The sequence below is a fragment of the Ensifer adhaerens genome (assembly GCF_000697965.2).
Lineage (GTDB): Bacteria > Pseudomonadota > Alphaproteobacteria > Rhizobiales > Rhizobiaceae > Ensifer > Ensifer adhaerens.
Genome location: NZ_CP015881.1, coordinates 1,086,880 through 1,144,550 on the forward strand (window position 1 = coordinate 1,086,880; position 57,671 = coordinate 1,144,550).

Below are 57,671 nucleotides of genomic sequence, written 5' to 3' on the forward strand. Positions count from 1 at the left end.
TCGCCTTCATGGGAATGCACGTCGCCCAGATGTCCTCGCCCACAGACATGCGCACCTGCTTCGACATGGTCACCAAGATCAATGCCGAGATTATGGGCCTCGATCATCTCGGTCTAGTCGTGGGCAAATCCGCAAGCCTCGTCGTACTCCATGCGGGCAACCCCATCGGGGCGGTGCGCCTGCGTGCCGAGCGGCTTTGTGTCGTCGCAAAGGGCAAGGTCGTGGCAGAACGCGAAAAGCGCGATACGACTCTGTCCATTAAGGGCCGTCCCGCGACCATCAACCGCCGTCACATTGTGCCACTGCAAGCGTTTTGATATGCGCGCGCACCCGTGCACCGAAGCGCCAACATCTTTGACTTCCCCTAAACATTGGAGGCCTGCGCCTCCAGATAGGGCAGATCACGATGCCAACACCACGACGTTCGGCCTGGTTGGCAATGTCGCCGAGCGTGGCTTTGCGCTGCAGCAGTGCTTTCCGAAATCCCTCGATCGCGACCGGAAGACCGATCTGTTCCCGCACCAGAACGCAACAACACTTTGCCACCTTGCCCCGGTCGCATGAGATCGAGTTTGGCTGCTATCACGGCCTCGATCCTGTTTGGAGGAAACCTTCCTTTCACCGAGCAAGTCAAGCTCTCACTTGAAACCTCACTTGTCAGTGTGTATATGCAAATGTATATGCAATGGAGAGTTTTATGCCGCAGATTAGACACAACGAACCTCCTGCGAGGGAAGCTAAGCTCTTCCGGAATAACAAGAGCCAGGCTGTTCGCATCCCGGCTGACTTTGAGCTTCCTGGCGATCGAGTGATGATCCATCGCGACGGGGATCGGCTCATAATAGAGCCGCTGCGTCGCAAGAACCTGCTGGAAGTCTTGGCAGGTCTGGATCCTCTTGGGCCTGAAGATCAGTTCCCGGATATTGACGAGACTTTGTTGCCCGCCAAGGAAATCGACCTGTGAGCAACCTTTTCATGCTGGACACAAATATCGTGTCCGAGTTGGCTCGGAACCCGAGAGGGCAGGTCGCTGAACGTATTGCGGCGGTCGGGTCGGAGGCAATCTGCGTCAGCATCATAACGGCGGCAGAATTGCGTTATGGATGCGCCAAGAAGGGTTCCCCAAAGCTGCTTGCCCAAATCGAAGCCCTTCTAGAAAGCATTCTGGTGCTCGCGCTCGACGTGCCCGCCGACGCCAAGTACGGCAACATCCGCACTGAGTTGGAAGCTGCAGGCAAACCAATCGGCCCAAATGACCTATTGATCGCTGCTCATGCCTGTGCCGCAGGCGCAGTCCTCGTCACAGCCAATGCCCGTGAGTTCACGCGCATTCCCAACCTTCGGGTTGAAAACTGGCTGGACGCGACCTCAAAGCAACTTAGGGGTGCCTCCAACTGAGAGATGATCAAGTTAGGCAAGGCTCCAGCATCCGCAATGCCGGTGCCGCTTAACAGCTTGCACAGGAGCCAGATCATCTCGGGCGTCAGCCCGAAAACTTCAAAGAAGCTCGACCAAAGATTTCAGCGCAGAGTTTTGGACTTCTCCCAGGGCGGGAAGTAAGCTAAGATTCAACCTGTTCGATATGAGCGGCACCGTGTGCTTCCGGACGACGCGATCTTCGCTGTGAGACCGTCCGGCCACATTTCCTCGCCGGACTCTCACAGGAGAGTCGCCATGTCGAAACCTTTGAAGAATGTACTGGAACCGTCAAACGAGGCGGGTGCGCAACATGACGTCGCGGTGGCGGCGGCTGTGGAACTTGCGATGGAGTTTTACGGCTGCGACGCCGTGACCGCTGCGGCCAAGCGCGCATTCGAGGCCAGGGATCTCAATCGCGAAAGCCATTACCGGTTCTGGCTTCATATCTTCAAATCCCTGAAAGCCAATCCACGCCTAATCAACGAAATCTGCCAGCCGGGGTGACAGAGCGGCTGCCTGTGGCAACGCGCCTAAACCCAAGCGCGGATTCATAGAGCTTGAGGCCCTCAAGACCGAATCCGCTTTGAGCCGTCGGCCAGTTCAGCGAATGCAACACGATTGATATGATTTCAGTATCAATACCGGGAAATCGATATTGGAGATCGCAAGACTGGCTGGCGCAATGTCACCGTACCGACAACACCAACAAAGGGGATCGTCATGAAGTACACTGCGCTGTGCGCGCCCGCGATCGTATCAATGGTTATCGCTGCGAACGGCCACGCCGAAACGCTCATCGTCAACAGCTATGGCGGGCCGTACGAAACTATCATTCGGGAGCGGATCATTGAGCCTTTCGAGGCCAAGTTCGGGATAAAGGTAATCTACGACGCCGTCGGTTCCGCCTCCCAGGATTACGCCAAGATCAAGGCGACGAATGGCCGCCCTGGCTTCGACGTCGTCGTAATGACCGCTTCCCAATCGCTCGAAGGGTGCAAGGAGGGCCTGCTTGAGGAGTTTTCACCAGAGGAGGTTCCTAATCTTGAGCGTCTGTCGTCGGTGATTGCCGGCGTTGCTGGTCCCTGCGGCGCGGTTCACGAAGTACAGTATCTCTCGCTTCTTTACCGGACGGACAAGCTGGCAGATCGTCCAAATTCCTGGAACGCGCTCTTGGATGATGGCCTCAAGGGCAAAATCATCCTGCCGACATTCCAAAACGTGATGGCCGCCTACCTGATGGAGATCTTCTCGGTCGCCCATGGTGGAGATCTGCTCGAGAACGTCGATCCCGGCTTTGCCGCCATGGCCAAGCTCGCCGGACAGTCGATCGGCTTTGAGCAGTCATCCTCAGTCATGGAAACGTACCTCAAAGGGGGCGACGTCTGGGCGATGCCATTCTGGAACGGGCGCGCGCAGCTGCTCGTCGATAGCGGTTTGCCGGTCGACTATGTTCTGCCGAAGGAAGGCTCTATCCCCTTGGTCGCAACCCTGAACGTGCCGAAGCACGCGGCGAACCGAGACGCAGCTCTCAAGTTCGTGAACTTCTTTCTCGAAAAGACCAGCCAGGAGGCATGGGTCACCGGCTACAAGGTCGGCAGCGGCAGGATCGACATCGAGGTGCCCGCCGATATCCGCGCCAAGCAGATCACCACCGAGGCCGATCTAAAGGCCCTTCTGTTGCCCGATCTCGCGGCGGTCGCAACACGGCTTTCCGCCTGGGGCGAACGATGGGAACGTGATGTCGTCGCGGCGGCCAAGTGAGGTAGATCATGGCCGTCATTGTTTGCTCCACTCCGACAAAGCCCCCGCCCGCCGGAGCCCCTGTCAAGGGACTTCTGCCGCTGATCGCGCCGTCACTCGTCCTGGTGCTCTTCTTCGCGATACCGATGGGGATGATGATCGGGATCAGCTTTCAAAGTCAAGCGGAGGGCAGCCCGACACTTGCGAGCTACAGCCGCTTCTTCAGCAACGACCTTGTCCTTGCTGGCCTGGCCCGCACCGTCGTGATGTCCGGCCTTGTTGCGCTCTGCGTGACCGTCCTAGCCTATCCTCTCGCCTACTATCTGGCACGCGCCACGTCGCGCTGGCGAACGGTCATCTTCGCGCTTGCCATTGCGCCCGAATTGGCGGGGGTCGTGCTTCGCACCTATGGCTGGCTCATAATTCTTGAAGATCGCGGGTTTATCAATTCCGCGCTGATGTGGACCGGATTGATTACGGAACCCTTGCCTTTGTCGAAAAACCTTTTCGGCGTCGTGGTTGGGCTTACTCACGTCATCCTGCCATTTGGCGTGCTGTCCCTTCTGACGAGCCTCCAGGGTATCAACCCAAGTCTGGAAAAATCTGCGCAAATTCTTGGCGCGTCACGTCTTGCTGTAATCCGGCACATCATCCTGCCGCTCTCCGTGCCAGGAATCGTAAGCTCTTTCTTGATTGGCTTCACCATGGCCGCAAGCGCTTATGCGACCCCGGCCCTCCTTGGCGGCGCTGGTTTCAAAGTCATGGCCACAATGGTCTACGAGCAGGTGCTGTTCTATCTCGATTGGCCCTTCGCGGCGGTCATGGCGAACGTTCTTCTCATCCTGATGCTGGCCGCCGGCTTCGTCGGATCCAGGCTGGAGTCGCGCCTCCACCAAAAACTTCACCTTTAATCTCGGGAGGCTCCGATGAACCGACTGCTCACATATCTGTTCAGGATGGCGCTTGTCGCCATCCTTGCCTTTATCACTCTTCCGCTGGTGGTCGTCGTTGCGGCCTCTTTCAGTCCAACTTCGGCTGTGACGTTCATCCCAAGCGAATGGACCTTTCAATGGTACGCGGCACTATGGACTAGCCGCTGGCTCGATCCGTTTCTACTCAGCGTCGAACTTGCCGTCATCGTATCGCTCGCTAGCGGACTGCTCGGCGTCCTTGGAGCTTACAGCGTCGCCTACGCAAAATGTCCGGGGCATACCGCCATCATGGCGTTCCTCTTGTCACCCATGTCGGTCCCGCAAATCGTCAAGGGCGTGGCCGTCGTCCTATTCCTGTCCTCGGTTGGACTTTACGACCTGCTAGGGACACCCGGCCTTGTCATGGCTCACATCATTCTGACGTTGCCCTACGTCGTGCGCATGGCGGCCACCGCGATGTTTGGTTTCGACAAGCGGCTGGACCGCGCGGCACGCGTATTGGGCGCTAGCGTCACGCAGAGGATCCGATACGTGCTGTTGCCGCTGATCCGCTCCGGCCTCTTCTCGGGGATGACCTTCGCCTTCATCATTTCCTTCAACAACATCCCGCTGTCCGTCTTCCTGGTCAGACCCGGTCAGACGACACTTCCGATTACCGTCATCAATCATCTCGAATACAGCCTGGATCCGGTGCTTGCGGCCGTGAATGTCGCATCGCTCCTCTTCATCCTTGGCGTAATCATCCTTTTCGAAAAGATCGGCGGCTTCTCCGCCCAATTCCACGGGGGTAGCAAATGACCACCATCGATATTGAACTCCTTTCCGTCAGCAAGCAGTTCGGTGCAAACCGCATCGTCGACGACATCAGCCTTGCCATTCCCAAGGGAAAATTCGTCAGCATTCTTGGTCCGTCCGGATGTGGCAAGACGACGACCCTTAATATGATCGCCGGATTTGAAGCGCCCTCGAGCGGGCAGATCCGAATTCGCGGCCGTGATCAGCAAGGCGTCCCGCCGGAAGCGCGGAAAATCGGACTGGTCTTCCAGAACTACGCACTCTTCCCGCATATGACGGTCGCTCAGAATGTCGGCTTTGGCCTAAAGATGCAGGGCCGGCCCCGCGAGGAAATCGCCGACGGTGTCTCACGAGCCTTGAAAAGTGTCCATCTCGAGGGCTTTGAGGATCGGTATCCGAAGGAACTTTCGGGGGGCCAACAGCAGCGGGTCGCGGTTGCTCGGGCGATTGCGCCCTCACCGTCGGTGCTGCTTCTCGACGAGCCGCTCTCAAACCTTGACCTTAAGCTCCGGGAAGCGATGCGCGTCGAGCTGAAAGAGATCCAGGAAGACCTCGGCATGACCTTCATTTATGTCACACATGACCAGGAGGAGGCGATGGCCATGTCCGACCGGATCATCGTCATGCAGGGCGGAGTGGTCGCGCAGGAAGGAGCGCCTTCGGACATCTACGCCCACCCGAGGACCTCATTCGTGGCGGACTTCATCGGCAAGTCGAATATCCTCCCGGCATCCGCAGAGAACGGGAGCGATCGGAAGCTGACGGTATCCCTGGGCGCAGGAAAGATAGTGCTCACAGCCACGCGGGGAGAGGACGTTGATCCTGACAATGTGCGCTTCTGCTGTATCAGACCGGAGGCCGTCAGGCTCGCGGATGCGGCAGGGGCCCTCGACGAACCGGCAAACCGCCTGACCGGAACCGTCCAAAAGGTCGTCAATCTGGGCGCCTATCTCGAGGCCTGGATGCTCGTCGATGGCGGGATCACCTTGAAGTCCATGATCCGCTCGACCCGCCTCGAGAAGCTCTCGCCCGGCTGCCGCGTAGACCTCGCAATCGCCCATTCCGCTGTCCAACTGCTGGAGCAATAGTGATATTCATCGTCACCCATTATCAATGCGAAATAATTGATATTGGAATGTCGATTTATCACTCCGCTAAGCTCTATGTGATCCCGAGTCCGGGATCTTTCCACACGGAGGCGAAAGACACACATGAAAACAAGCGTTTCGGCAATCCAGAATGACAGCAACGTCTGCGCAGACATCATCGGTTTCGATTTTTCCAGCTACGACGACGCAGACATTGCGGCGGTTCGATCCTACTGGCTGCAATATGGCGTCATCCGCTTTCGGGCGACCGACATCACGGACCAGCAACAGGTCGACTTCTCCCGTCACTTCGGGGATTTCGTCATCCATCCCAAGCAATTACAGGAAGGCGGACACCCGATCCATCGCGAAATCCTGGTGATCAGCAATGTGATGAAGGACGGCAAGCCGAGCGGCGCGCTCGGCAACAGCGAGGCGACGTGGCACACGGACACATGGTTCTACGAACGCCCGCCCGCCGGCGCCATCCTCAGGGCGATCGAGGTTCCCGCTGCCGGGGGAGACACGTATTTCCTGTCGACCTACCAGGCTTTTGAAACGCTCCCCGAGGAGCTACGCAGTGCTGTTGAGGGGCGGCAGATCTTCTTCCAGAACGTCTACGACAAAACGGGGAAATTGCGCCTTGGGAAAGGCGAACCGACGAGCGCGGATTTTCGCGAGTGGAGCGGCGTCGTTCATCCGCTGGTCAGAAGCCACGGCGAGACGGGCCGCAAAGCGCTTTATCTTGGCGGGACGTCGGAAGGGGCGTGGATCGTCGGCTTGCCGCTCGATGAAAGCAACGACCTGATCTCAAGGCTTTGGGAGCACACCACCAACACGCCGGAAGTCTTCGTCCAAAAATGGAGCGTCGGCGACATCGTGATGTGGGACAACCGTTGCACGATGCACCGTCGCGATTCATTCGACCCGAACACGATTCGGATTATGCATCGGACGACGACATCCGGCGAGCGCCCGATCTGATTTGTGAACAACAGGGCAGATCGGAGATCATCGATGTCCCAGCCTTACAAGATTGAAAAACAGCCGGAAGCAATACCGGACGCACTGCGAACCCTGCTTGAGGGAGTCGAAACCGCAACCATCGGCCACTTCGAATATCTTGGATTTGTTGGGGCAGGAATTGCGCCGGTCTTTCCGGCCAAGGCAATTGGAACGGCAGTCACGGTCGCCGCGCCCAGCCGCGATGGAGCCGTCATCTATACGGCAATCGATCTGCTCCGCCCGGGGGATGTTCTCGTCATCTCCCGGGTCGACCGGGACGACGTTGCCTGCGTCGGCGGCGGTGTCGTTGCTGCTGCCCGAGCGCGTGGCGCCGTCGCCATTATCGTCGATGGTCCTTGCACCGACATCGAGGAGATCGGCGCCAGCCGGTTCCCAATCTGGTGTCGCGGAGTCTCGTCCAAGACGACCAGCCGCCGGCACCAGATCGGTGGCGCGATCAATGTCCCGATCGCCTGCGGCGGGGCGGCCGTGCTGCCCGGGTATGCGGTCTTAGCAGATACGGAGGGTGTCTTCGTTGCCGATCCCTCCGAAATGCGCTGCATCGCGGACGTCGCCCTCGAGCGCCAACAGCGTTCCCTTAAGCTCCGGCCCTACCTTGAGGCCGGCCATTCCATCTTCGAACTGGATCGGATCATATAATGAAGATTTCCCTCGTCCAGATGAACTCCCAACCCGACCGCGACAGCAATTTACGCGCGGCCGAGAGCCTGATGCTGCAGGCAATCGCACGCGATACACCAGATCTCATCGTTCTCCCGGAACATTTCGACTGGTCCGGCGGCACGATGGCGGAGAAACTGGCGGCGGCTGATCATATGCCGGGCGGCGACGCCTATCGCATGTTGCAGACGTTCGCCGCCCGGCAAAAGGTCTGGATCCACGGCGGCAGCTTGCTCGAAAGGGTCGATGGAAGTTCGAAGATCTACAACACAACGGTCGTCTTTGACCCAGAAGGTAACGAGGTCGGCCGCTACCGCAAAGTTCACCTGTTCGACATCGAGGCGCCAGATGGCAAGATGTATCGAGAATCCGCCACCGTTGCGCCTGGAGAAAGCCTGTTCGTTTACGAATCCGGCGGTTTCAGGATCGGCTGTGCGATCTGCTACGACCTTCGCTTCCCCCGGCTCTTTGATGCGCTTGCAGACGCCGGCGTCGATGTGGTCATTCTGCCCGCGGCCTTCACGTTACAGACGGGAAAGGACCACTGGGAAGTGCTCTGCCGTGCACGCGCGATCGAGCACCAGGTCTATTTCGTCGCCTGTGGTCAGTGGGGAGGCTACACTGCAGCGGACGGAGATCGCCGTTTCACCTACGGCAACTCTCTCGTCTGCGACCCCTGGGGACAGGTTGTAGCCCGCGCCGTCGATCAGGTCGGTGTGGTTTCCGCACACCTCGATCTCGAGCGTGTGGCGGTAGTCCGCAAGCTCATTCCCGCCGCGTCGCACAAGGTTTCGTTTGTCGATCAAGCACGCGTCGACCGAGGTTGCAGGCGCAGTGATCGTTGCAATTCCTCTTGCAGCTCGTCTGCGCAGACCTTCGGGGCACCAATTTCTTATAGTAGCACGTAGACAACGCGCACCTGAAAATGGACCGCCAATCGCCATCGTCGGGTAATCGGACACCGATATGACCGCTTTCATCACGCAAACGCTCGGCAGCTATATCGCCGAGGAAGCACTCGCTCGTGTTCCGAGCGACGTTTTCGACAAGAGCAAGCTTTGCCTTCTGGACTCCCTTGGCTGCTTGTTCGGTGGGCGCCAGCTGCCCACGGCTGGAATGCTGAAAAACCTACGAGTGAACAGCCAGGTCGCACCCTCCTCCGGCGGACCTGTCAGTGGCTGTGCCGAACCGGCGGCTGCCGCCTTCGTCAAGGCAACTTTGATCAATGCGCTCGACTTCGACGACATCTACGAGAAGGGCCATCCCGGAGCCACCGTGATTGCGGCAGCCTTATCGGTCGCTGAGCACACGAAGTCTTCAGGCACAGAATTCCTCGAGGCCGTGATCATCGGCTATGAGGTGAGTTGCCGCGTTGGCATCTCACTGGCTCACGTTCAGCCCAGAAAGGCGATTCACGGCCATGGGACTTGGCAGATATTCGGTGCAGCAGCAGCGGCCGCGAGACTCATGCGTCTCGACGCCGGACGAGCGGCGCATGCCATCGCGATCGCTGCTGCGAATGCGCCAGTAGCGTCCGTCATGAAGACCGTCTACGGAGACGCGCCTTCGATGGCGAAGAACAACTTCGGCATGGCCGCGCAAATGGGAGTCTTGGCCGCACGCCTTGCCGCTGCCGGCTACGAGGGGCCTTTGGATGTCTTCGAGGGTGAGACAGGTTTCTGGCGGATGGCGGGCGCCGACGAGTGCCGTTTCGATAAACTGACCAAAGGTTTGGGGGCCGCCTACGAAATTCTTCGGGTTGGCTTCAAGCCATTCAGTTGCTGCCGACTTATCCTAAGCAGTGTCCAGGCCAGCCGCGACGTCATCCGTATGGCCGGCATTGATCCTGCCGACGGCTTGCATGCCAAGATGATCGTGACCGCGCCTCCGATCGTGTGCGAACCGCCATTTAGCAAAGTGCGTCCACGGGACATGTGGGCAGCACAGTTCAGCGCACCGCACGCCATAGCCATGGCCGTATTCGGCGTCGAGCCCGGTCCCGACTGGTTCGTGGATGATTGGCTTCATGACGAGATCGCCGGGCGGTTTCAAGACAGTATCGAGCTCAGGCCACATACCAGCCACGCCTCGCCTCGAGGCGCTCACGCCGCAAGCGCTTGGTTACGGTTGCGCGACGGGCAAAGCTTCGAAAGGCACGTGGACGTTGCGGAGGGAGAGGCAAGTAACCCCATGCCGAAATCAGCTCTCGAGGGTAAGTTCTTGCGACTTGCGAGTCCGGTCGTGGGAGACAGCGGTGCTTGCGAAGCCATTGATAACGTGTACGCGCTGGATAAGGCGGGATCGCTCCGGACGCTCCTTCGCGTATTGGTCAGCTGATACCGGCATATACCGACATGACACATTTTGTTCGCAAGCTAAGCCTGCAACCGCAGATCAACGCCTTGGGGACGGGCGTCCCCACGGTCCTTCCCCCTGGCCTGCATAGCGACCTCAGCGAAGACGTGCGGGCAGCCAAATTCTCCAGTCATTCGCTGCGCGCCGGCTTGCCCTCCTCGGCCGACGTCGACGAGCGCCACGTGCAGAACCGCAGCTACCACCGCCGACGCGACCGATTTAGGGTCAATCTGACAAGGGCCTCGGGGCTGTAAGAATCTTAACCCGCCAGCATACGTGCGAGCATATTTCTGATGTGGTCCTACGCGCCGTAGAAAATTGCCGCGACAACGATTGCGCGGCTATGTTCCACCGGTAGAAACCGGATCCCGGGATGAATATCGGGGCGCACCCCGATATAGGGCTTATCGACGAGACGATCGACCTCGACATGCACTTTGCGGATCCGTTTAGCAGTACGCTCCACCGCCTGTCAGGCGCATCCCCAAGTTCGACATAGGCGTCGACCAGATGATCGAAGATCAACTCGAAATCGCGTTCGGCATCCTCAGAATATTCAAGAGTCCACACGAACAACCCGTCGCTTCCGCTCGATCTGCGCGGCGCGGCTTTCTATTTCCGTCGCAGAAATCATTGGCCCGTTCAATCGCTGCTGGACCAATTCGCGGAGCGCTGCGGTTTCGACGGCCTCAGATTCGGTCTTTTGGCGTAGCAGTTCCAGGCCATGTTGAAGAACAGAACTAATGCTGGAATACCGACCGCTCTCCACCAGCGAACGGGCAAACGAATCCTGCTGCTCGGTCAACGAGATCGACGATTTCACACTCATCGGCTTATCTTCTTTGAGCCTAAGTTGCTACTCAGTAGCGCCTCAGCGGCGGAAGTCGTTCATTTAAAGACGACAAAAATGTATCCGAACCTTTCCTTTAATCCCTCCGTTCCAGATGTGAAATTGCTCCCGGTCGCATGACGTCGACAATTCCACGGAGAACGGTGATGGAGAGCACACCCAGATACATTTCACTTGCGGAAATGAAGCGCCTCGGCGTCCGTCTCGAGGCATCCGCGCTCCACGATGCCGCCAGGGCAGCTTGGTCCGACATCCGCTTGGGCCAAGCCCATGGCCTGAAATCTGTTTTGTCCTTTCCCGAAGCCGCCTTATGGAACCAACCCCAGTTTGAAGCTTACCGGGATAGGTTGCAAGGCGAGCGATTGGGCTGGAAGCTCTCTGCGCTTTCCAGCGTCGGGGCCAGATATGCGGCCGTGAAGGTGGTCGGTGCCAATGCGATAAACCGTCGACTGGGTCAGCCGCGTTCGACGTCGACGATCCTGCTGCTAGACAGCTTCACGCTGCGCCCGCTTTGCGTGATGGACGGAACCGATATCTCTGCCGCAAGAACGGCAACCTATGCCTCAATGGCGCTTGAACTTTTCTTCCCCAAAACAGAAGAACTCTCTGTTTTCCTCTTTGGAGCGGGCCCCATTGCCGATCAGATCATCAGAGTGCTCGATCATTTCGGAGCCGGCATCGTCTCGAAGATATTCGTGCGCAGCCGCTCAGGCGCTTCCGCGCGCCAACTCGTTAAAAGACACAGACAGTCACCTCGAATTCGGCTTGAGGCTGTCGCGGATAATAAGAGGCTGCGTGGTTGCCGGTTTGTCATCACCGCTACCAATGCCAGCGCACCGGTGTTTGAGAGCGCAGAGGTTTGCCCAAACGCAGTTGTTCTGCATCTTGGGGGAGACGAGACTCCATCCGGCCATATCCAAAAAGTTCTTCGGTCCGGACTGGCGCTCTGTGATGACGTTTCGATGGTGTCGCGGCGAAACTCGCAAAGCCTGGCGCTCTATTTCTCGCGCAAGGGATCGACATTGGAGCAGCTTGGCCCAGCGCTCGGTGTCATGAACTTAAAGGATTTCTGTGACGCGGCCGGCGGATCGGAATTCCCGATCCTCGTCACGTGCGTTGGCCTGCCTATGCTGGACCTTTACGTCGCCGCTCATGTTTACGAAACCTGGTTCTCGCCAGATGGGGCGCGGCATCGTCCGTCCACTCATCTAGCAGGAACTGACGCCAAGCAGCCTAAGCTTTACGGAGAAGGCTGATGTATGTCACCGAGATCCTTGCAGATTATCTGGCGAATTATCCTTCCGATGCTCTGCCGCCCGATCTGAGGCTAGGTGCCGCCTGCTGTATTGTGGATGCAGTCACCGCTTACGTCGTCGGCTGCGATGTTCCGAGTGCCCGCGCAATGCGCGCGGTCGCCCGGCAAGATTTTGGAAGCGGACGGGCTTCAGTCTGGTTTACGGGTGAATGTCTCGGGGTCACTGCTGCGGCAGTCTGTAACGCTGCGTCAGCCTCCGCACTCGATTTCGACGACGGCCATCGCGCCGCGCGCGGTCATCCCGGCGCGGCTGTGATACCCGTAGCACTCTCCGTGGCATCTGCGATTGGTTCATCCGCCGATGACCTCCTGACCGCAATCGCTCTCGGATACGAGATCGGAATTCGCATTGCCGTGGCGCAGAACCAGCAAGCAATCAAAAGCCGACAATCGGGACGTTGGACCGGCTATGCTGCTGCGGCCACCGCAGGCCGCCTCTACAGAACCGATCCCCCGGCGCTCGCGCACGCGCTCGCTGTGGCCGGAGTGCTCGCACCAAACCAGGAGGCGAACGGCAGCTCCGGCTATGCCAACCTCACCGGGAACGACGTCAAGGAGGGTATTCCCTGGAGTGTCGTGACGGGCCTGACCGCATTGCGCCTCGCGGAGCGGGGATTTACCGGGCCGCAGGATTTGCTCGATCATGCGTCGCACTTCGACCGGCCGAGCATCATCGCGGACTTGGGTAATCCAGTTGAGATCTCGAGGGTCTATTTCAAACCCTATTCCTGCTGCCGCTACATCCAACCCGCTCTTGATGCCTTTGTGGCGCTCCCGGAAGTCGCGGACATCAGGACCGAACAAATCGCATCAATTGAAGTTCAGACCTTTCAATGGGCTCTCCGACTTTCAAACACCCTGTCTCCCAGTACATTGACGGAGATCCAATACAGCCTGCCCTATTGCATGGCGATTGCTGTTGTGGATGGACCTGCGGCGCTGGCCCCGGTCGGTAATGCTCAGTTGGGCAGGCCGGACCTCCTCGAATTCGCCCGCAAGGTTCGTCTCTCGGTCAATCCTGAGATCGACGCCCGTTTTCCAACTGAGACCCTTTCGCAGGTATGCCTGCAAATGACCGATGGCAGAGTGATTACCTCCGAGGTGACCTCGCCCCGCGGCGACAAGGCGCGCCCCTTAGCCTGGGACGATCTCATCGATAAGTTCTCGGTAGCGACGCGTGGCAAGTTTTCTCCCAAGGCACTAAATACCGTCCTGCAGGCTTTTGGGGCACTGAAAAAAGGAGATGCCGTTCCCCTCCTCCAGCGCCTGAGGATGCGACTGATCGACTGAAACCTCGACCATTGTTGGCTGTGGTAGTCGTATCCGTCGACAATATCGCGTAATTACGGCCGCGGCTAAGCATTGTCGGCGTCGGCGCGATAGCCAAGCCCCGGCTGAAACGTCAAGTAAGCCGGCCATTCCTGACAACTATACGGCCTGCGATCACGACATGCCTGACGCGGCTCAGATTAACGTGGTCGACAACGATCAGGTCTGCACGCTTGCCTTTTTCAATCAGCCCGCGGTCGCCGGCCATTTGTATGAAGACGCGCGCGACATTCCCGGTCGCAAGGGCAACGGCCTCCGCCACAGACAATTGCTTCTTCTTGATCATACGCTGGATCGCTTCAAGAATTCCATCCCAATGCCCGCCGGCAAAATCGGTCGAAATGGTGTCGACACAGCCCGCATCGATCAGCGCGTCGAGGTTGGAGGGATCGTTGCGCCAGCGTGTCCCGATACAATCCAATGTCGAAACATCGATGATGGCCCCTTTTCTTCTCAGATTCTGGGCAATCGAGACTGCCTCGTCCGGGAGGAAGCTCGGGTGATTGCTATGACCGGCGACGAGACGTGCCTTGGGGTATTTCTCGACCACGGCCATCAGACGCTTTGCAGATGGTGCCGCGTTGTGGAAGATCGCGGGATATCCGACCCGCTCGGCTTCGCGGGCGATTTCATCGAATCCGGCCAGCGAGAGGGCAACCGAAGGCATCACCGATTGCGTAATGATGTCGCGAACGCGATCCGCTTCGGTGACCCCGGAAAGACCGCAATGCTCTAACTCGTCGGTCAGTTTCGAATTCGATAGGCCGTCTACCGGATCAAGATAGCGGCCAAGGACGGCGTTCTTCAAGCGCCTCGCGGCAGCGGGCGTCACCTCGACCCCGAACTCGTGCAGGAACGCTTGCGGGATGAACCTGTATTCTTGCGCGCCACCACCCAATGTCTGCCCGCCACCTGCCTCGCCAAGCGCGACTGCGCCGGAGGCCAACAGGTCATCTATGGTCGCGCTCAGGTGCCGTGTTGAAAGTCCCTTGCCGTCGACCACAAGCGCCGCCTCAATGTTTTTCGGAGTGTGAGCCGTGGAAATGCGGATATCCATGGCATGAGGTTCTGCCTCGTCGACATCTATTTCGTCCCCCATGGCCAGACCGCAGACGTTGAGAAGGGTCGTTGTTCCCTGAAGAACATGGCGGTTTCGGAAATAGGCAACATCTTCGCCTTCAAATGGCTTCGAGCCACTCGGCATCGAAGGCCCGCGAATACATCCATGCGCATGGGCATTGATGAGACCTGGCATAACGATGCCGCCAGCTGCATCGATGGTTTCTCGCGCCACGATTTCAGCGCCTGCGGCAGCCTCAGCGACTTCGATACCGGCGATCCTTCCCTTCCGGACATACACGGCAGCCCGCTTGTGAAACGTCTTGCCGTCGCCGGTGATGAGACCTCCATTTCGGATTACCAGATCCATGACAGCTGCTCCTTCTCGACAGCCCGAATGCTGTCCTAGCCGCCGGTCGCTTCGCTCGGCCGATGCTGCTTGTTCTGCGATTGCTCCTGACTGGAACGATCGAGCATGTAGCCGGACGATCGAACCGTTCGGATAAGATCTGCGCCACCGGCCGCGCTAAGCGCCTTGCGCAGTCGACCGATATGGACATTGACCGTCTTGGCGTCGACGAAACGACGCTCGGGCCAACCAGCTTCGATGAGTTGTACGCGACTGCACGCCTGCTCGCGGTTCTCCATCAGGAACTTAAGCAACCGGAATTCGATCGGTCCCAAGTGGACGTTGATGCCGAAACACTTGACGCTGTGCCTGTTGGTATTCAGTTCGATTCCTGCATAGGCGAGGATGCGACCGTCGCCCGCCATGGGACCCGACGCGTTTGGAAGGAGGATACGGTCGCGAAGGAAGCCGAGCAGCTTGGAGGGAGCGATCGGTCTTACAAAATTCTCGTCAATACCGGCCTTCAGCAGATCGATAAACCGACTTTCCGCACCAGGTCCAATCAATCCGACCGTCGTGATCCCGAATGTCCGCGGCTCCTGCTTTAGCTTTACACAGGCTGCGGGAGCCCAATCTTCTCCGATCGACAATCAAGGAGGATGGCTCCGACATCGTACTCGCCTGCAAAATGGACGATCTCCTCGACCCCGGAACCAAGAATGACCTGATACCCCTCGGATTCCAGGATATGGACGAGTAGCAGATAGTAATCCGCATCGGTCGAACCGATCAGGATCTGCGGTCGCGCGGAATTCAAAGATTTCTCCTCTTTAGCACAGCGTCAGTTGTGATCTGATCCCTCGTGAGGACCGCCTCAAGCAGCGGAGTTGTGCTGCAGGCGTGTCCCTGGTGACAGGCAGCAGCGCGAATCCGATGAAGGCTCGCGGCGTCGGCAGGAAGAACTCCAGCTACGGCCATCGTGCTGCCAATGGGACACGGCCGACCAAGGCGTTGCATTGGCCAGCCGGCGCGTTTCAAAATGCGCTCGAAACGCAGGTCAGTTGCTGTGACGATCTCATAATAGCCGTTCGCCATCGACCACTCGACTATGCCGGCGAACATCTTAAGCGTCGTCCTGTGGAGAACTCCCCGCGTCCTGCCCTCGTCGAGCGCCGTGTCGACGCAAAAGCGCGAGCTTTCGACCATGCCTGCATGAGCGTCGAGCCGTCGCGATGAGAGGAGCTGCGGAAATGTATTGGCGAGCATCGTCGGTCCGTTAGCCGGGAGAAGCCTCGCGCAGCCCGCCACTGCACCTGTTGCAGAAACAGCCAGGATATAGGTCGGATTGTATTGATCGTAAGCATCGGCCTCACGATCGTCCCTTATCTCTACATCCCAGTCCAGCCTGTCGCCAAAGACCCGCGCACGCAGCCGATGCATCGAGTCGATCAAGTCAGCAAATTCTCCGCGCGCTGCGGCCGGCACAGCTAATATCTCCATCTCCATTCTCCGAATAAATCCTGCTTCAGACCACTGGACACGAGTTTCGGCGCTCAGGCGACTAATAGAATTAGTAGTCGAGGGCGCGACCAAAGCGTGCATGAATATCGCACGCATGAGTTGTTCGATGCCGAGCGAACTATATCGCAAACACCGGAATCGATGCTGTGCCACGAATGTGCCGCGGCGGAGCCGCCGAGGGGGAAATAGAAGCACCAATGACGCGGATTGGCAGCAAGGAGTTTCGATGTACAAGCATACCGCCGAGGCGTTCGTCCCGGTCCAACACGCACTACAGGTCACCCAAAAGGTCTGCGCCCGGAATGGCGACTATTGCCGCTCGATCGGCACTACGGGCGTCGACCGATTGCTCGACTTCGGTGACGCACGCGCTGTCTTGAGGCCGACAGATCAGGGCCTGCATTTCCGGATCGACGCGCAGGACACCATCACCTTCTATGGTATCCGGACACTTCTGGTGGGAAGCCTGTGCGCCGTTGCGGAGTTTTCAGGTGAGCACGTTAAATGGCACCCGGCCGGCAGCGTGCCATTCGGCGTGATGTAAGGATGCCTCGGAAATGGTGGCCCCCCTGGATCTTTGCGGGTACCCTTTAGTCGCTCCGCAACGGGTTCGCAGTTCTGGCAACGCGCTTTTCCCGCCTAGCCCCATTTCGTTGCCCTACGGCAGACGATATCCTCGCCATCATCAGACGTTTCCGCGGGATCGTCGAAATCGAGAAATATTCAAAATCATGGCATTAGTGCCTCACGCTGATGTAACGCGAACACGGCAATTGATGAGAAAGGGCTTTGCGACAGATAACGAGCACGTTATCGGTCTCTATTGAATTCGTAGCCCTCGCTCGCGCCCCCACGCGATGAGACTGGATTCCCAGAGGGAAAAGCACTAAGTATAGCCAAGTTAGCTAAACGGGATTCCCATGCAGGTTACAATCCATAACGCCAAAACGAATCTGTCCAAACTCATCGAGGCAGCAAAGGCTGGCGAGGAAGTTGTCATAGCGAAGGGCAAGACCCCTGTCGCTCGGATCGTTGCTATTCCACAAAGCAAGTTCACTGTCGGGCTGCTGAAGGGTAGGGTCACAGGGCAGGGACCGGATTTCTTTAAGCCTATGAGTGAAGATGAGCTCGCTCTTTGGGAAGGCGCGGTGTGACAGCTGTGCTTCTCGATACCCATACTTGGGCATGGTCACTAACAGGCGATATGCGCCTGTCCACCAAGGCAACCGCTCTCATAACGGAGGCTGACAGCGTTTTTGTCAGTCCCATCAGTTTCTTCGAGATCGGGCAGAAAGTCCGTATCGGCAAGTGGCCGGAGATGGAACCATTTATCAATGACTTACCGAGCTTGCTGGCTGAACAGGGTGGCAGAGTTGCGGCATTGGTGCCGGAAGTCTGTTTGACAGGGGCAACCCTCGCCTGGGAGCATCGCGACCCATTCGACCGATTGCTGGCGGCGACCACGCTCGCTCTTGGAATCCCACTGATTTCAGCAGACGAAGTTTTCGACACGCTCCCGGATATTAGCCGTTTGTGGTGACTTCCGCCGGCGAGATTGATGCTCTCAACTCAGTGGCAAGACATGTACAGCAATTCGGAATATCCCTCCCCGTGCTCGGACGGTGGTGCGGCCGAGATAGATCGTATTCCAGTGCACAAGGGCGCCGATGTGCGCGAGGATCGCGAGATGGCGGCCGCCGCACGAAATGAAGGCGCGCCAAATGCACTAGGAGAGTTGAACCAAATATCGCTGCCCCCTCTGCCGCAAGCTTTAAACCAAGCCACCGACGCCGTGCATGGCGGGCTCGGTCATCTTTTCAGCGTTACCGTAACGCTGGCCAAGGCGATCTGATCCCTGACGACCTCTCGATGGCAAGCTAGGTCCGGATGATCACGTCGTAAGCGGGTTCCTATTCAGCCTTGCCCTTCTCGCTGTGCTTTCTTCAATGCTCTGCGGTAATACCGCGGACGGGTTCGATGACGCGCCGCTGACGCTCCGAAACGGTCTCCTGGCTGCGTTGCAGTCGCACAGTCTGCTGCAAGACCTGCAACCGATCTCGCATCGCCTCGAAGGCGCTGCGCTGCGCCGGCGACACACGGTTGATGACGTCCTCCTCCCCGCGCAGGACGGCGTTGCGACCGAAGCGCTCGTCGAGCGCCCGACTAACGGCGGTGAATTCTTGGGCGACGCGCTGATCGAGCAGACCCATGGCGGCTTCGAGCTTGCCCTCCCTCTTCTTCTCCGCCACCAACTGCCGCAGCGCATTCTCAGCCTTCCGCGACAGACCGGGAATGGCGACCGCCATATGCCGGCGCTCTGCGGCGATCGCCTTGGTCTCGGCCTCAAACGCCGCGGCATAGGACGCTCCGAGAGAACGGACACAGCTTGCGGCTTCCGACACAGCCTGAAGCGCGGCCTTCCGCTCCCGGCCGGCAGCAAGCAACTTGTCCACTATGCGACCGGAGCCGCGTAGTGCGCCATAAGCGGCCGGATCGTTGGTGATGGCTGCGGCAATCCGCTCGCCGGCAAAACCCTTTTCGACGAGCTCCTCGATCTTGGCGATCGCGCCGGCGGGATCGCGCCAGATGCGTGTCGCCGCATCCATGAGCGCGGCGCGATGATGATTGTAATGGGGAACGGCAAGCGCTCTTTCCCGCGCTTCATCGGCGACGGGTGTCTTGAACTCAGTGACGGCGGCAAGCATGGGCAACACGGGCACTACTTCATTTCCGAACTCGATGCTTGCGCCGGCAACGATTTTCGAGCGATCCTGCTTTTCTGCGAGATGCTGCTCGTCGCTAAAACGCCTGATCACCTCGAACAGGGGCACCAGTTTTTGACGGTGCTCAGTGGCGAGATTTTCCGGCATCCGCTCTTCAACATTTCGCTCGGCGATCGGATCGGCCCTGGCGGTGAATGCAGACCAGCCGAAGCGCGAGGTCACCGCCTCGTTGACCGCCTTTACCTCCTGCACTAGCAAACGGTCCTCAGCGGCATAGGCGAAGGCCGTCTTGTAGGCATCAACCCCGCCGCGCTCTCGGACCGCCTCGACTTCGACGAGACGCGCCATCGCCTTTTTCGAAAGCGCGGGAATGGACAATGCCATATGGACGCGCCGCTGTTGCTCGCGGCTGGCGAAGCGCTCCGCCTGCCTGCGGAACTCGGTTGCTTGCGCGCGCGCCAAAGTCAGCAGCTCCGACAATGTGGCCACGGCTTCGTTGCGCTCGTTTCGAGCGGCGCGGCCATCGACCAGGCGGTCAGAGCCGCGCAATCGGCCAAGGCGTTCGGGTGCAAGGCCAAGATCTTCGGCAATCTTGCGCGGCTCGACGTCTGCGCCTGCTACCAGAGCGTTGAGCGCCGACAGCGCGCCACTCGGGTCGCGATAGATTTTCTGCAGCACCGGCCGGAGTATTTCCTCGCGCTCCTTCCACGGTTGCGAGGCGAGCTGCGCTTGACGCGCATCCTCTTCAACGCTGTGGGCGAACTCGGTGGCCGGTGGAATCAAATAGTTTCCGCCCACCGGGATGCCGGCAACCAAGGATACTCTGCGCTCCTCGCTATACGAGACGCTCCGTTCCCGATCGATCGCAAAATCGAGCGCTATGCTCGCTCGCTCCCAGAGCTTCGCCAACCGCGACCGCTTCTCCGCAAGCCACGCCACCCGCCGCGCCGCGCCCTCCTCCAATTCCGCAGCGGCCCGGGCGAGCGTGTCGATGCCACGCCGCTGGGCAAAATCAAGCACATGCTCCCGATAGCCTTCCTTGCTTTCGAAATCGAGCGTCGTTGTCTTGGCGCCGGATCGTCCGAGGCGCTCAACAAGCTGTTTGAACACAAGCGGCCGCCGGCTTTCCCGTTCGATCCTCGCCTTGCGCGCATCGACAGTTTCGATTTGGGTTGCAGTCCAGACGTTGCGTTCGACCTGACGTTCCTCAAGACGCTTCTTGCCGGTCTTTTCATCAGTGACGGGCACCCTTACCGTGACCGTTTCGACGCCATCCTTGCGGAGCCTCACAGTATCGCCTGTCGAGATTCCACCCTCCTCAAGTGCCTTTGGCAGGCTCACGCCCCAAAGTCGATGAATGGTACCGTCGTCCGTCCTCACATCGGCGTAGGGGCTGTGTTTGGCGTTTTCATCTTGCGGCCGGAACTTGGCCGACCCGGTCTCCACCAATTCACCGGTGACGCCGGCTGCATGATCGACACGTGCGCTACGCCCCCATTGCGGCTTCGGTTCAAAGTTCTCGCGCGCCACGTAGAGATCGGCGCGATTACGATGCCTGGTCATCGCCACATAGGTCAGATGCTGGTCCATCATCCCGGTGGCGAGCACGAAGGTTCGGTCGATGGTCGAGCCTTGACATTTGTGGATGGTCGCGGCGTAGCCGTGATCGACATTGCTGTAGCTATCCTCACTGATCACGACGTCCCGGCCATTGTCGAGATGTACCGTCAACAGCGCGTCTGCGCGTTTGTCGCCGGATGAAACAACCGTGCCAAGCATGCCGTTCTTGACATATTGGGGAGCAAGCCGCTTTGCTCGTGGTTCAAGGAAGCGGGCGTTTTCGAGGAAGATGATCCGGTCGCCCGCGCCAAACTCACGAAGCCCACGTGCCGTCCGGAATTGGCGCGCATCTGTAAGCGCGCCCTCGTCGATCATGACCTTGCGCAAGGCCTCGTTTAGCTTACGAACGTCATCGTTGGTGTGAGTAAGCACAAGCAGTTCGTCGCCGCGAAGACGTCCCGGACGCCGGCCCACGGCAAATTTCTGAAGCAGGTCCCGGCGGGCGTCGGCCCAATCGGCAACGATGCGGTCTATGACCTCGGCCCTGGTTTCGGTCTCGACAATGCAGCCCCTCTGCGCGTAGGCATCAAGGCCCTCTTCGACCTTGCCGCGCGCCAGGAGACGGGAAGCATCGCGCGCCCAGACATCACGCTGCCGCCGCACGCCGGCAAGTTCCGCGAAGCCGATCCGTTCGGTGATTGCCCGGAACGCCGCACCCGCCTGGATCGGCTGCAGTTGCATCGCGTCGCCGACCAGCACGGCTTTTGCGCCTGCGTCCTCCACAGCCCTGAGGATACGCGCCATCTGCTGCGATGACACCATGCCGGCCTCATCGATGACGAGCACATCGCCGCGCTCCATTGTTTCGCGCCCCCCGGCCCAGGCAAGCTCCCAGGACGCCAGCGTGCGCGACCGGATCCCGGAACTGTCCTCCAGCCCTTCCGCGGCCTTGCCGGCTAGGGCCGCGCCGATCACCCGTCGGCCGTCGCTTTCCCATGCGACGCGGGCCGCCGAAAGCAGTGTCGACTTACCGGCGCCGGCAAGCCCCACGACCGCCGCAATGGCATTATCGCGCGTGACATGACGTACCGCATCGACCTGTTCCGCATCGAGCCTGAAGGATTTTTTGGGATCGGCCGTTTCGACGCTTCGGACGGCGGCGGCGGCCTTGGCACCGGAGACGCCGAAGCCCTTTCGCATCGACAGAACCTCGGCTGACTGCGCCATGTCATATTCGATGCGCAGGATCCCCCGCGTTGTGAACACCGCCGGCTCTGTCACCTTGCCCGTTTGGGTGTCGATCTGCTGCGCCTTCAGCAGCACGAGGTCGTCCGAAGCCATGAGCCGCGCGCGGATATTGGCGAAGTCCACTGGATCATCGACATAGCGGTGCAGCGTCTTGGCGATTTCGCGCTCGTCAAAGGTGGAACGTTCGTTGCCGAGCTGCTTGAGGAGAAGCGCAGGATCCGCGAGTAGCCGGTCGGCCATCGCCTGCCGCCGCGCTAGATCGGCGGGCGCGAAATACATCTCGACACCCTTGCGCGCGAGCGCCGCCTTCTCCGGGCCGAGGTGTTTCTGGGCGATCCCATCGAGGCCTTGCTCAGCATAGGAGCGGCCATCGAGACGGATCTCATGGCCGGCCAGCGCCAGGTGGCGGTTGACCGTTTCCGCCCATGCGACCTTCCATGCCTTCATGGTTTCCTTGTCGCCGGCCCAGAGCTTGTAGACGATTTTGCCGTTCGGCCGGTTCGGTGTAACGACACGCAACGGCTTTCCGTCGTCGCCCAGGACTGGCACCTTCTTCGGCCCAAACCCCTCCTCCGTCAGAGGCCTGAGCGCCGTCATCAGGTGGATATGCGGATTGCCGTCCTTATCGTGATAGACCCAGTCTGTGACCATGCCCTTCGACGTCAAATTGTCTCGGACGAACTCGCGCACCAGCGCGATATTCCCCGCCCGTGTCAGCTCCTCGGGCAGCGCGATGATCAATTCCCGCGCAAGCTGCGCGTCCGACCGCGCCTCCAACGCATCGACCGCATTCCAGAACACCTCGCTGGCCTCCGCGACGGTCTTGTCGTCGACTGTTCTCTTCAGCCAGAGAGGTATCTGGTCCGGCAGCGCCAGCTCCTCATGCACCAGCTCCGACGCGCCGCCACGGTAGCTGAAGGACGTCCCGGCCTGCTCGTCCGTCATCCGGGCGCGGTGGCGGTAGGCGGCGGCCGAGACGATGCTGCGCCCCCCTCCCCTGCTGATCACCTGCGCTCTGACGAACATGATCGCCACGACTGTCTCCGAAGCTTTCAAGCACGTCGCGCCAGCGACGTATATTGCGCCCTCAAACCGATCGGACCGGAGGGCCGATGCCGCTCTTCCGTAAAGACGGCCGATGCCGAAATTCCGGCTGCGGCTTTTTCAGGGTGATGCAACCTATCCTATTTTACTATCACGAAATAGATAGTATAACTATCGCCGTGAGATTGCTCCGACGCGAGGGACGCTGGAATGGCCGTAAAATCATCGCTCTCTGATATCGATGCCCAGATCGAGAAGCTGCGCGAGCGCAGACGAACGCTAATCGTAAAATCCGCCGAGCGGTTTGCGCGCGCCGCGACAAAAACGGGATTGGCGGAAATGGAGATCACGGAGGAAGAACTCGACGCGGTCTTCGAACAGATTGCCGCGCGATTTCGCAAAGAGGAAAAGAAGGGGACTGCTGGCGCAACAGCTTCGTCGCGTCGACAGCCAGGTGGCGGGTCTGGAACGACGGCGGAGGTTTCTCATGACGAATAATCGCAAACGAGAGGCCCGCGAGAAATTCCTGCTCGGTGGCATCGTCGTCAGAGCGGGTCTCGCGGGGGCCGACCGAGCGTTTCTGCTTGGCGGCCTAACGGAACTGGCAAGCGTCGTGCCCGGCACCGACGAGCATCGGCGGCTGCGCGATATCGGTGAGCAAGCCTTCAAGGCGACTTCGCGTGATAGAGGATCATCTCACATCGAGGAGGCGGCGAAGTGGCACTAAAGGAAAGACTGCATCCCAGCCTGCTGCTCGTTCTGGTGCCAATTGCCGTCACCGCCTTCGCCGTCTACATCGTCGGCTGGCACTGGCCGAAGCTTGCCGGCGAGCTATCTGGAAAAACATCATACTGGTTCCTACGAGCCTCGCCCCTGCCCGCGTTGTTGCTTGGGCCGGTTGTCGGATTATTGACCGTTTGTGCGTTGCCGCTGCACCGGCGAAGGTCGATCGCGATAGTGAATCTTGTCTGCTTTCTGCTCGTGGCCGGCTTCTATGTCCTGCGCGAGTTCGGTCGGCTCGCGCCGTACGTGGCGAGCGGTGCGGTCTCGTGGGACCGGGCACTCTCCTATCTCGACATTGTCGCCGTCATTGGCTTGGTGGCCGGCTTCCTGGCGGTGGCGGTGGGCGCGCGCATCTCCACGGTTGTTCCAGTACCGGTGAAGCGAGCCAAGCGCGGGATCTTCGGGGACGCGAACTGGCTGTCGATGGCCGCGGCGGGAAAGCTGTTTCCGCCTGATGGCGAGATCGTCGTTGGCGAGCGTTACCGGGTCGACAAGGAAGTCGTTCATCAATTACCTTTCGATCCGAACGATCCAGCAACATGGGGCCAGGGCGGCAAGGCATCATTGCTGACCTACAAACAGGATTTCGATTCAACGCACGTGCTCTTCTTTGCCGGGTCAGGTGGATACAAGACCACCAGCAACGTCGTGCCCACGGCGCTGCGTTACACCGGGCCGCTGATTTGCCTCGATCCATCGACTGAGGTCGCGCCAATGGTGGTCGAGCATAGAACCCGCGCGCTCGGCCGCGAGGTGATGGTGCTCGATCCGACGAGCCCGATCATGGGCTTCAACGTACTCGACGGCATCGAGAAATCGAAGCACAAGGAAGAGGACATCGTCGGCATTGCTCACATGCTTTTGTCGGAGAGCGTGCGCTTTGAAAGTTCGACTGGCTCCTACTTTCAGAACCAGGCACACAATCTGCTGACCGGTCTGCTCGCCCATGTCATGCTGTCGCCCGAATATGATGGGCGACGGAACTTACGCAGTCTCCGGCAGATCGTATCCGAGCCAGAACCCTCTGTGCTCGCCATGCTGCGCGACATCCAGGACCATTCGGGATCGGCCTTCATCCGCGAAACGCTGGGCGTCTTTACCAACATGACTGAGCAGACCTTCAGCGGCGTCTATTCCACGGCCTCTAAGGACACGCAATGGCTGTCGCTCGACAGCTACGCGGCGCTTGTCTGCGGGAACGCGTTCAGGTCGAGCGACATCGTAGCGGGCAAGAATGACGTGTTCATCAATATTCCGGCATCGATCCTGCGCTCCTATCCGGGTATCGCCCGCGTGATCATCGGCTCGCTGATCAACGCAATGGTGCAGGCCGATGGCACCTTCAAGCGCCGTGCGCTGTTCATGCTCGATGAGGTCGATCTGCTCGGCTACATGCGGGTGCTGGAAGAGGCGCGTGATCGCGGCCGAAAGTACGGAATCTCCATGATGCTTATGTACCAATCGGTCGGACAACTGGAGCGGCATTTCGGGAGGGATGGCGCGACGTCGTGGATCGACGGCTGCGCCTTTGCCAGCTATGCCGCGATTAAAGCGCTCGACACGGCCCGCAGCGTCTCGGCCCAATGCGGCGAGATGACCGTCGAGGTGAAGACAGGCTCACGCGTCATTGGCTGGGGCCCAAAAAACGCGGGAACGCGCCTATCCGAAAGCGTCAATCTCCAGCGCCGACCGCTGATCATGCCGCACGAGATCACGCAGTCGATGCGCAAAGACGAGCAGATCATTATCGTGCAAGGTCATAGCCCAATCCGCTGCGGGCGCGCGATATATTTTCGGCGGAAGGACATGGATCAGGCAGCCAAGGCAAACCGCTTTGTCCGGATTTAACCTTCCAAGCCAAGCCAACAATTACCCGTGCTTATTGCCCCGGCCGACATCCGGCTCGAGTGACGTCAGCACCGCCGATACGAGCCCGAGTTGTCTTCGTGACGCGAGCGGTAAAGTCCTTGCCGACCCCGCGCCCTTGGCAAGGATCTTAAGGTCGACGCACAAGTTCCCCATCTGGCAATTTTCGCTCTGGTCCAAATCGGGTTCGAGCGCGGTGGAAAAATCGAGCGGGATGTAGCTTAAAGCAATCGCAGTGAGTGTGTGCTGCGCTTGAACGCGCTTGCTCTACCCGATGCTCTCGAAGCCGTTCACCAACCCGGAACGTCCGATCTTTCGGCAACTGGTGTGCGGACCTGTTTGGCCTGAAGAGCGAACCATCGGCAAGGTTTGCCTGCGTCGAATTATTCAGGCAAGCGCTCGTCCTCGACCATAAAGACGTCGACGGCACTTACGAAGTCCGCAAAGAGGCTGTTGGAAATGGTTTCGATGGTTCCGACCGAGCGCGGCTTGTCGCCCTGGGTGATCGTTACTGACCAAGTTTCCGGGAAAAATCGCTCGTCGCATAGGAACCCGAGCGCGGGTTGGCGATCTGCTATATTCTTGGATTTGCCGTAAATGCGAGCCTGGCGAAAGCCTCCCTAGAAGGGAGGCTCGCTGCTGACGCGGCCCTCGAGCTCGGCTACGATGACCTCAAGCTCCGCATACGCCTGTTCCAGTTCGGCCTGGATCTGGGCGCGTTCGGCCGGGTCGCAGCAGTTCAGCTCGCGGCGCAATTCCTCGATGTGGGCTTCCAGTGCAACCGTCATTTTCGTCATCTCCTTGGCTGTTGGGAAAGATGACGCCGCCGGCCGCGAGAATTGGGCCGGGTCAAGGATCGCGAATGCGACCGGCGGAGCCGGCGAGTGGGGAGCCGGAATGCGGAGCATTTCGGGGGGACCGCTCGTCCTTTAGGCGGCACGGTTTCTCGCGGCAGACTTGGCGACCTGAGCAGATAGTTTTTCATCTCGTGTGGCAGGGTAAAAGAACAGGTGCGGGCTCGATGCCCGAACCTGCTTCTAGGTACGAAAGTGGGCATCCCGCTCGGGATCGGTCGCATTCAGAACGAGTGGGTGCCGGTCCCGATTGATCGGGACCGGCGTTGGTGGCTTAGTTTGGGTTATTCCAGATGATCACCTTGCGGTTAGGATCGCCGCCGGGAGCCTGTGCGAGGTTGCCGAAGATCACGCCGATCTCTGGAGCCTCCAGTTTCACGGAGAGGTACTCTTCTCCGGTCTGGCGGGCGATACGGTTCCACGCCGCGCCGATCTCGAACCCGGTCTTTCGGTGGATGACGCGATAGTCAGGGGCCTCTTCGCTCGTTTTGTTGGCGTTGGGGACGATAGCGATCGGGGCGTTCACTCGGATGGTGGCGAAAACGCCTTCGAGAGTGCCATCGGTCTTCTGCGTGAGAGCTGCGATCGTGGTGGCCATGGTATTGTCTCCTTCGGTTGCTCGGGACCATTCCCGATAGCGCGCGAGGAGACGGCCGATCTGCTGCGGTCATCTCGCACAAATATTCTGCTAAATTCCATGTTCTGCTCAAAAAAGCGCGTGCGCGTTTGTCACGCTTGCTGGAGGAAAGCACCCGGTGCCCAGCCAGTGATCCAAAAATGGAATTTTGCAGAATATTCGGGTGAGACGTACCCCTTCAGGGGTTGACCGGAAAGGCAGGCGGTCGGCTAAAGGGCGATGTAGAAGAGGGAATGATCTAGTGCAACCGACGGCGGCGACAGACCGTTCAGGCCACCCGTCCGGCACCTCATAAGACCGCGGCACATTTCAACTGGGCACGCCGCCCTACGATACGCCCGTCCCGGTCTCTGCCCATTGCAAGCAGCGAGCAGCACGGACTGCCGCCAGATCTCTCGGATGCACATTGCGCGGTCGCGGTGACCACATCGCACGCAAACTGGATTGCAAGTCCCCGACCCGGCCATCGCCGGGATCGACAAACGAACTTCAACGATGCTGCCCCTAGCCGCGTTGCCGCGTCAGACGCGCGCCAATTGCCATCCACCGTCCTGAGCGACCGACGTCGTACCGCGCGGCCAGGAGTTACGGCTCGAGGTCACGCCCCTCGCGTTCGCCAGGCAGCCGATCGCTCCGGCGAAAAATTTCTCCTTGTTCTTTTGACATGTGAGGAAACCATCTTTGCGTCGAGGTTGCTCATCGACCCATGTTCGCTCGTAACCTCGAAATCAGCACGAAGCGGGATACCCCACATCGACTGAGCCAGACGGATTCGCTGCCGGCCGGGTGACATCGCCGATTGCCCATTTCTGTGGTTGCTTCCCCGATTATGTCCCGGAGCTGGAGCGACTTCGGCCCCGCCCAATCTCATCGATTCGCAAAGGTCGCTATGGCGCTCCGATTGCAGCGCGTTTGAAAGCCTTGCTGCGATCCAGCAGCACGGGCCCTCGGCGACCCGGCAAGTCGCCGAGCCTCCGATAGCGCTAGGAATCGTTATGTTTTCAGTAGCGACGAATGCTTTCCTTCCAATTATCGTGCTCCAGGGAATGGGATGAAAGCCAGCGCCAAGTGAAGGTGGATCGACGTCGCATCCATGAAGACGCTTGCCAATGCTGCGGCGAGAAATTTACTTTTGGCACCGCCTTCATCTCCGTGGCGACAGCATAGGGCGCTATCCCATCCACTTTATACTATCGTTTTTGTGATCGTATAACCGAAAAATCCATGCTACATCGTCACTGACCCTTAGGGCCTATTGAATGGGAAGCGGAGGCTCAATGTGCGACGGTTTCTGATCGGCGACAGGCTGTTCGAGGAGGCATCGAGCGAATTCCGGGCTCTTCTTCCACGTGCTTATGAACAGGGGCTTCGGCCATATTGCCAGTGCAACGAACCGCCGGTTGCGATGTACATCGCGCGGCTCGATGAGCAACACCTCGTCAAACGCATGCCGCTTACCGGGCGCAATCATGACCCGGCTTGCCCATCCTTTGAACCTCCCTATGATTTATCCGGGCTCGGGCCTTTGATCGGCAATGCGATCCAGGTCGATGCGAACGGGCGAGCAATCTTGAAGATCGATTTTTCGATGACGAAGAAAGGTCCACGAGCGGCCGCATCTCGATCGGCAGGTCCGCAAGAGTCGGCCATCCGCAATGAGCCACAGAAGCTCTCGTTGCGCGCAACGCTGCACTACCTGTGGGAAATGGGAGAATTGACCGAATGGCAGCCCTCCTGGACTGGAAAGCGCGGCTGGGGTCGGGTTCGCACGAGCCTCATGAATGCCGCGTCGCAGATGACGACCCGCGGCGGACAGCTGAGCGATATGCTGTTTGTGCCGGAGGCGTTCCATCAGGAGGACAAGGAAGCAATTGCCGCACGCCGAGTAACCGCGCTTTGCGGTGCGCAAGCGTCCGGGACAGGACCGCGCAAACTGATGATCGCTGTTGCCGAAGTAAAGGAGTTCATCCCCGCACGCGTCGGACACCGGATCGTGGTGCGGCATCTGCCCTTTCCCTTCATGCTTGAAGACCAAGCATGGAAGCGGTTGAACGCCAGATACGAAACGGAACTTGAATTGTGGCGTGCGAACGACGAATTGCACCTCGTCATGATCGCGACGTTTGGGATTTCGGCATCCGGGGTTGCAGCCGTCGAAGAAGTCGCGATGATGGTGGTGAACGAGAACTGGATCCCACTCGAAAACGTCCATGAGCGCCATCTTCTGAACAGACTGGCAGGGCTGCGACGCAAGTTCGTCAAAGGCTTACGCTTCAACCTCTCACACGAGCAACCAATCGTGTCGGTCACCTTGCCGGAACAGCGACCCTGCCCGGTTGCGATGTTTATCGTGTCGGCCGGTGCAGGTGGGAACTACCAGCGGGCATTGACGGAAATGATCGAGGCACGACCGGAGATGACGCCTTGGATTTGGTACATTGCCGAGGGAGACATGCCGCAGTTGCCGTGATCGTCAGAATGCCGGCTGCGTTGCCTTTGCTCGGACAAAGGTGGCAAGCTTTTAGATGATGAAGGAAGGCGCAAAGGGAAACGGACGGTTCGCAGAGTTCACGAACAAATCCAGATTCTGCGGACAGCGTAAGCGCACTTCGCCATGGGCTACAGCTCCCTTTCTTGTCGGCAACTTTTTATCGGTAGAGGGTGCTAAGCAACAGAGATGCCGTCATGCGGCGAGCCGGCATAACTTGCTTTGCCGACTGCCTTTCTTCAGAAAACTCAAATGTCCGATTGCCGCGACGACGGCAACCGGCAATTTCAAACACCGCGCCCCTGCCGCCGCCGTCGGCGCACCCATCACCTCGCATTTTCGCTCGCGAGGTGATGATCCATGGCATTTTCTCTTGAAAGGGACGCCTAGCCGGCGCCCCTTGCCTCATTTTGCGTGTCTTGTTGTGCATGCATCCAGTCGGCAATCTCCTGCGCTTTGCTGGCAGCCGTGAAGATGGCGAGCTTGTCGGAATGCATCACGTCGATCCACGATGCAATATAGCGGGCATGGTCCGGACGCGGCTCGACACTGAGGCCCAGATCGGCGCAAATCATTGCACTCAGGAGCTCGACCGTGCATTCCTCCATTGCATAGGCGGCCGAGCCGAAACGTCCAGAGAGATCGCGGTTGAGACGGTGGCTGGCGCCAGATGCATGGCCACATTCGTGAAGCAGCACCGCGTAGTAGGCGACCGCATCGCGGAAGCACGCGAACCTTGGGATCTGTACCTGATCCGTAGCCGGGCGATAGTAAGCTTGCGAGCCGCCGTGGCAGATATCAATGCCGAGGGCCGCGCAGAACCGTTCGGCCCGGTTGATCCGCTTCGCTTCCGGCAAGACCGGGCTCTCGGGCGGTGTGTAGCCGTCAACCTGGGCGCAATTAAAAACCGAGTAGCCGCGAGCAAATATGGACCGGGCGGGTTCGTCACGATTTGCATCGTCGGCTTGGTCATCCGTTTTGTCGCGATCGTGGGTCTTCCAGAACACGACAAGGTGGCCGTGCTCGCCCTTACGAACCTGAGCGCCGAGCGCTTGCCATTGGTGGTAAGTGCCCCAGATCCCGGTGGGATAGCCGGCCGCGTGCGCCGCAGCCCAGAGTGAGAGGATGTTGACGCCGCGATAAGTCCTGCTTGAGGCGATATTGACGGGCGTGGTGATGGCCGATCCGTCGTGATGCCAGGGCATTCTGTAGTCACCGGCGCCGGCCTCGATGGCGGCGATAATCTGGTTAGTGACGCGCTCGTAGATATCGACTTGTGTTTGGCGTCTGCGATCTGTGGTCATTGGTGCCTCCTTCAGCTCGCCCCCTCCGTCGAGGGCGAGGCGGCAGGGGCAGACGCGGGAGGCCGGCCCGTCACACCCTGTTCTCGGTGCTGGTGCGGAACAGGGTTGATGGGCTGGCAGCGTCTGCCACAACCGAGCCATGTCTCGACGGGCGTGCTGAAGGCGACACCGACCATGATCGGAACGCGGAGAGTCCGGGATCTTGCGCCACATCAACTGGCCTCGTCTGGCGGAGAGCGCTTGAAGAGACGTCCCTGGCGACGAGATCGGGCCGGGCCTGTCGGAAGTCCTCGATGTCGATAGCGCCCTACGGCGACCTCCAATGTCAGGACATGGATGTGCTTACACGCATGCGGTGAGGCCACATTTTCGATCGCCTTGGCCCCGTGCAGGGGCGACCGTGGTTCGGCTTCGAGGGCACGGATGCACTCTTTAAGGGCTCTCCGAAAAGGCCGTCGCTAACGCTAAGGGAGCGTGGAGACCGTGGCATTCCCCTTCACCGCACAGTTTTCCGTCACCTGGTTAACACCGCCTCGTCAGCGTGACAGCGGCCAGCGCGCGCTTCGTTTTGAGGGAACTCGGGGGGCGATGGCCACCCGCCACGCCGTGTCGCTCTCCGGCTTGAGCGCGCTTACCGCGGCCCATCAGCGGTCCTGAAGAACCGGTGTTTGCGCCGCTTGTCGCGCACAATGGCTTCGTGCATTCCTTGGAGTCGGTCGATCGAACACCGGCCTTCATCCTCAGCGACTGACCTTAGTTCACAGGGCGGTTGGTCAGGCTATCGGTGGGCGGTTAGGACTTGTGATCTCGGAAGCGGGAATGAGCACACTTGATGATCCCGCCTCTGGGTTTTAGACGGAGCTTACCGTTGCCGGCGCCCTCGCCAACGGAAGAGACATCGGCGGCAGCCAAAGGTAGCCGGCGTGGGAAATAAGCCGCCGCAAGGCTGACCTTGGAAGGACACAGCACGCTTTGTACGGGCTCGATCCGGCAGATTGATCTACGGTGCTTTTATTTAACCTTGGGCCGGCCAGGCGTAGAACCCGCCACCGCTTCAGATGGCCTTCGTGGGGAGACGGCAGGATTAGGCGGCATCACTGGGACGGCGATCAGGATTTCCGATTTGCTTAAATTGCGATCGACGGCTGAATTGAGAGCACAGGTACCCTTTGCCGTTGACCACGGATGTACTGGCATCGGCATGGTGCGATCACGAAAGGTCGGGTTTAACCCGGCCTTTTTGTTGGATGACGCTTTTCTTGGTCCTGTGCCCGCCGTCATTTTGCCATTTCAAAGCAAAACCACCGATCCCCCTCGAGAAGTTGCTCTCGATAAAGAATAGGCCCGGCGGACATGCCCGCCGGGCTCATTATCAAGTCAAGAGATCCGATCAGGCTCGCAGTTGCTCCTGCGAATCCCGCGTTTGCACCTCTTCCATTTCGCGTTCGCGCCTATTGTGGCGAATGGACGACCAGAGCGAGATACCGATGAGCGCAGCACCTCCAAGGCCGGTGATGACTTCCGGAATGTGGACCAGCGTCTGAAAGTACATGACCACCGAGAGGACCAGGATCGCGTAGAACGCGCCGTGCTCCAGGTAGCGATACTCGTTGAGCGTTCCCTTCTCAACCAGCATGATCGTCATCGAGCGCACATACATGGCGCCGATGCCGAGGCCAATCGCAATGACGAAGAGGTTCTGCGTCAACGCAAAGGCGCCGATGACGCCGTCAAACGAGAAGCTGGCATCGAGAACTTCGAGGTAGAGGAAGGCGCCGAAACCGCCCTTTGCCGCCGCATTCATGGTCTGCTGCGAGGCATCAAGCAGACCGCCGACCACCTCAACCACGAGGAACGTCAAGAGGCCGTAGATCGCCGAATACACGAATGTGTGGACCTCTGCCGGTTCGAGCAGCGTCGAAAAGCTGAGAATGAGGGCGAGAACGAACGCAATCTCGATACCCTTGATGGTCGCAAAGCGCGCCATCTTGGTTTCGATCCACTTGATCCAGTGCACGTCCTTTTCATGGTCGAAGAAGTAGGTCAGGCCCACCATCATCAGGAAGGTGCCGCCGAAGGCCGCTATCGGCAGATGCGCGTCGTTCATGATGCGCGCATATTCCTCAGGCTTGCTTGCCGCCAGAACGATCGCTTCGATCGGGCCGATCTTCGCCGCGATGACGACGATCAGGAGCGGAAAGACAATACGCATGCCGAAGACGGCGATGATGATGCCCCAGGTCAAAAAGCGATGCTGCCACTCGGGCGTCATGTCCTTGAGCTTGTTGGCATTGACGATGGCGTTATCGAACGACAGCGAGATTTCAAGCACCGCAAGCACGGTGCAGATGAAGAAGACGGAGGCCATGCCACCGATGGTGCCGGTCGACTGCCAGCCGAGCCAGGCGCCGAGCACAAGGCCGACCACCGTGACGATGAAGGCCCAGGTGAAATAGCCGAGCGCGCTCGAATGCGATTGAGGCTGGTTCATCGACGTGCCTCCTTCGCGCGGACGACGCCGGATTCGGTGAAAAGATGAGGTTTCAAAACAGAAATGCGCACGGCCGAAGGGGCACATGCGTGAGGCATGAGATCAGTTTTCATGAGAGCTAATCCGCCGGCTAATTTGCTGGCGGTACCGACATCACGAGAGCGCCGTAAAAACTCTCGCCAGAGGGGCCCGGCACCAGTGTTCGACCCGCGATCCGATGTCTGGACGGCGGGCACGCTTGACTAATTAGCAGTGTCGGGCGGAACGTCAAGGGGGCCGCCACTCGCTTTGCTGGTGGATCGCCAAACGGTTGTTACCAAGCCCTGTCTTAGTCCGGCTGCCGCACCAAGCGTCGCCACCGATTCATTCGCAAAACTTATGGTTCCATATGCACTCGGCAATGGATCGGCCGCGATGAATGTGGCATGGCGTGGGCAACTTATCGAAGGCACTTACATGACCGTGATCACCGCTCCCATAACCGCCCCGAACGCCGCTCGTACCGGCGTGCTCATCATGCTCTTGGGCATGCTGATGTTTTCGCTAAACGACGTTATGGGCAAATGGCTGGTGGCGACCTACTCGGTCAGCCAGTTGATGGTGATCCGAAGCGTTGCGGCACTTCTGTTCCTGTCGCCCTTCATTTTCAGGCGCGGCCTGCGCTCAATGTTCCAGGTCGAGCGCCCTGGCCTCCAGGCCCTTCGCTCGCTGCTCTTTGCCATCGACGCTTCCGCCTTTTATTTCGCGGTCGCCTACATGCCGCTCGCCGATACCATGACCTACTGGCTGGCGGCGCCGATCTATGTGGCGGCGGCCTCGCCGTTCCTGCTTGGCGAAAAGGTTGGCTGGCGGCGCTGGACGGCGATCCTCATCGGCTTTGCCGGCGTCTTGATCGCGCTCGAGCCCTCCAAGGAAAGCCTCGGCCTTCCGGCCTTGATTGCGCTTGCCGGCAGCACCGCCTTCGCATTTGCCCTCATGCTCGGTCGCACGCTCCGCTCCACACCTGACACGACGCTGGTCTTCTGGCAGATCGTTGGCGCGCTCATCTTCTCGCTCGTCGGCGTTGCCGCCAATCCCTCCGGCTGGGCGCCGGTCGATGGCGAAGCGCTATTGCAGCTCGGCGCGCTCGGCATCGTCGCGATGCTTGCGCATATCCTCGTCAATCGGTCGCTGAAGCTCGCCGATGCCGCCACCGTCGTCCCGCTGCAATACACGCTGCTCTTCTGGGCCGTCGTCTTCGGCTGGTTCTTCTTCGGCGACACACCGCGCCCGACCGTGCTCGTCGGCGCGGCATTGATCGTCGCCTCGGGCCTCTTCATCTTCTTCCGCGAACAGCAGCTGAAGAAGCGGAGCGCAAAAGCCTAATCTCCACCAACTCGGCGGGGTTCCATCATCGGCGACACTCTGCTACGCCGCCGAGGTCCAAGCTTGAAGGAGATGCCCATGGCCAAAGCGATCCATTCGATGATCCGTGTTCTCGACGAGAAGCGATCGATCGATTTCTATCGTGTGGCCTTTGGGCTAGAAATCGCCGAACGGTTGGAGTTCGAAACCTTCAGTCTGGTCTATCTCAGCAACGAGGAAAGCGAATTCGAGCTTGAGCTGACGGTCAACAAAGATCGGACCGAGCCCTATGCGCTCGGTGACGGCTATGGTCATCTGGCGGTGTCGGTCGACGACCTCAGCGCCGAGCACCAGCGGCTGACGGACGCTGGTCTCAATCCGGGCAAGATCGTCGACTTCAACCGCGATGGCGCGCTGCTTGCCCGGTTTTTCTTCGTGGTTGATCCCGACGGTTACAAGGTCGAAGTGCTGCAGCGCCACGGTCGCTACAAGTAGGACCTGGCTGCCAGGCAGATCAACCAAAACAATACCGATTATCGCGCCTATCTATTTCGCTTATAGACGAGCGCGACTTAGTCTTCCCCGGAAGCATCAAGAATGGTGCACAACAAGGGGAACGCGAATGAAGAAGCGGATTGCAGCAGCAGTGCTCGCCATCATGGCGGCAACGGCCGTTTCGGCCCAGGCCGCCGAAAAGATCAAGATCGGCACGGAGGGCGCCTATCCGCCCTTCAACTTCATCGATCCGGCCGGCAAGATCGGCGGCTTCGACGTCGACATCGGATTAGCACTTTGCGAGCGCATGAAGGTCGAATGCGAAGTCGTCGCCCAGGACTGGGACGGCATCATTCCGGGTCTGATTGCCAAGAAATACGACCTGATCATCGCGTCGATGTTCATCACCGAGGAACGCAAGAAGCAGGTCGCCTTCACCAATCCCTACTACCTCGCAGCCATGACGCATGCGGCCCCGAAGGGTGCAGGCTTTACCGAGTTCACCAATGAGGCGCTCAAGGGCAAGGTGATCGGCGCACAGTCAGGCACCACCCAGGCCGAATACATCACCGCCACATACCCCGACGCGGAGATCAAGCTCTATCCGACGCAGGATGAGGCGAACCTCGACATGGTCAACGGTCGCCTCGACCTTCAGGTGGGCGACATGCTGCCGCTGCTCGACTGGGTGACGAAAAACGCCGATGGAAAGGCGTGTTGCGAACTGATCGGCGAGCCGATCACCGACAAGAAATTCGTCGGCGAAGGTGTCGGCATTGCCGTGCGCCAGGAGGACAACGACCTGCGCGAACGGCTGAACAAGGCGCTGGACGAAATCCGCGCCGACGGCACTTACAAGAAGATTAACGACAAGTACTTCACCATCGACGTCTATACGATGAAGTGACGCGTGAAGACGGGCGGAACAACCCAATTTAAGATCCGGCCGCGTCCTACGGGCACGGCAGGATCTTATTTTTATTCCTCTTCTCTTATCGCGCGCTGCCTTGCCACGATCGCCTTGAATTCGGGATCGTCGACGAGCGATTGCACGGCCCAGTAGCCTTCGAGCCACTCGGCCTCGCCATCCCAACCGCCATCGACAAGCTGGCCGAGAGTGGCAAGCGCCCGGGTGCGGTCGCCGGCAAGCGTCCAGGCTCCGGTTGCGTGAAAGCGATACCAGTTGATGTGATCGCTTGCCCGCTCCAAGTGCAGCGCCATTCCCGCCAAGTGTCGAGATCGAGATCGCCGACGTTCTCTGCCGGTAGGTTACCGCTATAGGCAAGGTGCCGGTCGCTTTCGATGAGGCCAATGCTCCTGGCAATCGCGATCGATCCCTTGTTCGAGGCGTGCGTATGCCACTCGATATCGGGACGTCCGCGCTTGATGCACTCGGTAATCGTCGCAGCCGCTGCCGCTTTGCCAAGCCCAAGGCGCCGATAGGCAGGTTCGGTCCCGACGCAACGGGCACCGCTTACGCTGTCGGTTGCGCAATGGCTGACGACGGATCCGTCGTGAAGCACACAGAAGCCGATGGCGTTTTCCACGAAGAGTTCGGGAGAAGCTCAGCCTTCCATGAGATCGGTTACCGTCTCGATATTGCCGGATTCCAGATCCAGCAGGCGCTGGTCGATCGGCACGAGACGGAAGCCGTCAGGCAACATCGTCGCAGCAAGACCATGACTTGCTCCCGGCAAACCCATTCTGACGAGCGGATGCGGCCGGGCGAAGCCATTGGACCAGATATCGCCGAGACGATCGGACCAGCGGCCTTCGACGAAGAAATAGGCCCAGTCGGGGATCAGTTCCTTCAGGTCGGCAAAGCTATCGCCCGCCTCGTCGGGCAGGCCCGCGAGATAATAGGCATCGCCATTGGCGAGCAGCGCGACGCGCGGTTCGACGGGACGATCGACCCAGACTTCACCTTTTATGATGCCGTCGAGTACGGCAGCGATGGCTACGTGCGTGGAGGAAAAGTCCTTCAGAAGGAACTGAGCAGCCGGATAGGCCGCTTGTTCGAGTAGAAGCATGGAAATGCAATCCTGTTGCGGCGGGATATCCCATCCCTGCCGCCAGAAGAAAGAGTTGAGACGAGAGGGTCGTCCCGTTTCAGACCGGCTTCTGCCGAGCGGCGCACGGCGTTGGAGACTGTCATCTTGCACCCTCTCTCTTCCTGTGCGCCCGGATCGGGCGCCATTGCATTCGACGAACTAGACAGCCGGGCCGGGCGGAACAAGCGCTTTACGGTAACCGCTTCAGGACGGCCCTGCGGTCCGTGCCCTTGCGCCATTGGCGGCTGCAATGACAGGCGCTAAAGCTCTCCTGCCGGGATTTGGTGTAGCGTCAGCCCGGAATCGGCGGAATGCATCGGAGACCGACATGTTCGACCTCAGCGGAATGACGGCATTGGTAACGGGTGGCAGCCGTGGTCTCGGCTTTGAAATGGCAAAGGCGCTCGCACGGGCAGGAGCAGCCGTCGCGATCAACGGCCGCAGTTCCGCCGCACTCGAGACGGCCCGTACCCAGGCTGCCTCGGAAGGCACCGCACTCGACATCGTTCCCGGCGACGTTTCGACGAATGCGGAAAAGATCGTCGCTGACGCCGCCGGCAGGACCGGCCAACTCGACATCCTCATTCACGCCGTCGGCGAGCGCGACCGGCGCGGCACCGACGTCATGGATCCTGCCGCCTTTGCCACCCTCGTCAACACGGACCTGACGTCAGCCTATGCGATGGCGCGGGCAGCACTTCTCTATTTCCGGCGATCCTCGTGCGCCCGGCTGATCTTCGTCACCTCGATCGCCGCCTCCGTCGCGCGGCCCGGCGACCCCGCCTATACCGCGGCAAAGGGCGGCCTCGATGCCCTCACCCGTTCATTGGCGGTGGAACTTGGATCGGCGACGCTGACGGTCAACGCGATTGCGCCCGGCTGGTTTGCAACCGAGACCAATGCCGCACTCGCCTCCGATCCCGCACTGCAGGCCTTCGTCGACATCCGAATTCCCTTGAAACGCTGGGGCCGACCGGAGGAGATCGCACCGGCCGCCGTGTTCCTGGCCTCGCCTGCCGCCAGCTTCGTCAATGGCATAACCTTGACGGTGGACGGTGGCATGACCGCGCAGATGTGAGCGTCATCGTAGACCTTTTCCCGTGCAGCGGCTGCTTTCGGAATTCGCCTTGGCGCTGTTGGGAATGCCTGTAGATCGACGCGGCAGCGCCGCAGTCTTTCCGGTTGATCGTCTTCACCACCGCTCGGAACCGGCCGCCAAGCCTTCGGCAAGCAGTGTAGCGAGGCTCGACGCCGGCTTGTCGGCTTTGGCCTTCAATCGCAAACTGAATTCCGCATTCGGCAATGCCGGGAGCGAAAGTGCCTGGGGTGCGACCGCGATCCCCTCTCCGAGAAACCGCGCCGTGCGCGCGGTAACGGCAATCCCGCTTCGCACGGCTGCGCGCAGACCCGAAAGGCTGGGGCTTGTCGCCGCGATGCGGTAGCGACGACCCGTCTCATCGAGGGCTGCCGTCGCGGCCGCGCGAAAACCGCAGGGCGGATCCAGCACCGCGATCGGCAACTCGCTGTCAGCCGTGGGCGGAGCATCCGATGACGATAGCCACAGCATCGGTTCGCGCAGAATGGCAAGTTCGTCGGGCGTCGGCCCCTCCCGCATGACGATCAGTACTTCGATCAGCCCCTGATCGTAGGCCGAAGTCAGTTCGCGGGATCGGCCGACCCTCAAGTCCAACCGCACACGCGGGTGGGTGCGCCCGAAGCGGCGCAAGAGATCCGGCAGATTGCTGTCGGCAAAATCCTGGGTGCAGCCGAGCGCCAGACGGCCGTCGGTGCTGGCACCCTTGAGGCTCAGCCATGCATCCCGGTGAACTTCGAGAATCCGGCGTGCATGAACGACCAATTCCTCCCCGGCCGGCGTGAGAATTCGCCCCCGGCCTGAGGGCGCGAGAAGTGGCTCGCCGATCATCGTTTCCAGGCGCTGCATCTGGGCGGTAACAGCCGAAGGCGTCCGCCCAACGGCCGCAGCCGCATTCGTAAGAGAGCCACTCTCGGCGAAAGCAAGAAAGGTACGAAGCAGATCGGGATCGAAGGCTTGCATTACTTCAATTTAGTCGAAGTTATGATATTAAACAATTCGATTTTTCCGAAGATAGGGACGTGGCAGATTGGGCTCACACACGAAACAGGAAGCCGAAAGGAACCACCCAATGCCCATCATCAACGTCACCGTCAGCGGCAAGCCGGACACCGCACTCTCGTCACGGATCGCCGCTTCGGTCAGCGAATTGACGGCAGCGCACCTGCGCAAGGATCCGACGATCACGGCAATCGTCGTCACCTATGCGGATCCGGAACACTGGTTCGCTGGCGGAAAGTCGCTTGCCGAACAGGATGCAAACAGCTTCTGGCTCGACATCAAGGTCGTCGACGGCACCAACACCAAGCAGGAAATGGCTGCTTATCTCGAAGCCATCTTCGGGCGCTTTGAACAATTGCTCGGACGGGTACACCACGAGAGCTACGTTCTCGTCCACGAAGTTGCGGCTGCCGCCTATGGTTATGGCGGCAAGACGCAGGAATTCCGCTACATCAGCGGTAGGCTGAAATCCGGCGATTGAAACTCTTTGTCACCACAAGGACAAAGCTCATGATAGCAAGCGCATCTCCCACGCAGTAATCGAAGAAACGGGCAGCGCGTGTGGCAAGTATCCCTGTCGATTGCCAAGTGAAAACGACGCAGCTCACCTCCGATGCCTCTTATAGTTGCAAAAGCCGTGGCCAGGCAGCCAAACGCCCGAGGGCTCGCCCTCGACCGCTGGCGGCACCTTGACTTCAGGCCTTGCCGCCTCGCCGGGAGATGAGCGCGACGAGCGCCTCACGCATATCCGGTCAAGTCTTCGGAACCACGTCACATCGAGCTCGATCCACTTGGAACTGCAGGACGTTATCGGCGCGCTTGCCTAGAAGGACGAGCGAGATCCGAGCCAACTGATCGAAGCGATCGGCAGGCGGTTCCTTCCGCCGTTGATCGTGAAGGTCTCTGCATCGCCCTCGGCGGCCCACCGGTTGAAACCCGAGCGGTCCGACAGAAAGACTCGTCGGCGCCGATGCCAACGCGAAGCACCAGCCAGACGGCATTGATCGCCTGTATGGCGGAGACGACAGGGCCACCGGCCGCAGCGCCAGCGGCCAAAGAAACACGGCTGGATATCAAGCTATCCCCTCGACCTGCTTCGCCAAAAACTTCAGGTCGGCGTTCTTCCGGCAGAAGAGGAAGCCTTGCGAGGCCCACGGGTCCGATGATGATGATGATCAGCAGGTTCTGCCAAGGGATGCCTCCGATCGCCGTCAGGATCAAAGCGCCGCCGCCGCTGATGACCGGGACGCTAACCTCTTTCGACTTCCACCACGGTGCATCGAGACTGAGAGGCATCACAAAAACGGGAATCTCCTCGGCAACCGGTACCACCTTGACCTCTGGCCCTGCAGCCACGCAGGCGTGAGCGCGACGAGAGCTTTGTGAATGTTGGATCGCGTCTTCGGGCCGACGTCACCGTCGACGTCGGGTCGTTGGTCAGCCTGGCACTGTCGGATGCTGTCGGCGCGATAGCCGCGAGAACGAGCGAGATCCGCGCCCGGCGGTCGCAGCGGTCAGCCGGGCCGTTTTAGCCGCCATTGATCTCCTTCGTGATGGTCTCGCCGTCGCCCTCATCGGCCCACCGGTTCAGCCCGCGGGTGTCCCAATAGAACAAGGGACAAGGCCTTCCCAAAGGTCAGCGTTGACCGCATCCAAATCTGTGACGAAGGCGGCGCGACACCAAACCGCGGAACTGGCGATCGTTGTCCTTGCCCGTCAACTGCGTGCCGGTTCGTCCACGGTAGAGGTAGTCGTCGCCGTCCTTCTCCTCGTGTTGCCAAATTCGGTTCGCGTATCGTAGCACTGCTGCGCCGGGGCCCGGCCCCAGATCTCGCAATCGTACCTGAAGTCGCCGCTTTCGTGCATCAATCTGCGCACAGGCGGTGCCCGAGTTGGCCTGTTCATCTCCGGTTTTGGTTGTCGTGATACAATCCACGAGTCAGATGCATCCAAGAGGAGTGAATCATGAGCCGAAATACCGTCCTCGGAATTATTCTCGCCGTGGTGGTGATCACCCTGGTCGTTGTTCTAATGCCAAAGAAGGAAGCGCCTACGGAAACTGCAACGCCGCCAGCAACGACGACTGAGCCGACGACATCTCAACCGTCGACGGCCACGCCATCGACAACTGAGCCGGCGACTACCCAGCCTTCAACAACGACCCCGTCGACGACAGCACCGGCAACCGCTGAGCCGTCAACGACCCAACCTTCGACGACCACTCCGTCCACTACGGAGCCGTCGACAACGGCACCGTCAACTACTCAGCCGTCCACGACGCAACCTTCAACTACGACGCCTGCTCAATAAGGCCTGGTGGCGACCACCCTACGCCTAGACAGCGGTCATTGGGTGGTCGCGCTTGCCCAGCCGGCCTCCATCTGTGGTCGAGTAATCATTCTAACCGCAACCAACAAACCTGTCGGAGAGGACGAAAAACTCCGAACGTCGCAATGACGAACCGCTGGAACGCCGAGAAGGCCCATCGTTGCTGCGGCACGATCCCCGTCGACAATGTGGCAAGCACAAAAATGTTCGCCTTGAAGAATAAGGCGCGTCGCAGTTCGGGATACGGTACATCCGTCAGCCGAGGCACGCAGTCGGGTTCAAGCCACAGATAAGCATGGAGGCTGTTCGGCCTGACACCACGCCTTTGTTTTTCAGAATGCCGGCCAAGACCGATATGGCTGCCAAGATGCCTAAAAGCATCCAGACAATGCTCTCAATCGTGGCTTTCGCGCTGTTGCGTTCCCTTATCTCGGCTCGGCTTGTCGCCGCCATCGCCGTTTCGCGGTCCTGGGTCACGGGGGGTTTCAGGCCGAGGTCCGGGATCGCTGGGCTTCTCTGGCCGTGGGCCCGGATCGCCAGGCTTTTCTTCCCTTGGTGGCTTTTCCTCACGCGGTTTTTCCTCGCGAGGCTTTTCCTGGACGGCGGGGGCCGATCGCACAGGGTTGGAGCGGTCGGTGTCATCGAACTTGGCCGCCCTTAATCCGCAGCCGCCCCCGGCCCAACCCAGCGCACCAGATAATCTCTGACCTCCGGAGAGGAACGGCAGCGCCTGGGCATTGCCCAGGGATTTCAACGTCGTGCGGCTGACCCGTTTCGGTTCGGTGGCTCGGCGGCCGGGCTTGGCGACGACGCAATCGCAGCGCTGCGTCAGCTGCCGGCAGCCGCCTGGACCGCAGAAATCCGCCGCGCCGCTGAGCAGCACCACGGCGGTGGTGCCATCCGGGCCGACAAAGAAGTCGAAGGCGGTGCCGCGCACCCCGATGGTGCCGGCCGGCGTGACGATTTCATAGGCGGAATGGCCGGATTTGCCGCTGATCCAGCGGAACGTGCCCTTGGCGGCCATGATGGTCAGCTTCTTCACCGACTTCTTGTCGTCATAGACGAACTTGTCGATGACGACGGAAGACCCCCAGCCGACGGCAAGCTTGGTGCCGTCCTCGAAGACGAACTGCCCGAGCCCGGACTTCGATGTCGATATCCGTTCGTTCTTGTAGACAGGGTCTCTGACCGCAATCGCACCCCGCGCACCGTTGACCGCTGTCCGGATCTCCACTGCCTTGCCGACTGGTTCGGCGGCAAAAAGGGACATCGGACCAAGGACCACGGCACAAAGCCCAAGCGCGGCACCACGCAAGCAGAACATGGTACGCCTCCAACGCGTTATTGTTATCATATTTCAAAGATTTACGTCTTCTAGCGAAATTGAGGTAAGAGACACCATCGCGTAACCCTATGGGGTGTAGCCGACGATCACTCGCAGCAGACGTAACCAACCCCGACAGCGAATTCGGTGCGTCCTTTTCTGACTTTCTAGGTGCTGTAACAGCAGGCACCAGCTTGGAAAATGCGCGCGCCATGGCTGAGGAAGCCTTGGCGCTGCATATCAACGGCCTAGTCGCTGATGAGGAGGCTACTCCCGAACCTTCATCTTTAGATGCCGTGATGGCCGATCCCGGAAATATAGAGGGAGTTGCGATACTAGTTGTGCATAAGGCTGAGGCGAAAAAAATTGGTCCGCGTAAAGGGCATATCGACCCCTTCGCTGAGGCTCACGGACTGACCCGATCTTGGTTCCCGGCAAAAGCCGCCAAACGAGAAATGGAACTGGCGGCGGCGTGAGGTCATAAAACTCGAGGCGCCCCTCGCGTTCTTCTTTGCCAACCTCAAGCCATATCGACCCAATTCGGGTAGAGCCATATCTGCCAAGCGGCTTTGAGGCCACGCGAAAGAATTCCCAAACCATGTGATGATCCTTTTTGTTTAGAATAGAAGACCCCGCTCAATTGCGGGCCAAGATCAATGCAGCGTGAGGCGAGAGGCATCGCTCTGCGACGAGCGGCAGGGCCGTGGCATTTGGCCACAGCCTCTCGAAACCCCCGATGTGATCGCGTATCTCAAACGCCCTGGCCACAACCGCCAGCGAGCGTGAGATTTTTCATGAAGCAGCGCGATACACGGAAATACGACCAGCAACTTGGATTGATCGTTTTGGCAGCCTTCCTGGCCGTCCTCCTCATTCAGGGCGCCATGCTGTTCCTATCGATTTGGCTTGGTGCGTAGCAGCAGCGCGTGCATCCCGCTCAAATTTACCTCTTCGCTAGGAAAAACGAGCCACTACCCCGGCATGGCATGATGCCGGCTAGGGGAACGTGATGGGCTACGTCTGGAGTGGCGGGCGCGGGCGCCGCATGGAGATTGCGCGATATGGAACGCCCCTCGTGCTGGTGATCAATCGAGGTGAATCACGGGTCCCCACGAAATAGCAAGAGAGGCATGGAGCCTTGCAACTCGTCACCTCGCGCGGGGGGAACGCCATCCGACCATGATGATTGGCCAGGCTATTTCCCTGGACCGCCAACGCTGTTCGAAAGTCGAATTTTGTTGCGAAAGCAGCGAAGTAGTTAGTGCGATCCGGGCGCGTAAGAGGAGAAAAGGCCCCGGATTCCCACAAGGTAATCCGCGGCCTTCTGCCCGAGCATTCAATTTCTGCAGACGTCTAAAATCAGCGCCATTCCCTCGCAGAACGCAACCAAATCGATTGCAATTGCGCGCCAGACGAGGGCCGCTTGGACTGTTAGTTGCCGAGATCCGCGGCACGGTGCATGGCGATTGCGCCGGTATTCGCCACTCGCAGCGGCTGACCGACGATACCAAAGAACTTTGAGATGTCCGTCGTCAAGTGGCGCGACACATAGATGATGTCGCGGTTGTTGACCGGGAACGTTTGTCCGACCAACAGGCTGTCTGGACGGCTCATGTCTAAGCGGTAGACAAGCGGCACTCTCCCATGGCTGTCGGGCCGCATTCCCTTCTTAAGCATCGCTTCATATCGAGATCTACCGAGCAAGGATGCTGCTATCTCTGCTTCTTCATATCTGAATACGAAGACCCCTTCGGCGTCTGTCGCGAGATCGTTACCGCCCCTGCTCATGCCGAGCGCCTCAATGAGACTGAGATCTCGAGAGCCAAAGGCCTGCCGCTTGTTGGATTTAACAGCGCCCAGAACCGTAAACTGCCGAGGGTCGCGAACCAGGGTTATCTCGTCACCGGATTGAACCCAGATGTTTTCTGTAGGATTGTCGATGAGCGCGCTCATCAAGACGGTGCCAGATTTGTTCCCTCGGGTTACAGTGACAAATGTGTCATAGGTCTCACCGCGTACACCTCCCGCTTTCGTGATTACGTCAGTGAGCTTCTCGCCTGCCAGGCTGAGCGGAACGACAGAAGCAGCGTTGACCGCGCCGGTGACCGTGACGTTGCGCGATGCGGTGTCCAGCGAAGTGACAATGACGTCAGGCTCGACGGCCTTGCCTTTGAGCGCCTCAACGATCGCTCGTCTCGCTTGTTCAAGGGTCAGTCCCGCAAACCTGACCTCGCCGACGTAGGGGATTGCGGCTTTCCCATCCGGTTGAACGACCACAGATATCTTAGCGGCTTTCGACTTAGAGGTTGAGAACAGGCCATCGGCCCCAGCTTCAAATATCGAGACCACGAGGCGGTCGCCTATCCCGACAGTCGCGCTTTCCGGCCTTCCACCCATACCTAGGCGCTTTGAGAGCGTCGTCTTTGAATAGGCTGAAATTAGGCTGGCCGATCGATTATCGACGTCAACGACCTCATAGACCGTCGCGTCATTGCGGTGGAGCTCTTCAGGTGACTTGCCGGCGTCTGAAAGGATAGCATCAGTTAGCGGCCCCGCTCCAGGAACCACGTCCTGACAGGATGTAAGTGCTGAAACGAGAAACAGGGCAACAAGAATGCACTTCAAGCTAACTTTCCCTTTAGAAGGCGGGGCTTCCCGGTTGAGCGTTCGACTTCGCAGACGCGGCATTGATGCGCCAAAGACCGACGCGGTTTCAAGCATTTTCATTACTGATCTGGCAAATTGAGTGCACGCGGGCGCCGCATGATGACCGCGCGATATGGAACGGCCGTCGCGCTGGCGCCGTTCAGTGCTCGGTTGTTCTAGCTTCCAAGCGATCGAGGCGGCGGCGAACGCACGCCACCTGACGACGCTTCGGTAACGACCTACCGCCGGAACCCTCTGCTCTCCGCCGATCATCGCCTGCAAAGGCCGGGCGCTGAGAAGTGTCTCCCGGTCCATGCCGACTTTGCTGCCATACTTGTCCAGCTGTCGCCAACCTCCTGAGCGGTGACGACGCATCGGGTCTTCCTGGTTCATCCAGTGTTGAAGAAAAATTGAAGTGCAAGGGCCCTTTCGCCGTGCTCTAACCATTGCGATCGCCAATCGCCCGGAAAAACTGAGGACCTGCCGGTGGATTTCGAACGGATCGGACGCGCCCGCCTGATGATGCGGCTCCCTCATCATCGAAAGAAGCTCGCGGAGAGTGAATTCCTCGCCCTTACCAGCCTGATCGAAAACTACGGCGCGGCAGTGATTGAGAATAAAGAACACGATTGCCAGGCAATTGAAGAAAAGGTCGATCGACTTCTCGCGTCGCTTTTCTCCTGACTTTGCTTTGGGTATGCCGCTTTCCCGGTCGGGCAAAATACTTTATTTTAGTTTTATCTTATATTTTGATTGCAGGAGGGCATCCATGGGGCTTGGCGGGACAACGATCAGAGCCGAATTTCTGGGCAACTATTCTGTCGCTTCCCTCGATCCCCTTTTGGGGGTCTTCGAGCTATCAACTTCGACGGATACGACGATCGAGGTGCTGCTGGACCGGTACAACGCGGAGGCATTGCTGTCGGCCCTCGCGCAGCTCCTGGCGCAGGGAGAGGCATCGGAGTTTGATGATGGGATGTGAAGGGTTTGCTCGACAATGTGCGCTACTATCCAGACGAGGCGTGACGCCGGCTGGAGGATGGTGATGGGCTATGATTGGAATGGCGCTCGCGGGCGCCGAATGAAGATCGCGCGGTTTGGAACGGCCGTCGCGCTCGCGGCCCTACTGTTTTCGGTCGTGGCCCAAGTGGTGGGGCGAACGATATAGGGAAAAGTAGATTGATGCTCTGGGCGGTTGGGATGATCGCAGGGCGCGATTGCGGAGTTGCTACCGCGAAGACGGAGTCCTAAAGACAACGCAAGATGGCTGCCCGCGACGGAAAACGGCAAACCGGTGTCGCAGAGCCAATGGTCGCCGGTGAGCCGCCGGTCGATCGAAGCCCCGTCAACGGAACGGAAGTATCGGTCCAGCGCCGTCTCATCTATCGGTATCGCGTCAATCGCAACGCGACACCTCCCTATAGACCTCGCGGGCGTCAGAACCGGACGCGCGCACCGACTTTCGCACCAGCCGCCTGCGAACCGTCGCCCTCGATGTTGAAGAGCAGCGAGAAGTCGAGGCCCCAGTTGTCGTTGTTGCTGAGCGCGAGCCCGGCCGAGACCCGGCCAAACAGGCCTTCGCCATCGAGCGACGCAAAGCCGACATCGGCGCCGACCGTCGGCGACAGGATCAGGCCGTTTTCCAGTTCCAGCGTCCGCTCGACATCAAGACCGATGCTGAAGCGGGCTTGCTCCTCGATGAACCCCTTGAGGTCGATCGTCTCTCCGAGCGCGTTCCTGGCGGTGTAATCGTCGACCTCTTCGTTGAAGTAGACGGCCCTGAGCTTCGGGGTGAGCACCGTGATCTCGTCGAGCTGCCACTCGCCGGTCAGCTTGACGTCCGCCATCCAGCGGGTCGTGTCAAAGGTGCCGGTGAAGATACCGGTATCGATGTCGTTCGAGGAGCCGCCATAGAGCAGGTTGGCATCGAGGAACACACCTTGTCCGATTTCGAACGACGCATAGGGACCGGCAAGCCAGCCATTGCCGGTCAGTTCGGCGTCCTCGTCGGTCGGGTCGCTCGTGTAGTCGTAGTGGAACGACAGGCCGACCAGCGCCCGCTCGCTGATCAGGTAATCGGCGCCGATCGAAAACAGGGCGAAGTTGCCCCACTTGTCACTATCGTCGTCCTTGTCCTTGTGGAACAGAAAGCTGCCATCCATCCAGACGTCGAAGGGCTGGTCGGTCTTCACGAAGGTTTGGCCGGCAGCCGCCGCGTCGGCTGCGTCGCGCGCCGCCTGGATCTGCGTGAGGCTGGTGGAAAACCCAAGGCGCGCGCCATTCTCCGATGGTGTGACCGCCGTCGTCACCGGATCGGTGCTCATCGCCGCCCGTCGCCGCTCGATCAGCCCCGGAACCTTGACCGTCGACGACAGCAGGCTCTGCCGGTTGCGCACGAAATCGCGCACCAGGCCGTCGATCTCTTCCCCGGCTGCGACACGGTCCAGTGCGATCTTGTAAGTGACAGTTCCAGCACCCGACGTACCGAGTGCGCTTCTCAAGGTGTAGCTAACCACCGCCGAACCGGAATAGGACGGATTGGGCGTGAACTTTAGATAATAGCCGACCGGCGTAAAGCTGCCGGCGGCTGCAAGCTCGCCCTCGATGATCTCGGCTGTGCCAGCGATCGGCGGCGAGACCGAGGCGACGGCGGCACTGGTGAACGGACCGCCGGTGGCACCGGCGTTGAGATAGATGTTGTTCGGTGTCGTGCCCGCGGGCACGTCGACGACGATGCTGGGCGCCGTCACCGCACGCGGGTTGAGTTTGAGCGTATAGGCCGCCGAACCGCTGGCGCCACGGCTGTCGACGACGCCAATGGTGAAGCGATAGGTGTCGGGCACCGCATCCGCGGCCAGCGGCCCGGTCAGTTCGCCGGTCGAGACATTGAGCACCATGCCCTTTGGCAAAGTGCCGCTCTTGACGCTGTAAATCAGGGCGCCGGTGCCGCCGCTTGCGGAAATCGGCGCGGAATAGGCCTCACCGACCATGGCATCCGGAAGGCTGCCGGCCGCCGGGCTGAAGACGATGTTGGCCGAGACGACGGCAATGCGATAGCTCGCCTGCCCCGTCGCCCCGTTGGCGTCCGTCGCCGTCACCGTGAAGGCGAAGTCGCTGTCGGCGCCCGGTCGCCCGGAGATCGCGCCGCTGACTGGATCGAGCGTCAGCCCGCCCGGCAATGCCCCGGATGTAACCTGATACAGATAGGGTGCCGTGCCGGCGCTGGCCGTCAGGCTCTGGCTATAGGAAACCCCGGCGACGGCGGCCGCAAGCGTGCCACCGGTCGGAGAAAGGACGAGCACCGGCGGCGAGACCGTCACCGTGACGGTTGCCGGCGTGGATGTGCCAGTCGCATTCGTCGCCGTGTAGGTGAAGCTGTCGGCGCCGGAATAGCCGGGTTGGGGTGTATAGAGGATCTGCAAGCCGGACACCGACGCATTGCCGCGCGACGGCGGGCTTGCGATCGCGAGCGATGCGGCTGCACCGCCCGAAATGCTGGGCGAGATGACGTTTGCCGCCGAGTTTGCGGCAACCGTAAGCGCAACCGCACCGGCCGACGGCGCCTCAACCGCCACTGCCAAGCTATAGGTGACAGAGCCGGTCGCGCTGTTCGCGTCGGTCGCCTCGATCGTGAAGTTGAAGTTGCCGTCCACCGTCGGTGTGCCCGACAGGCGGCCGTTGGCCGCGAGCGTCAGGCCAGGCGGCTGCGAACCGGTGATCGCGTAGCTGTAAGGCCCGGTTCCACTGGTCGCCGAAATCGTCTGATCGTAGGGCTGGGCAACTGTCGCCCCGGGAAGCGGTCCCGGAAGGGGCGTAAAGGCGAAGATCGGTGGAGACACCGTCACCGTGACCGTCGCCGGCGCCGATGTCCCGGTCGCGTTCGTTGCGGTGTAGCTGAAGGTGTCAGTACCGGAGAAACCCGCGGCGGGCGTATAGTTGAACGACGTTCCAGCCACCGTGGCAGTGCCGTGTGATGGCGCGGTAGTGACGGTTACGGAAGCCGCAGCGCCACCGGAAAGATTGGGCGCAATGACATTCGCCGTCGAGTTGGCGGCAACCGTCTTCGTCGTTGCTCCGGCAATCGGCGCTTGCACCCGAACAATCAGGCTGTAGCTGCCGCTGGTCCCGGTCGCACCATAGGCATCGGTGGCCGCGATCGTGAAGGCGAAGGTACCGTCCTCGTTCGGCGTGCCCGAAAGAACGCCCGACGACGCGAGCGAAAGCCCGCCCGGCAAGGCGCCACTCGCGATCGCGAAGCTATAGGGCGATGTGCCATCCGTGGCCGTGAAGCTCACGCTATAGGCGGTCGCCACGGTTGCAACCGGCAATGAGCCCGCAGCCGGTGAAAAGGCAAAGATCGGCGCCGAGACCGCGAACGACTGGCTGACACTGGGTGCCGCCAGATAGGCGCCGTCGCCGGCCTGTGAGACCTCGATGGTGCAGGTGCCGCCGTTGCGGAAGGTTGCTGCACCGCTTGAAGTGACGACGCAGACGCTGGGCGTCATGGATTGCCAGGCCACAGGGAGCCCGGAACTGGCGCTCGCGATCAGGTTCACCGGCGTCGTATAGTTCTGAGGTCCGGGATTGGAAAAGATGATCGTTTGCGGCCCCTTCGGGGTGACAGAATTGGAGGCGCCGGACGCGAGCCCCGTACCAGTGCTGTTGGCAGCCGTCACCGTGAACGTGTAGCCGGTGCCATTCGTCAGGCCGGCCACCGTGAGCGGACTCGCGGGGCCCGTCTCGGTCAGGCCGCCGGGGCTGGCTGTAACGGTGTAGCCGGTGATCGGCGCACCACCAGTATTGGCCGGCGCGGCAAAGGAGACCTCGGCCGAGGCGTTGCCGGCCGTGGCTACAACGCCGGTCGGCGCGCCCGGCGCAATCGCGTTGACCACGAACGATCGGCTAACCTGCGTTGCCGGCAGATAGGTGCCGTCGCCGGGCTGGTCGGCGTTGATGGTACAGGTGCCGATCGATACGAAGGACAGAAGTCCAGCGGGACTGATCGTGCAGACCGCCGTCGTCGACGATGTGAAGCTCACCGTCAGGCCGGAGTCCGCACTCGCCGTCAGGGTCGGCGTGGTGCCGAAGCTCTGGGCACCCGGGTTGGCAAAGGTGATCGTCTGGATCGTGCGCGGCGTCACCGCGTTGGAGGCGGTCGACGCAGGGCCAGGACCGGCGTTGTTTTCAGCGACCACCGTGAACGTATAGCTCGTGCCGTTCGTCAGCCCCGTGATGACCACCGGACTGGAGGTGCCGTCTCCCGTCAAACCGTCCGGGCTTGAGGTGACGACGTAGCGCGAGATCAGCGCCCCGCCGTTGCTTGAGGGCGCAACAAAGGCAACCATCGCCTGGCTGTCGCCAGCCGTCGCAACAACTCCCGTCGGCGCGGCCGGAGCAACCGCATTCACTATGAAGCTCTGGCTTACCCGTGGCGCAGCCTCAGTGGCGGCGTCACCGGCTTGGTCTGCGTGAATGGTGCATGTCCCCATCGATTGGAACGCCAATTCACCGCCAGGATCGATTGTGCACACACCTGCCGTCGCGGAGGTGAAGCTGACGGGCAAGCTGGAACTCGCCGTTGCCGTCAAGGTAGGCGTCGTACCAAAAGATTGGGAACCGGGGTTGGCAAACGTGATCGTCTGCGGCGCTTTCGGCGTCACGGCGTTGGAAGCACCGGAAGCGACACCCGTCCCGGCAACGTTGGTTGCTGCGACCGTAAACGTATACCTCATGCCGTTGGTCAAGCCAGTGACGTCGATCGGGCTTGACGGTCCCGTCGCGGTAACGCCTCCCGGGCTCGCTGTAACTATGTAGCCTGTAATCGAGCTGCCGCCGTTAAAGGCAGGCGCGGAGAAACTCACACGTGCGCTAGCATCATTGGCCGTAGCCGCAGCCCCAGTCGGAGCATCAGGAGCGATTGCTGTAACATTGATGCTGTAACTTTCGCTGGCCGTCCGGCTATGCATGTCGGTGGCCGTGATGGTGAAGCTGAAGGCTCCCCCAACCGTTGGCGTCCCGCTGATTGCGCCGCTTGCAGACGCAAGGCCGAGACCGGGCGGAAGTGTGCCGGGGACGACGGAGTAGCTGACCGTTCCCAACCCGTTTACGGCGGCAATCGACGTGTCGGAATAGGCCGTCCCTGCAGTCGCGGCCGTCAACGCGCCGCCTGCGGGCGTGAGCGTCATCGGTGGCGCGGAAATCGCGATGCTGTAGGCGGCTGACGCCGAACCGGCGGTCGAGCCTGTCGCTGTGATCGTGAAATTTTTGGTGCCGTATCCGGCCGCCGTCGGCGTACCGACAATCGCCCCAGCCGAACTCAGACTGAGGCCGTCTGGAAGCGCGCCCGCCGTCACCGTATAGGTGAACGTCCCCAATCCGCCGCTAGCAGAGATCGACGCACCCGGGTAGACGACGTTCACGTCGCCCCCGGCAAGGGCCCCACCCGCCGGCGTCAGCACCACCGGTGGGGCCGCGATGGTGATCGAATAGGCCTTGGAATCGGTCCCGACGGTCGCAGCCGTGGCCGTCACCGTGAAAGGCGTGGAACCATAGGCGCTAGGAAGCGGCGTGCCGGTGATCGCGCCCGTCGAGGGATTGATGGTGAGACCCGGCGGCAAGGCGCCCGCCGACACCGAATAGGTGATCGCGCCGACCCCGCCCGTCGCGGAAATCGACGTGTTCGAATACGCAACGCCCACCGTTCCACCTGACAAGGCGGTGTTGTTTGCCGGCGTAAGCACCACGGGCGGCGCACTGACGGCAATGGAGTAGTTCGCGATGGCCGAGCCGGAGGTCGCGGCCGTCGCCGTGACGGTAAAGTTCGCAGTCCCGATCGCCGCAGCGGTCGGCGTCCCGGTAATTGCACCCGTCGTCGTGTTCAAGGCGAGACCTGCTGGAAGCGAACCTGCGGTCACCGCGTAACTGATTGCCCCTGCCCCCCCGCTTGCCGAGATCCCTTGCGAATAGGCGCTGCCAACCGTTGCGGCAGGAAGCGCGCCGCTCGCCGGGCTGATCGTCACCGGTGGAAAGGAGTTGACGATGACTGTTACATCCTGCGCCAGGAAATGGACGCCACCGGTCGAGATCGTCGTGCTGTCCTGGACTTTCAGCTTGAAGGTGAAACTTCCTGCCGCTGTCGGCGTGCCGGACAAAAGGCCGCTTGACGAAAGGTTCAAGCCGCTCGGCAGCGTGCCGGTGTCGCGTGTGTAGGTATATCCCGGCGTGCCACCGTTCGCTGTAAACTGGACGCTATATGGTACGCCAACCCCACCATCTGGCGGATTGTCCGGCGTCACGTCGATCACGGGCGCCGCGATTGTCACACCATAGCTCTTGTCGAAGGTGATCGGTGTCGGCGCGGTCGAATCCGTTACACGCACTGTGAAATTGTACGGGCCCGAACCGGTCGGCGTTCCGGAAAGCACACCGGCCGAAGAGAGCGTCAGCCCCGGAGGCAACGTGCCGCCGACACGGGCGTAGGTGTAAGGTGACACCCCGCCCGTCGTGGCGATCGTCTGACTGTAGGCGCTGCTGATGGCGGGTGCAGGCAGGGAAACGGGGGTAACCGTCAAGGGAGAACTCACCGGCACAACGGTCACGTTGAACGTAACCGGCGTGGCGTCGTCGTCTTTCACGATGAACGTGTCGGACGTCGTTCCGTCACCGTTGTTGGCATAGACTAACTGGTTGGTGAGCGGAATGTTAAACGACAGGCTACCATGGGCAGGGTTTTGGATCGCAGGCTGAATGAACCCCCAATCAGAACAGGTGATAGTTACACTTCCGCCGGACTGCACCGTCACGTTCTGGGTTGTTCCGCAAAGACCAGCCTGCGCCGAAGACACAGGTGCCATCGCCGCCAGGGAAAGGACCGTGAGGAAACAAAAGAGTAGCGCAAAGTGACCGCGCCCAGCGCCTGCCCGACCAAAGATCTGGTGAAACATGTCCTGCCCCTGTACGCACTGCGCGTTTCGTGGACGCGAGCCCATCGCCACGCTCAGCCCCTTCCAAAGCCACGCACTGCTTGACACGAAAATTCGAGTCACACAACCAGGACTAGTGCGACTTATGCGGGAATTCGAATAAAAAAGTGTCCGCATGCACTCTTCCCAAGATGCGCGTTATGAGGGAGAGTGTGCGAAAGGCGCAAACTAGAGTCGTTAAGATTTATCGGAAGGGGCAGCGATGACCGAGGTCTATGTCGGGCAGATCATGATGACCGGATTTGGTTTTGCGCCGAAGGGCTTTGCTCTCTGCAACGGTCAGGTGATGGCAATCGCCCAAAATCAGGCCTTGTTTTCGCTGCTGGGCACTTACTACGGTGGCAACGGCACGACAAACTTCATGCTTCCAAATTTGCAAGGCCGCGCGCCTGTTTCGTACGGCAATTCTGTCGATCCAAGCTGGCAACCTACCACCGCGATGGCGGAGATTGGGGGCGTGGAGAGCGTGACATTAAATACGCAGCAGATCCCCTCTCATCTTCATCAGGGTAATGGAACGACGGCCGTTGGAGATCAACGTGCGCCGTCGCTCTTCGGTACGACAACCCTGCCGATCTATGCGCAACCCGGTGGATCTCAGGTGCCTTTATCATCCCAGACCATCGCGCCTGCGGGCGGTGGGCAGCCCCACGCGAATGTGCAACCCTTCAACGTCATCAACTTCTGCATCGCGCTGTCGGGCGTCTACCCGTCGCGCAACTGAACTCAGCCACCGGAGGTAAGCATGAGCACTCCCTATGTCGGGGAAATACGAATGTTCGGGTTCCCCCGGGTGCCCACCGGTTGGCAAGCCTGCGACGGTTCGCTGCTTTCGATCGCGGAATATGAGATGCTTTACACGCTGCTCGGGACCACCTACGGCGGAGACGGCCAGTCAACATTTCGTGTGCCTGACCTACGCGGCCGCGTGCCGATGCACTGGGGCACGGGTCAGGGCCTGACGACGCGGGTGCTCGGTCAGCTTGCTGGCACCGAAAACGTGACGCTGGTCAGCACCCAACTACCACCGCACGGCCACCCGATCGTCGCAACGACGGCCACTGCGGACGCCACGGCGGTCGGGCCAACTGTCATGTTAGGAGCGGTTGCCAGCGACACACTCTACGCAACGGACGTGAGCGGCCTGACGGGCCGCGGGACATCGCCGAACTCGACCAGCCCCACAGGCGGCAGTCAGCCTCATGACAACACGATGCCGACGCTGACGACGCACTTTTGCATTGCACTATACGGCGTCTTTCCGCAGCAGAACTGATCCGGGCCTGTATTTCACAATAAGGGGATAAGAATGACAGAGCCTTTCATTGGCGAGATCCAGCTCTTCAGTTTCAATTATGCACCCTATGGTTGGGCGTTCTGCAACGGACCGTTGATGCCCATCCAGCAAAATACCGCGTTGTTCTCGCTCATCGGAACGTCGTATGGCGGCAACGGTCACAGCAATTTCCAGTTGCCGAACTTTGCCGGACGTGCACCCTGCAATCAGGGGACAGGTCCAGGTCTTACGCCCCGGACGATCGGAGAGGTCTTCGGGGCGCAGAATGTTACCCTGCTTTCAACTGAAATGCCCGCACATGCGCATTCACTGACCATCTACAATCAGACAGACGGGACGAAAAGAGCGAGTACGCCGTCGTCCGGAAACTCGCTCAGTCTGCCAACGGAGCACACGGTCATGGCGGTGAGCACTGCCCAACCGGATGCCCAGTTTGCTCCGTCCATGATCGGTCTGTCGGGTGGAAACCTCCCGCACGAAAACCGACAGCCTTACCTGGCGGTCAATTTCTGCATTGCGCTCAACGGCAACTTTCCGTCCTTCGGGTGAAGCCGTACGCTGATATTACCGCGGTCGATTTCCCGGTCCGATCTCATCCACCTCGTTTGGAGGTGCTGGGCATGTCCCTGCGTCATGCCGCGCCAGAGGATGCACCGTTCTTGCTCGAGCTATACGCGTCGTTTCGCTCAGACGAACTGGCGGCCGTGCCGTGGTCGCCTGAGCAGAAGAAGGACTTTCTCGAACAACAATTTATCGCCCAGCACCGCCACTACCGGTCGGTCTATCCGGAGGCGGACTATCTCGTTGTCGAAATCGGAGACAAGCCGGTCGGCCGGCTCTATCTGAACGCGGACAAGGAGCGCTGGCTCATCGTCGACATCGGATTCTTGCCTGAGTGGCGCCGCCAGGGCAAAGGCACAGCCTTACTGACGGCTATTCAGCGTGAGGCCGAGACCTCAGAGGCGTGCGTTCTCACCTTGCATGTCGAGCAACGGAACTTTCGAGCTCAAGCGCTCTATCAGCGCCTTGGATTTCGGGGCATCAACGATGTCGGCTCGCATATCAAGATGGAATGGTCGCCCGGCGATTTCGACGGAGCGAAGCGCCGCTGACAGTCCACTCAATCCTCAATTGAAAACGGCCTGGTAGACGATACCCTGCGTGTCGCGGGCAACCGGCACGAGAAAAATGTCCAGTGCGCCGAGCGACGCATTTTTAAGCCGGTAGATCTGTTGCGGCAGCACGATTGCTGAACCGCTACGGAAGATCAGCGAAAAGGGCGCGCGAAGCATGCCCGGCAAGATCGGCGTCGTACCGGGCGTGGCTTCTGCAAGTGTCAAAGGCACCGTGCTCTCACCAAGGGACAGATCGAACGCCTGACCGACGCAACCCGCGAAATGTTGAAGCGTCAGCAGTTCCATGCGCTCATCCCCTCGTTGATTCCCGTTTGGGTCGTTTTCGGTGTTTCTACACCATGGAAGTTGAACACAACAGTCTCAAGGGCGAGGAATGGCACGCGCCGAGCTTTGAATAGCAATGAGACGCCACCAGCGCGGTCGTCCCCTCTCCGCAGCTTGCGAACATCGCGTCCGCTCTGCCATCGAGATCACTGCAGCAGTCGTGCAAGCCCGGCTCGAAGGTCAGTCACGCAGCGATAGTCTAGTTTTGCGTGGAGCGCTTCGACGCACCCCCGCGAGCGCCTGACTTCACCCAACAGGCCGTCAATATAGGTGATCTCCGAGCGGCTGCCGGTTTCCTCGATCATGATCCGCGCAAGGTCGCTGATCGATGTCTCGACCCCGCTGCAAACGTTGACGATGCGCGCGCCCGTGTCCCAGCGGCCAAGTGCGTGCAGCACAGCCTCCACGACGTCATCCACATGGACAAAATCACGGGTCTGACGGCCATCCCCATGGATGGTGATGTTTTCACCGCGCTCTAGCCGTTCGGCGAACTTCGCGATCACGCCGGAATAGGGAGACGATGGATCCTGCCCCGGCCCGTACACGTTGAAGAAACGCAGACCCAGGCTCGCTATACCGTAGACCTCATAGGCAGACCGCGCGTGAAGTTCGCAGGAAAGCTTGTCCGCACCATAAGGCGACAACGGAATGCAACGTCCGGCTTCCGAAAGCGGCAGTTCCTGGCTTGCCCCGTAAACCGCAGCCGATGAGGCATAGACAAGCGGAAAATGAGCCCCGGAGTGGGCAAGTTCCTCGATGATCGTGAGGAACCCCGTTATGTTGATTGCGTGCGATGACGTCAGTTGCCGCTTGCACCGTTCGACCGACGAGATCGCCGCCAAATGGATACAGGCATCCACATTGGCGAGCGCGCGGCGCACGGCGTCGCGGTCGAGCACCGACCCTTCGATGAAGGTGGCAGCCGGCGGGACGTTTTCTCGCTTTCCCGAACTCAGATCATCAAGGACGGTCACATCATGGCCGGCCTTTACCAGCCGACGGGCGAGGTGCGCGCCAATGAAGCCGGCTCCACCGGTAACCAGTATCCTTTTCAAGCCGTTTTCCCTCGCGACACCTCATCGCGATCGGAGGCGCCTGGATCTTAAGTGTAGGTGGATGCCTGAGCCGCCGAGCCGACCGTGGAGCGCGACCGGCACTCGGCCAGTGCGTCCGCGACCGGACCTTCCGTCTGGGTTGCAATCTTCCTTGT

The 57,671-nt window shown here is 60.0% G+C and carries 50 protein-coding genes and 4 pseudogenes (1 of these 54 running past the window's edge); 35 read left to right on the top strand and 19 right to left on the bottom strand.

Annotated features, from left to right (window positions below; genetic code table 11):
* From FA04_RS24625 to FA04_RS24685, 13 genes and pseudogenes are all read left to right on the top strand, one after another.
* Positions 1-317, top strand: a pseudogene (locus FA04_RS24625) (amidohydrolase family protein) (it extends 975 nt beyond the left edge of the window).
* A 380-nt stretch (positions 318-697) separates the two neighbouring features.
* Positions 698-964 (top strand): AbrB/MazE/SpoVT family DNA-binding domain-containing protein, encoded by a 267-nt coding sequence (locus FA04_RS24630; protein ID WP_034800189.1) that lies wholly within the window; start codon positions 698-700, stop codon positions 962-964.
* A complete protein-coding gene (locus tag FA04_RS24635; RefSeq protein WP_034800191.1) occupies positions 961-1,398 on the top strand; it encodes a type II toxin-antitoxin system VapC family toxin in 438 nt (145 codons plus the stop codon). Before FA04_RS24630 ends, FA04_RS24635 begins: the two co-directional genes overlap by 4 nt.
* A 276-nt stretch (positions 1,399-1,674) precedes the next feature.
* Entirely contained in the window at positions 1,675-1,923 is a 249-nt protein-coding gene (locus FA04_RS24640; protein WP_034800193.1) for a hypothetical protein, read from the top strand.
* A 216-nt stretch (positions 1,924-2,139) separates the two neighbouring features.
* Positions 2,140-3,180, top strand: a complete 1,041-nt coding sequence (locus FA04_RS24645) for an ABC transporter substrate-binding protein (RefSeq protein WP_034800195.1) — start codon at positions 2,140-2,142, stop codon at positions 3,178-3,180.
* Positions 3,181-3,188: 8 nt separating this feature from the next.
* Positions 3,189-4,070, top strand: coding sequence for an ABC transporter permease (locus tag FA04_RS24650; RefSeq protein WP_034800197.1), 882 nt, complete (start codon positions 3,189-3,191; stop codon positions 4,068-4,070).
* A gap of 15 nt (positions 4,071-4,085) precedes the next feature.
* A complete protein-coding gene (locus tag FA04_RS24655) occupies positions 4,086-4,889 on the top strand; it encodes an ABC transporter permease (protein ID WP_034800199.1) in 804 nt (267 codons plus the stop codon).
* A complete protein-coding gene (locus FA04_RS24660; RefSeq protein WP_034800202.1) occupies positions 4,886-5,974 on the top strand; it encodes an ABC transporter ATP-binding protein in 1,089 nt (362 codons plus the stop codon). Before FA04_RS24655 ends, FA04_RS24660 begins: the two co-directional genes overlap by 4 nt.
* Before the next feature lie 123 nt (positions 5,975-6,097).
* Complete coding sequence (locus FA04_RS24665; protein ID WP_034800205.1) at positions 6,098-6,958, top strand: TauD/TfdA dioxygenase family protein; 861 nt, start codon at positions 6,098-6,100, stop codon at positions 6,956-6,958.
* 33 nt (positions 6,959-6,991) lie between these two features.
* The gene (locus FA04_RS24670) at positions 6,992-7,639 is read left to right on the top strand and encodes an RraA family protein (RefSeq protein WP_034800208.1); all 648 of its coding nucleotides are present in this window, start codon (positions 6,992-6,994) and stop codon (positions 7,637-7,639) included.
* On the top strand, positions 7,639-8,568 hold the full coding sequence (locus tag FA04_RS24675; protein WP_082936554.1) for a carbon-nitrogen hydrolase family protein: 930 nt from the start codon (positions 7,639-7,641) through the stop codon (positions 8,566-8,568). Before FA04_RS24670 ends, FA04_RS24675 begins: the two co-directional genes overlap by 1 nt.
* Positions 8,569-8,626: 58 nt before the next feature.
* On the top strand, positions 8,627-9,997 hold the full coding sequence (locus FA04_RS24680) for an MmgE/PrpD family protein (protein ID WP_051659538.1): 1,371 nt from the start codon (positions 8,627-8,629) through the stop codon (positions 9,995-9,997).
* 83 nt (positions 9,998-10,080) lie between these two features.
* Positions 10,081-10,269, top strand: a pseudogene (locus tag FA04_RS24685) (integrase); the annotation flags it as partial.
* A 47-nt stretch (positions 10,270-10,316) separates the two neighbouring features.
* Here the strand turns inward: FA04_RS24685 and FA04_RS35945 are convergent.
* Positions 10,317-10,591 (bottom strand): annotated as a pseudogene (locus FA04_RS35945) (type II toxin-antitoxin system RelE/ParE family toxin).
* Positions 10,572-10,844, bottom strand: a complete 273-nt coding sequence (locus tag FA04_RS24690) for a type II toxin-antitoxin system ParD family antitoxin (RefSeq protein ID WP_034800211.1) — start codon at positions 10,842-10,844, stop codon at positions 10,572-10,574. Before FA04_RS24690 ends, FA04_RS35945 begins: the two are co-directional and overlap by 20 nt.
* A gap of 167 nt (positions 10,845-11,011) precedes the next feature.
* Here FA04_RS24690 and FA04_RS24695 point away from each other — a divergent pair, with 167 nt between their 5' ends.
* Together FA04_RS24695 and FA04_RS24700 are read left to right on the top strand one after the other, a co-directional pair.
* On the top strand, positions 11,012-12,121 hold the full coding sequence (locus tag FA04_RS24695) for a hypothetical protein (RefSeq protein WP_064817037.1): 1,110 nt from the start codon (positions 11,012-11,014) through the stop codon (positions 12,119-12,121).
* Positions 12,121-13,470: an MmgE/PrpD family protein gene (locus FA04_RS24700; protein ID WP_034800214.1), complete on the top strand. Its 1,350-nt coding sequence runs from the start codon at positions 12,121-12,123 to the stop codon at positions 13,468-13,470. Before FA04_RS24695 ends, FA04_RS24700 begins: the two co-directional genes overlap by 1 nt.
* Before the next feature lie 112 nt (positions 13,471-13,582).
* On the opposite strand, the gene FA04_RS24705 is transcribed toward FA04_RS24700, so the two are convergent.
* From FA04_RS24705 to traI, 3 genes are all read right to left on the bottom strand, one after another.
* The gene (locus FA04_RS24705; protein ID WP_034800217.1) at positions 13,583-14,938 is read right to left on the bottom strand and encodes an amidohydrolase family protein; all 1,356 of its coding nucleotides are present in this window, start codon (positions 14,936-14,938) and stop codon (positions 13,583-13,585) included.
* Between the two features lie 35 nt (positions 14,939-14,973).
* Positions 14,974-15,567, bottom strand: a complete 594-nt coding sequence (locus tag FA04_RS24710; RefSeq protein WP_234798779.1) for a winged helix-turn-helix domain-containing protein — start codon at positions 15,565-15,567, stop codon at positions 14,974-14,976.
* 163 nt (positions 15,568-15,730) lie between these two features.
* The gene (traI, locus tag FA04_RS24715) at positions 15,731-16,417 is read right to left on the bottom strand and encodes an acyl-homoserine-lactone synthase (protein ID WP_082936557.1); all 687 of its coding nucleotides are present in this window, start codon (positions 16,415-16,417) and stop codon (positions 15,731-15,733) included.
* 247 nt (positions 16,418-16,664) lie between these two features.
* Between traI and rctB the strand changes: the two genes are divergently transcribed.
* From rctB to FA04_RS24735, 4 genes are all read left to right on the top strand, one after another.
* Entirely contained in the window at positions 16,665-16,982 is a 318-nt protein-coding gene (gene rctB, locus FA04_RS24720) for an SMa0974 family conjugal transfer regulator (RefSeq protein ID WP_034800220.1), read from the top strand.
* Positions 16,983-17,358: 376 nt separating this feature from the next.
* Complete coding sequence (locus FA04_RS24725; RefSeq protein ID WP_034800223.1) at positions 17,359-17,592, top strand: type II toxin-antitoxin system Phd/YefM family antitoxin; 234 nt, start codon at positions 17,359-17,361, stop codon at positions 17,590-17,592.
* Positions 17,589-17,978 (top strand): type II toxin-antitoxin system VapC family toxin, encoded by a 390-nt coding sequence (locus FA04_RS24730; RefSeq protein ID WP_034800226.1) that lies wholly within the window; start codon positions 17,589-17,591, stop codon positions 17,976-17,978. Before FA04_RS24725 ends, FA04_RS24730 begins: the two co-directional genes overlap by 4 nt.
* Positions 17,979-18,020: 42 nt before the next feature.
* Entirely contained in the window at positions 18,021-18,290 is a 270-nt protein-coding gene (locus tag FA04_RS24735; protein ID WP_127890604.1) for a hypothetical protein, read from the top strand.
* A gap of 91 nt (positions 18,291-18,381) precedes the next feature.
* On the opposite strand, the gene traA is transcribed toward FA04_RS24735, so the two are convergent.
* The gene (gene traA / locus FA04_RS24740) at positions 18,382-23,004 is read right to left on the bottom strand and encodes a Ti-type conjugative transfer relaxase TraA (RefSeq protein ID WP_034800232.1); all 4,623 of its coding nucleotides are present in this window, start codon (positions 23,002-23,004) and stop codon (positions 18,382-18,384) included.
* 219 nt (positions 23,005-23,223) lie between these two features.
* On the opposite strand from traA, the gene FA04_RS24745 reads away from it, so the two are divergent.
* The 3 genes from FA04_RS24745 to traG are packed head-to-tail and all read left to right on the top strand — an operon-like array spanning position 23,224 to position 25,644.
* Positions 23,224-23,511 carry a TraC family protein gene (locus FA04_RS24745; protein WP_034800234.1) on the top strand — a complete coding sequence of 96 codons (288 nt, stop codon included), beginning with the start codon at positions 23,224-23,226 and terminating at the stop codon, positions 23,509-23,511.
* Entirely contained in the window at positions 23,501-23,740 is a 240-nt protein-coding gene (locus FA04_RS24750) for a conjugal transfer protein TraD (RefSeq protein WP_034800236.1), read from the top strand. Before FA04_RS24745 ends, FA04_RS24750 begins: the two co-directional genes overlap by 11 nt.
* Positions 23,731-25,644: a Ti-type conjugative transfer system protein TraG gene (traG, locus tag FA04_RS24755; protein WP_034800238.1), complete on the top strand. Its 1,914-nt coding sequence runs from the start codon at positions 23,731-23,733 to the stop codon at positions 25,642-25,644. The genes FA04_RS24750 and traG overlap by 10 nt, the downstream gene beginning before the upstream one ends.
* A gap of 638 nt (positions 25,645-26,282) precedes the next feature.
* On the opposite strand, the gene FA04_RS35690 is transcribed toward traG, so the two are convergent.
* Positions 26,283-26,450: a hypothetical protein gene (locus FA04_RS35690; protein WP_167550717.1), complete on the bottom strand. Its 168-nt coding sequence runs from the start codon at positions 26,448-26,450 to the stop codon at positions 26,283-26,285.
* A 340-nt stretch (positions 26,451-26,790) separates the two neighbouring features.
* The gene (locus FA04_RS24760) at positions 26,791-27,114 is read right to left on the bottom strand and encodes a DUF736 domain-containing protein (RefSeq protein ID WP_034800240.1); all 324 of its coding nucleotides are present in this window, start codon (positions 27,112-27,114) and stop codon (positions 26,791-26,793) included.
* A gap of 1,318 nt (positions 27,115-28,432) precedes the next feature.
* Between FA04_RS24760 and FA04_RS24765 the strand changes: the two genes are divergently transcribed.
* On the top strand, positions 28,433-29,623 hold the full coding sequence (locus FA04_RS24765; RefSeq protein ID WP_034800244.1) for a DUF1173 domain-containing protein: 1,191 nt from the start codon (positions 28,433-28,435) through the stop codon (positions 29,621-29,623).
* Between the two features lie 404 nt (positions 29,624-30,027).
* Here the strand turns inward: FA04_RS24765 and FA04_RS24770 are convergent, their stop codons facing one another.
* Both FA04_RS24770 and FA04_RS24775 read right to left on the bottom strand, forming a co-directional pair.
* Positions 30,028-30,945 carry an ArdC family protein gene (locus tag FA04_RS24770; protein ID WP_034800247.1) on the bottom strand — a complete coding sequence of 306 codons (918 nt, stop codon included), beginning with the start codon at positions 30,943-30,945 and terminating at the stop codon, positions 30,028-30,030.
* A 1,390-nt stretch (positions 30,946-32,335) separates the two neighbouring features.
* On the bottom strand, positions 32,336-33,436 hold the full coding sequence (locus tag FA04_RS24775; protein ID WP_034800249.1) for a DUF475 domain-containing protein: 1,101 nt from the start codon (positions 33,434-33,436) through the stop codon (positions 32,336-32,338).
* A gap of 456 nt (positions 33,437-33,892) precedes the next feature.
* Here FA04_RS24775 and FA04_RS24780 point away from each other — a divergent pair, with 456 nt between their 5' ends.
* From FA04_RS24780 to FA04_RS24790, 3 genes are all read left to right on the top strand, one after another.
* Positions 33,893-34,801 carry a DMT family transporter gene (locus tag FA04_RS24780; protein ID WP_034800294.1) on the top strand — a complete coding sequence of 303 codons (909 nt, stop codon included), beginning with the start codon at positions 33,893-33,895 and terminating at the stop codon, positions 34,799-34,801.
* Positions 34,802-34,879: 78 nt separating this feature from the next.
* A complete protein-coding gene (locus FA04_RS24785; protein WP_034800251.1) occupies positions 34,880-35,275 on the top strand; it encodes a VOC family protein in 396 nt (131 codons plus the stop codon).
* Positions 35,276-35,402: 127 nt separating this feature from the next.
* A complete protein-coding gene (locus FA04_RS24790) occupies positions 35,403-36,182 on the top strand; it encodes an ABC transporter substrate-binding protein (protein WP_034800254.1) in 780 nt (259 codons plus the stop codon).
* A 71-nt stretch (positions 36,183-36,253) separates the two neighbouring features.
* Here the strand turns inward: FA04_RS24790 and FA04_RS35955 are convergent, their stop codons facing one another.
* The 3 genes and pseudogenes from FA04_RS35955 to FA04_RS24800 form a co-directional block, all read right to left on the bottom strand.
* The gene (locus tag FA04_RS35955) at positions 36,254-36,496 is read right to left on the bottom strand and encodes a hypothetical protein (RefSeq protein WP_034800256.1); all 243 of its coding nucleotides are present in this window, start codon (positions 36,494-36,496) and stop codon (positions 36,254-36,256) included.
* A gap of 77 nt (positions 36,497-36,573) precedes the next feature.
* Positions 36,574-36,825, bottom strand: a pseudogene (locus tag FA04_RS36695) (GNAT family N-acetyltransferase); the annotation flags it as partial.
* Positions 36,826-36,840: 15 nt separating this feature from the next.
* Positions 36,841-37,305 carry a GNAT family protein gene (locus FA04_RS24800; RefSeq protein ID WP_034800258.1) on the bottom strand — a complete coding sequence of 155 codons (465 nt, stop codon included), beginning with the start codon at positions 37,303-37,305 and terminating at the stop codon, positions 36,841-36,843.
* A gap of 349 nt (positions 37,306-37,654) precedes the next feature.
* On the opposite strand from FA04_RS24800, the gene FA04_RS24805 reads away from it, so the two are divergent.
* Positions 37,655-38,404: an SDR family oxidoreductase gene (locus FA04_RS24805; protein ID WP_034800261.1), complete on the top strand. Its 750-nt coding sequence runs from the start codon at positions 37,655-37,657 to the stop codon at positions 38,402-38,404.
* Positions 38,405-38,518: 114 nt separating this feature from the next.
* Here FA04_RS24805 and FA04_RS24810 read toward each other — a convergent pair whose 3' ends face one another.
* Positions 38,519-39,382 carry a LysR substrate-binding domain-containing protein gene (locus FA04_RS24810; RefSeq protein WP_034800263.1) on the bottom strand — a complete coding sequence of 288 codons (864 nt, stop codon included), beginning with the start codon at positions 39,380-39,382 and terminating at the stop codon, positions 38,519-38,521.
* Between the two features lie 109 nt (positions 39,383-39,491).
* Here FA04_RS24810 and FA04_RS24815 point away from each other — a divergent pair, with 109 nt between their 5' ends.
* Positions 39,492-39,902, top strand: a complete 411-nt coding sequence (locus FA04_RS24815; RefSeq protein WP_034800266.1) for a tautomerase family protein — start codon at positions 39,492-39,494, stop codon at positions 39,900-39,902.
* A gap of 2,241 nt (positions 39,903-42,143) precedes the next feature.
* On the opposite strand, the gene FA04_RS24825 is transcribed toward FA04_RS24815, so the two are convergent.
* Positions 42,144-43,073, bottom strand: coding sequence for a FecR family protein (locus FA04_RS24825; protein WP_064817039.1), 930 nt, complete (start codon positions 43,071-43,073; stop codon positions 42,144-42,146).
* Between the two features lie 89 nt (positions 43,074-43,162).
* Between FA04_RS24825 and FA04_RS24830 the strand changes: the two genes are divergently transcribed.
* Together FA04_RS24830 and FA04_RS36415 are read left to right on the top strand one after the other, a co-directional pair.
* Positions 43,163-43,549, top strand: a complete 387-nt coding sequence (locus tag FA04_RS24830) for a type II toxin-antitoxin system HicB family antitoxin (RefSeq protein WP_051659410.1) — start codon at positions 43,163-43,165, stop codon at positions 43,547-43,549.
* A 318-nt stretch (positions 43,550-43,867) separates the two neighbouring features.
* Positions 43,868-43,990: a hypothetical protein gene (locus tag FA04_RS36415; RefSeq protein ID WP_255381107.1), complete on the top strand. Its 123-nt coding sequence runs from the start codon at positions 43,868-43,870 to the stop codon at positions 43,988-43,990.
* Between the two features lie 514 nt (positions 43,991-44,504).
* Here the strand turns inward: FA04_RS36415 and FA04_RS36790 are convergent.
* Positions 44,505-46,439: a polysaccharide biosynthesis/export family protein gene (locus FA04_RS36790; RefSeq protein WP_472323158.1), complete on the bottom strand. Its 1,935-nt coding sequence runs from the start codon at positions 46,437-46,439 to the stop codon at positions 44,505-44,507.
* 49 nt (positions 46,440-46,488) lie between these two features.
* Between FA04_RS36790 and FA04_RS24845 the strand changes: the two genes are divergently transcribed.
* Positions 46,489-46,701 carry a hypothetical protein gene (locus FA04_RS24845; RefSeq protein ID WP_034798257.1) on the top strand — a complete coding sequence of 71 codons (213 nt, stop codon included), beginning with the start codon at positions 46,489-46,491 and terminating at the stop codon, positions 46,699-46,701.
* Positions 46,702-47,155: 454 nt separating this feature from the next.
* On the opposite strand, the gene FA04_RS24850 is transcribed toward FA04_RS24845, so the two are convergent.
* A complete protein-coding gene (locus tag FA04_RS24850) occupies positions 47,156-53,353 on the bottom strand; it encodes a putative Ig domain-containing protein (protein ID WP_051659412.1) in 6,198 nt (2,065 codons plus the stop codon).
* Between the two features lie 550 nt (positions 53,354-53,903).
* On the opposite strand from FA04_RS24850, the gene FA04_RS24855 reads away from it, so the two are divergent.
* The 4 genes from FA04_RS24855 (at position 53,904) to FA04_RS24870 (ending at position 56,110) form a co-directional block, all read left to right on the top strand.
* On the top strand, positions 53,904-54,425 hold the full coding sequence (locus tag FA04_RS24855) for a phage tail protein (RefSeq protein WP_034798258.1): 522 nt from the start codon (positions 53,904-53,906) through the stop codon (positions 54,423-54,425).
* 21 nt (positions 54,426-54,446) lie between these two features.
* Positions 54,447-54,977 (top strand): phage tail protein, encoded by a 531-nt coding sequence (locus FA04_RS24860; protein ID WP_034798260.1) that lies wholly within the window; start codon positions 54,447-54,449, stop codon positions 54,975-54,977.
* 33 nt (positions 54,978-55,010) lie between these two features.
* Positions 55,011-55,547 (top strand): phage tail protein, encoded by a 537-nt coding sequence (locus FA04_RS24865; protein WP_034798262.1) that lies wholly within the window; start codon positions 55,011-55,013, stop codon positions 55,545-55,547.
* 71 nt (positions 55,548-55,618) lie between these two features.
* Positions 55,619-56,110, top strand: coding sequence for a GNAT family N-acetyltransferase (locus tag FA04_RS24870; RefSeq protein ID WP_034798264.1), 492 nt, complete (start codon positions 55,619-55,621; stop codon positions 56,108-56,110).
* A gap of 15 nt (positions 56,111-56,125) precedes the next feature.
* On the opposite strand, the gene FA04_RS24875 is transcribed toward FA04_RS24870, so the two are convergent.
* Positions 56,126-56,419 carry a DUF6916 family protein gene (locus FA04_RS24875; protein ID WP_034798266.1) on the bottom strand — a complete coding sequence of 98 codons (294 nt, stop codon included), beginning with the start codon at positions 56,417-56,419 and terminating at the stop codon, positions 56,126-56,128.
* Positions 56,420-56,604: 185 nt separating this feature from the next.
* On the bottom strand, positions 56,605-57,516 hold the full coding sequence (locus FA04_RS24880; RefSeq protein WP_034798268.1) for an NAD-dependent epimerase/dehydratase family protein: 912 nt from the start codon (positions 57,514-57,516) through the stop codon (positions 56,605-56,607).
* Between the last annotated feature and the right edge of the window lie 155 nt (positions 57,517-57,671).

Coding starts and splice junctions, on each gene's coding strand:
- FA04_RS24630 (WP_034800189.1), top strand. CDS start 698: ATGCCGCAGATTAGACACAACGAACCTCCTGCGAGGGAAGCTAAGCTC.
- FA04_RS24640 (WP_034800193.1), top strand. CDS start 1,675: ATGTCGAAACCTTTGAAGAATGTACTGGAACCGTCAAACGAGGCGGGT.
- FA04_RS24645 (WP_034800195.1), top strand. CDS start 2,140: ATGAAGTACACTGCGCTGTGCGCGCCCGCGATCGTATCAATGGTTATC.
- FA04_RS24650 (WP_034800197.1), top strand. CDS start 3,189: ATGGCCGTCATTGTTTGCTCCACTCCGACAAAGCCCCCGCCCGCCGGA.
- FA04_RS24655 (WP_034800199.1), top strand. CDS start 4,086: ATGAACCGACTGCTCACATATCTGTTCAGGATGGCGCTTGTCGCCATC.
- FA04_RS24660 (WP_034800202.1), top strand. CDS start 4,886: ATGACCACCATCGATATTGAACTCCTTTCCGTCAGCAAGCAGTTCGGT.
- FA04_RS24665 (WP_034800205.1), top strand. CDS start 6,098: ATGAAAACAAGCGTTTCGGCAATCCAGAATGACAGCAACGTCTGCGCA.
- FA04_RS24670 (WP_034800208.1), top strand. CDS start 6,992: ATGTCCCAGCCTTACAAGATTGAAAAACAGCCGGAAGCAATACCGGAC.
- FA04_RS24675 (WP_082936554.1), top strand. CDS start 7,639: ATGAAGATTTCCCTCGTCCAGATGAACTCCCAACCCGACCGCGACAGC.
- FA04_RS24680 (WP_051659538.1), top strand. CDS start 8,627: ATGACCGCTTTCATCACGCAAACGCTCGGCAGCTATATCGCCGAGGAA.
- FA04_RS24690 (WP_034800211.1), bottom strand. CDS start 10,844: ATGAGTGTGAAATCGTCGATCTCGTTGACCGAGCAGCAGGATTCGTTT.
- FA04_RS24695 (WP_064817037.1), top strand. CDS start 11,012: ATGGAGAGCACACCCAGATACATTTCACTTGCGGAAATGAAGCGCCTC.
- FA04_RS24700 (WP_034800214.1), top strand. CDS start 12,121: ATGTATGTCACCGAGATCCTTGCAGATTATCTGGCGAATTATCCTTCC.
- FA04_RS24705 (WP_034800217.1), bottom strand. CDS start 14,938: ATGGATCTGGTAATCCGAAATGGAGGTCTCATCACCGGCGACGGCAAG.
- traI (WP_082936557.1), bottom strand. CDS start 16,417: ATGGAGATATTAGCTGTGCCGGCCGCAGCGCGCGGAGAATTTGCTGAC.
- rctB (WP_034800220.1), top strand. CDS start 16,665: ATGTACAAGCATACCGCCGAGGCGTTCGTCCCGGTCCAACACGCACTA.
- FA04_RS24725 (WP_034800223.1), top strand. CDS start 17,359: ATGCAGGTTACAATCCATAACGCCAAAACGAATCTGTCCAAACTCATC.
- FA04_RS24735 (WP_127890604.1), top strand. CDS start 18,021: ATGTACAGCAATTCGGAATATCCCTCCCCGTGCTCGGACGGTGGTGCG.
- FA04_RS24745 (WP_034800234.1), top strand. CDS start 23,224: ATGGCCGTAAAATCATCGCTCTCTGATATCGATGCCCAGATCGAGAAG.
- FA04_RS24750 (WP_034800236.1), top strand. CDS start 23,501: ATGACGAATAATCGCAAACGAGAGGCCCGCGAGAAATTCCTGCTCGGT.
- FA04_RS35690 (WP_167550717.1), bottom strand. CDS start 26,450: ATGACGGTTGCACTGGAAGCCCACATCGAGGAATTGCGCCGCGAGCTG.
- FA04_RS24760 (WP_034800240.1), bottom strand. CDS start 27,114: ATGGCCACCACGATCGCAGCTCTCACGCAGAAGACCGATGGCACTCTC.
- FA04_RS24770 (WP_034800247.1), bottom strand. CDS start 30,945: ATGACCACAGATCGCAGACGCCAAACACAAGTCGATATCTACGAGCGC.
- FA04_RS24775 (WP_034800249.1), bottom strand. CDS start 33,436: ATGAACCAGCCTCAATCGCATTCGAGCGCGCTCGGCTATTTCACCTGG.
- FA04_RS24780 (WP_034800294.1), top strand. CDS start 33,893: ATGACCGTGATCACCGCTCCCATAACCGCCCCGAACGCCGCTCGTACC.
- FA04_RS24785 (WP_034800251.1), top strand. CDS start 34,880: ATGGCCAAAGCGATCCATTCGATGATCCGTGTTCTCGACGAGAAGCGA.
- FA04_RS24790 (WP_034800254.1), top strand. CDS start 35,403: ATGAAGAAGCGGATTGCAGCAGCAGTGCTCGCCATCATGGCGGCAACG.
- FA04_RS35955 (WP_034800256.1), bottom strand. CDS start 36,496: ATGGCGCTGCACTTGGAGCGGGCAAGCGATCACATCAACTGGTATCGC.
- FA04_RS24800 (WP_034800258.1), bottom strand. CDS start 37,305: ATGCTTCTACTCGAACAAGCGGCCTATCCGGCTGCTCAGTTCCTTCTG.
- FA04_RS24805 (WP_034800261.1), top strand. CDS start 37,655: ATGTTCGACCTCAGCGGAATGACGGCATTGGTAACGGGTGGCAGCCGT.
- FA04_RS24810 (WP_034800263.1), bottom strand. CDS start 39,382: ATGCAAGCCTTCGATCCCGATCTGCTTCGTACCTTTCTTGCTTTCGCC.
- FA04_RS24815 (WP_034800266.1), top strand. CDS start 39,492: ATGCCCATCATCAACGTCACCGTCAGCGGCAAGCCGGACACCGCACTC.
- FA04_RS24825 (WP_064817039.1), bottom strand. CDS start 43,073: ATGTTCTGCTTGCGTGGTGCCGCGCTTGGGCTTTGTGCCGTGGTCCTT.
- FA04_RS24830 (WP_051659410.1), top strand. CDS start 43,163: ATGGGGTGTAGCCGACGATCACTCGCAGCAGACGTAACCAACCCCGAC.
- FA04_RS36415 (WP_255381107.1), top strand. CDS start 43,868: ATGAAGCAGCGCGATACACGGAAATACGACCAGCAACTTGGATTGATC.
- FA04_RS24845 (WP_034798257.1), top strand. CDS start 46,489: ATGGGGCTTGGCGGGACAACGATCAGAGCCGAATTTCTGGGCAACTAT.
- FA04_RS24855 (WP_034798258.1), top strand. CDS start 53,904: ATGACCGAGGTCTATGTCGGGCAGATCATGATGACCGGATTTGGTTTT.
- FA04_RS24860 (WP_034798260.1), top strand. CDS start 54,447: ATGAGCACTCCCTATGTCGGGGAAATACGAATGTTCGGGTTCCCCCGG.
- FA04_RS24865 (WP_034798262.1), top strand. CDS start 55,011: ATGACAGAGCCTTTCATTGGCGAGATCCAGCTCTTCAGTTTCAATTAT.
- FA04_RS24870 (WP_034798264.1), top strand. CDS start 55,619: ATGTCCCTGCGTCATGCCGCGCCAGAGGATGCACCGTTCTTGCTCGAG.
- FA04_RS24875 (WP_034798266.1), bottom strand. CDS start 56,419: ATGGAACTGCTGACGCTTCAACATTTCGCGGGTTGCGTCGGTCAGGCG.